This window comes from Streptomyces sp. NPDC058579, assembly GCF_042718575.1.
Lineage (GTDB): Bacteria > Actinomycetota > Actinomycetes > Streptomycetales > Streptomycetaceae > Streptomyces.
On record NZ_JBHXPI010000001.1, the window covers coordinates 1 to 54,888 of the forward strand.

At 71.5% G+C, this 54,888-nt stretch carries 57 protein-coding genes; 18 read left to right on the forward strand and 39 right to left on the reverse strand.

The features are described 5' to 3' along the window. Positions 1 to 40: 40 nt before the first annotated feature. On the reverse strand, positions 41 to 2,566 hold the full coding sequence (locus tag ACFWRO_RS00005; RefSeq protein ID WP_384502786.1) for an ATP-dependent Clp protease ATP-binding subunit: 2,526 nt from the start codon (positions 2,564 to 2,566) through the stop codon (positions 41 to 43). Between the two features lie 485 nt (positions 2,567 to 3,051). Between ACFWRO_RS00005 and ACFWRO_RS00010 the strand changes: the two genes are divergently transcribed. Beyond that, entirely contained in the window at positions 3,052 to 3,684 is a 633-nt protein-coding gene (locus ACFWRO_RS00010; RefSeq protein WP_384502787.1) for an SCO3374 family protein, read from the forward strand. Here the strand turns inward: ACFWRO_RS00010 and ACFWRO_RS00015 are convergent. From ACFWRO_RS00015 to ACFWRO_RS00060, 10 genes are all read right to left on the reverse strand, one after another. Further along, on the reverse strand, positions 3,663 to 3,998 hold the full coding sequence (locus ACFWRO_RS00015; RefSeq protein WP_384502789.1) for an Lsr2 family protein: 336 nt from the start codon (positions 3,996 to 3,998) through the stop codon (positions 3,663 to 3,665). The two genes, ACFWRO_RS00010 and ACFWRO_RS00015, sit on opposite strands and share 22 nt — an antisense overlap. Before the next feature lie 168 nt (positions 3,999 to 4,166). Further along, positions 4,167 to 4,694 (reverse strand): amino-acid N-acetyltransferase, encoded by a 528-nt coding sequence (locus ACFWRO_RS00020; RefSeq protein ID WP_384502791.1) that lies wholly within the window; start codon positions 4,692 to 4,694, stop codon positions 4,167 to 4,169. A 9-nt stretch (positions 4,695 to 4,703) separates the two neighbouring features. Continuing rightward, positions 4,704 to 5,210: a BlaI/MecI/CopY family transcriptional regulator gene (locus ACFWRO_RS00025; protein WP_384502792.1), complete on the reverse strand. Its 507-nt coding sequence runs from the start codon at positions 5,208 to 5,210 to the stop codon at positions 4,704 to 4,706. Positions 5,211 to 5,353: 143 nt separating this feature from the next. Continuing rightward, positions 5,354 to 5,530: a hypothetical protein gene (locus tag ACFWRO_RS00030; protein WP_362015701.1), complete on the reverse strand. Its 177-nt coding sequence runs from the start codon at positions 5,528 to 5,530 to the stop codon at positions 5,354 to 5,356. 14 nt (positions 5,531 to 5,544) lie between these two features. Further along, positions 5,545 to 6,189, reverse strand: a complete 645-nt coding sequence (locus tag ACFWRO_RS00035; protein ID WP_384503688.1) for a hypothetical protein — start codon at positions 6,187 to 6,189, stop codon at positions 5,545 to 5,547. A 119-nt stretch (positions 6,190 to 6,308) separates the two neighbouring features. Then, positions 6,309 to 7,115: a type III pantothenate kinase gene (locus ACFWRO_RS00040; RefSeq protein WP_384502794.1), complete on the reverse strand. Its 807-nt coding sequence runs from the start codon at positions 7,113 to 7,115 to the stop codon at positions 6,309 to 6,311. Then, on the reverse strand, positions 7,115 to 8,128 hold the full coding sequence (nadC, locus tag ACFWRO_RS00045) for a carboxylating nicotinate-nucleotide diphosphorylase (RefSeq protein ID WP_384502795.1): 1,014 nt from the start codon (positions 8,126 to 8,128) through the stop codon (positions 7,115 to 7,117). Before nadC ends, ACFWRO_RS00040 begins: the two co-directional genes overlap by 1 nt. Beyond that, on the reverse strand, positions 8,125 to 9,819 hold the full coding sequence (locus ACFWRO_RS00050; protein WP_384502797.1) for an L-aspartate oxidase: 1,695 nt from the start codon (positions 9,817 to 9,819) through the stop codon (positions 8,125 to 8,127). Before ACFWRO_RS00050 ends, nadC begins: the two co-directional genes overlap by 4 nt. Beyond that, complete coding sequence (gene panC, locus ACFWRO_RS00055) at positions 9,816 to 10,904, reverse strand: pantoate--beta-alanine ligase (RefSeq protein WP_384502798.1); 1,089 nt, start codon at positions 10,902 to 10,904, stop codon at positions 9,816 to 9,818. The genes ACFWRO_RS00050 and panC overlap by 4 nt, the downstream gene beginning before the upstream one ends. Continuing rightward, positions 10,901 to 11,827: a Rossmann-like and DUF2520 domain-containing protein gene (locus tag ACFWRO_RS00060; protein WP_384502799.1), complete on the reverse strand. Its 927-nt coding sequence runs from the start codon at positions 11,825 to 11,827 to the stop codon at positions 10,901 to 10,903. Before ACFWRO_RS00060 ends, panC begins: the two co-directional genes overlap by 4 nt. 124 nt (positions 11,828 to 11,951) lie before the next feature. Here ACFWRO_RS00060 and ACFWRO_RS00065 point away from each other — a divergent pair, with 124 nt between their 5' ends. Then, the gene (locus tag ACFWRO_RS00065; RefSeq protein ID WP_384502801.1) at positions 11,952 to 13,157 is read left to right on the forward strand and encodes a threonine aldolase family protein; all 1,206 of its coding nucleotides are present in this window, start codon (positions 11,952 to 11,954) and stop codon (positions 13,155 to 13,157) included. A gap of 30 nt (positions 13,158 to 13,187) precedes the next feature. Here the strand turns inward: ACFWRO_RS00065 and ACFWRO_RS00070 are convergent, their stop codons facing one another. Continuing rightward, a complete protein-coding gene (locus ACFWRO_RS00070; RefSeq protein ID WP_384502803.1) occupies positions 13,188 to 13,418 on the reverse strand; it encodes a hypothetical protein in 231 nt (76 codons plus the stop codon). Between the two features lie 100 nt (positions 13,419 to 13,518). Between ACFWRO_RS00070 and ACFWRO_RS00075 the strand changes: the two genes are divergently transcribed. Then, a complete protein-coding gene (locus ACFWRO_RS00075) occupies positions 13,519 to 14,607 on the forward strand; it encodes a DUF5937 family protein (protein ID WP_384502805.1) in 1,089 nt (362 codons plus the stop codon). Positions 14,608 to 14,627: 20 nt separating this feature from the next. Here the strand turns inward: ACFWRO_RS00075 and ACFWRO_RS00080 are convergent, their stop codons facing one another. Next, positions 14,628 to 15,302: a response regulator gene (locus ACFWRO_RS00080; RefSeq protein ID WP_384502807.1), complete on the reverse strand. Its 675-nt coding sequence runs from the start codon at positions 15,300 to 15,302 to the stop codon at positions 14,628 to 14,630. A gap of 53 nt (positions 15,303 to 15,355) precedes the next feature. Further along, entirely contained in the window at positions 15,356 to 16,561 is a 1,206-nt protein-coding gene (locus ACFWRO_RS00085; RefSeq protein WP_384502809.1) for a sensor histidine kinase, read from the reverse strand. Positions 16,562 to 16,658: 97 nt separating this feature from the next. Here ACFWRO_RS00085 and ACFWRO_RS00090 point away from each other — a divergent pair, with 97 nt between their 5' ends. Both ACFWRO_RS00090 and ACFWRO_RS00095 read left to right on the forward strand, forming a co-directional pair. Then, positions 16,659 to 17,636, forward strand: coding sequence for an SAM-dependent methyltransferase (locus tag ACFWRO_RS00090; protein WP_384502810.1), 978 nt, complete (start codon positions 16,659 to 16,661; stop codon positions 17,634 to 17,636). Positions 17,637 to 17,877: 241 nt separating this feature from the next. Further along, positions 17,878 to 19,020, forward strand: a complete 1,143-nt coding sequence (locus ACFWRO_RS00095; protein WP_384502811.1) for an NADH-quinone oxidoreductase subunit D — start codon at positions 17,878 to 17,880, stop codon at positions 19,018 to 19,020. A gap of 13 nt (positions 19,021 to 19,033) precedes the next feature. Here ACFWRO_RS00095 and ACFWRO_RS00100 read toward each other — a convergent pair whose 3' ends face one another. The 5 genes from ACFWRO_RS00100 to ACFWRO_RS00120 all read right to left on the reverse strand — a co-directional run bounded on the left by ACFWRO_RS00100 (position 19,034) and on the right by ACFWRO_RS00120 (position 23,090). Next, positions 19,034 to 19,528 (reverse strand): GNAT family N-acetyltransferase, encoded by a 495-nt coding sequence (locus ACFWRO_RS00100; protein WP_384502813.1) that lies wholly within the window; start codon positions 19,526 to 19,528, stop codon positions 19,034 to 19,036. Then, positions 19,525 to 20,571, reverse strand: a complete 1,047-nt coding sequence (locus ACFWRO_RS00105; RefSeq protein WP_384502814.1) for a hypothetical protein — start codon at positions 20,569 to 20,571, stop codon at positions 19,525 to 19,527. Before ACFWRO_RS00105 ends, ACFWRO_RS00100 begins: the two co-directional genes overlap by 4 nt. Before the next feature lie 120 nt (positions 20,572 to 20,691). Further along, entirely contained in the window at positions 20,692 to 21,672 is a 981-nt protein-coding gene (locus ACFWRO_RS00110; RefSeq protein WP_384502815.1) for an ABC transporter substrate-binding protein, read from the reverse strand. Between the two features lie 68 nt (positions 21,673 to 21,740). Further along, a complete protein-coding gene (locus ACFWRO_RS00115; protein WP_384502817.1) occupies positions 21,741 to 22,400 on the reverse strand; it encodes an ABC transporter permease in 660 nt (219 codons plus the stop codon). Between the two features lie 3 nt (positions 22,401 to 22,403). Next, entirely contained in the window at positions 22,404 to 23,090 is a 687-nt protein-coding gene (locus ACFWRO_RS00120) for an ABC transporter permease (RefSeq protein WP_384502819.1), read from the reverse strand. Positions 23,091 to 23,233: 143 nt separating this feature from the next. Between ACFWRO_RS00120 and ACFWRO_RS00125 the strand changes: the two genes are divergently transcribed. After that, positions 23,234 to 24,379 carry an ABC transporter ATP-binding protein gene (locus ACFWRO_RS00125; RefSeq protein WP_384502820.1) on the forward strand — a complete coding sequence of 382 codons (1,146 nt, stop codon included), beginning with the start codon at positions 23,234 to 23,236 and terminating at the stop codon, positions 24,377 to 24,379. Here ACFWRO_RS00125 and ACFWRO_RS00130 read toward each other — a convergent pair. After that, complete coding sequence (locus ACFWRO_RS00130; RefSeq protein WP_384502822.1) at positions 24,366 to 25,478, reverse strand: alpha/beta hydrolase; 1,113 nt, start codon at positions 25,476 to 25,478, stop codon at positions 24,366 to 24,368. The genes ACFWRO_RS00125 and ACFWRO_RS00130 overlap by 14 nt on opposite strands. Positions 25,479 to 25,646: 168 nt before the next feature. On the opposite strand from ACFWRO_RS00130, the gene ACFWRO_RS00135 reads away from it, so the two are divergent. The 6 genes from ACFWRO_RS00135 (at position 25,647) to ACFWRO_RS00160 (ending at position 30,582) form a co-directional block, all read left to right on the forward strand. Further along, positions 25,647 to 27,488 (forward strand): phosphatidylglycerol lysyltransferase domain-containing protein, encoded by a 1,842-nt coding sequence (locus ACFWRO_RS00135; RefSeq protein ID WP_384502824.1) that lies wholly within the window; start codon positions 25,647 to 25,649, stop codon positions 27,486 to 27,488. A 76-nt stretch (positions 27,489 to 27,564) separates the two neighbouring features. After that, positions 27,565 to 28,428, forward strand: a complete 864-nt coding sequence (folP, locus tag ACFWRO_RS00140) for a dihydropteroate synthase (RefSeq protein ID WP_384502826.1) — start codon at positions 27,565 to 27,567, stop codon at positions 28,426 to 28,428. After that, a complete protein-coding gene (locus ACFWRO_RS00145; protein WP_384502828.1) occupies positions 28,425 to 28,883 on the forward strand; it encodes a nuclear transport factor 2 family protein in 459 nt (152 codons plus the stop codon). The genes folP and ACFWRO_RS00145 overlap by 4 nt, the downstream gene beginning before the upstream one ends. Positions 28,884 to 29,085: 202 nt before the next feature. Next, entirely contained in the window at positions 29,086 to 29,445 is a 360-nt protein-coding gene (folB, locus tag ACFWRO_RS00150; RefSeq protein ID WP_158988273.1) for a dihydroneopterin aldolase, read from the forward strand. After that, positions 29,442 to 30,041: a 2-amino-4-hydroxy-6-hydroxymethyldihydropteridine diphosphokinase gene (gene folK / locus ACFWRO_RS00155; protein WP_384502830.1), complete on the forward strand. Its 600-nt coding sequence runs from the start codon at positions 29,442 to 29,444 to the stop codon at positions 30,039 to 30,041. The genes folB and folK overlap by 4 nt, the downstream gene beginning before the upstream one ends. A 49-nt stretch (positions 30,042 to 30,090) precedes the next feature. After that, entirely contained in the window at positions 30,091 to 30,582 is a 492-nt protein-coding gene (locus ACFWRO_RS00160) for a DUF3180 domain-containing protein (RefSeq protein WP_384502832.1), read from the forward strand. 18 nt (positions 30,583 to 30,600) lie between these two features. On the opposite strand, the gene folE is transcribed toward ACFWRO_RS00160, so the two are convergent. The 6 genes from folE to dacB all read right to left on the reverse strand — a co-directional run bounded on the left by folE (position 30,601) and on the right by dacB (position 37,909). Beyond that, on the reverse strand, positions 30,601 to 31,206 hold the full coding sequence (folE, locus tag ACFWRO_RS00165; protein ID WP_384502834.1) for a GTP cyclohydrolase I FolE: 606 nt from the start codon (positions 31,204 to 31,206) through the stop codon (positions 30,601 to 30,603). Between the two features lie 97 nt (positions 31,207 to 31,303). Further along, a complete protein-coding gene (gene ftsH, locus ACFWRO_RS00170) occupies positions 31,304 to 33,325 on the reverse strand; it encodes an ATP-dependent zinc metalloprotease FtsH (protein ID WP_384502836.1) in 2,022 nt (673 codons plus the stop codon). Between the two features lie 162 nt (positions 33,326 to 33,487). Then, complete coding sequence (gene hpt / locus ACFWRO_RS00175; RefSeq protein ID WP_384503689.1) at positions 33,488 to 34,027, reverse strand: hypoxanthine phosphoribosyltransferase; 540 nt, start codon at positions 34,025 to 34,027, stop codon at positions 33,488 to 33,490. A 41-nt stretch (positions 34,028 to 34,068) separates the two neighbouring features. After that, positions 34,069 to 35,094, reverse strand: coding sequence for a tRNA lysidine(34) synthetase TilS (gene tilS, locus ACFWRO_RS00180; RefSeq protein WP_384502838.1), 1,026 nt, complete (start codon positions 35,092 to 35,094; stop codon positions 34,069 to 34,071). 196 nt (positions 35,095 to 35,290) lie between these two features. Continuing rightward, a complete protein-coding gene (locus ACFWRO_RS00185) occupies positions 35,291 to 36,421 on the reverse strand; it encodes a zinc-dependent metalloprotease (protein ID WP_384502840.1) in 1,131 nt (376 codons plus the stop codon). Between the two features lie 81 nt (positions 36,422 to 36,502). Continuing rightward, positions 36,503 to 37,909 carry a D-alanyl-D-alanine carboxypeptidase/D-alanyl-D-alanine-endopeptidase gene (gene dacB, locus ACFWRO_RS00190; protein ID WP_384502842.1) on the reverse strand — a complete coding sequence of 469 codons (1,407 nt, stop codon included), beginning with the start codon at positions 37,907 to 37,909 and terminating at the stop codon, positions 36,503 to 36,505. A 102-nt stretch (positions 37,910 to 38,011) separates the two neighbouring features. Here dacB and ACFWRO_RS00195 point away from each other — a divergent pair, with 102 nt between their 5' ends. Together ACFWRO_RS00195 and ACFWRO_RS00200 are read left to right on the forward strand one after the other, a co-directional pair. After that, positions 38,012 to 38,506 (forward strand): inorganic diphosphatase, encoded by a 495-nt coding sequence (locus tag ACFWRO_RS00195; protein WP_003968257.1) that lies wholly within the window; start codon positions 38,012 to 38,014, stop codon positions 38,504 to 38,506. A gap of 127 nt (positions 38,507 to 38,633) precedes the next feature. Then, the gene (locus ACFWRO_RS00200; RefSeq protein WP_384502843.1) at positions 38,634 to 40,277 is read left to right on the forward strand and encodes a threonine/serine exporter ThrE family protein; all 1,644 of its coding nucleotides are present in this window, start codon (positions 38,634 to 38,636) and stop codon (positions 40,275 to 40,277) included. Between the two features lie 69 nt (positions 40,278 to 40,346). Here the strand turns inward: ACFWRO_RS00200 and ACFWRO_RS00205 are convergent, their stop codons facing one another. Beyond that, positions 40,347 to 41,063, reverse strand: coding sequence for a DedA family protein (locus tag ACFWRO_RS00205; protein ID WP_384502845.1), 717 nt, complete (start codon positions 41,061 to 41,063; stop codon positions 40,347 to 40,349). A 160-nt stretch (positions 41,064 to 41,223) separates the two neighbouring features. Here ACFWRO_RS00205 and ACFWRO_RS00210 point away from each other — a divergent pair, with 160 nt between their 5' ends. The 3 genes from ACFWRO_RS00210 (at position 41,224) to ACFWRO_RS00220 (ending at position 44,408) form a co-directional block, all read left to right on the forward strand. Continuing rightward, positions 41,224 to 41,592, forward strand: coding sequence for a YbjQ family protein (locus ACFWRO_RS00210; RefSeq protein WP_384502847.1), 369 nt, complete (start codon positions 41,224 to 41,226; stop codon positions 41,590 to 41,592). 72 nt (positions 41,593 to 41,664) lie between these two features. Continuing rightward, complete coding sequence (locus ACFWRO_RS00215) at positions 41,665 to 42,954, forward strand: ion channel protein (protein ID WP_384502849.1); 1,290 nt, start codon at positions 41,665 to 41,667, stop codon at positions 42,952 to 42,954. A 35-nt stretch (positions 42,955 to 42,989) separates the two neighbouring features. Beyond that, complete coding sequence (locus ACFWRO_RS00220) at positions 42,990 to 44,408, forward strand: glutamate decarboxylase (protein WP_384502851.1); 1,419 nt, start codon at positions 42,990 to 42,992, stop codon at positions 44,406 to 44,408. Positions 44,409 to 44,477: 69 nt separating this feature from the next. Here the strand turns inward: ACFWRO_RS00220 and ACFWRO_RS00225 are convergent, their stop codons facing one another. From ACFWRO_RS00225 to ACFWRO_RS00255, 7 genes are all read right to left on the reverse strand, one after another. Then, complete coding sequence (locus tag ACFWRO_RS00225) at positions 44,478 to 45,650, reverse strand: WD40/YVTN/BNR-like repeat-containing protein (RefSeq protein ID WP_384502852.1); 1,173 nt, start codon at positions 45,648 to 45,650, stop codon at positions 44,478 to 44,480. A gap of 166 nt (positions 45,651 to 45,816) precedes the next feature. Beyond that, the gene (locus tag ACFWRO_RS00230; protein ID WP_384502854.1) at positions 45,817 to 46,581 is read right to left on the reverse strand and encodes an ABC transporter permease; all 765 of its coding nucleotides are present in this window, start codon (positions 46,579 to 46,581) and stop codon (positions 45,817 to 45,819) included. Further along, a complete protein-coding gene (locus ACFWRO_RS00235) occupies positions 46,578 to 47,606 on the reverse strand; it encodes an ATP-binding cassette domain-containing protein (protein WP_384502856.1) in 1,029 nt (342 codons plus the stop codon). The genes ACFWRO_RS00230 and ACFWRO_RS00235 overlap by 4 nt, the downstream gene beginning before the upstream one ends. A 99-nt stretch (positions 47,607 to 47,705) precedes the next feature. After that, complete coding sequence (locus ACFWRO_RS00240) at positions 47,706 to 48,347, reverse strand: PadR family transcriptional regulator (protein ID WP_384502858.1); 642 nt, start codon at positions 48,345 to 48,347, stop codon at positions 47,706 to 47,708. A gap of 55 nt (positions 48,348 to 48,402) precedes the next feature. Continuing rightward, positions 48,403 to 48,960, reverse strand: coding sequence for a DinB family protein (locus tag ACFWRO_RS00245; RefSeq protein ID WP_384502860.1), 558 nt, complete (start codon positions 48,958 to 48,960; stop codon positions 48,403 to 48,405). Positions 48,961 to 49,061: 101 nt separating this feature from the next. Further along, positions 49,062 to 50,519 carry an aldehyde dehydrogenase family protein gene (locus ACFWRO_RS00250; protein ID WP_384502862.1) on the reverse strand — a complete coding sequence of 486 codons (1,458 nt, stop codon included), beginning with the start codon at positions 50,517 to 50,519 and terminating at the stop codon, positions 49,062 to 49,064. Between the two features lie 105 nt (positions 50,520 to 50,624). Further along, positions 50,625 to 51,497 (reverse strand): helix-turn-helix domain-containing protein, encoded by an 873-nt coding sequence (locus ACFWRO_RS00255; RefSeq protein WP_384502863.1) that lies wholly within the window; start codon positions 51,495 to 51,497, stop codon positions 50,625 to 50,627. A gap of 287 nt (positions 51,498 to 51,784) precedes the next feature. Here ACFWRO_RS00255 and ACFWRO_RS00260 point away from each other — a divergent pair, with 287 nt between their 5' ends. Then, complete coding sequence (locus ACFWRO_RS00260; protein WP_384502865.1) at positions 51,785 to 52,309, forward strand: ATP-binding protein; 525 nt, start codon at positions 51,785 to 51,787, stop codon at positions 52,307 to 52,309. Between the two features lie 99 nt (positions 52,310 to 52,408). Here ACFWRO_RS00260 and ACFWRO_RS00265 read toward each other — a convergent pair whose 3' ends face one another. The 5 genes from ACFWRO_RS00265 to rpmG all read right to left on the reverse strand — a co-directional run bounded on the left by ACFWRO_RS00265 (position 52,409) and on the right by rpmG (position 54,882). Beyond that, positions 52,409 to 52,621, reverse strand: coding sequence for a DUF397 domain-containing protein (locus tag ACFWRO_RS00265; protein WP_384503690.1), 213 nt, complete (start codon positions 52,619 to 52,621; stop codon positions 52,409 to 52,411). A gap of 197 nt (positions 52,622 to 52,818) precedes the next feature. Next, positions 52,819 to 53,103 (reverse strand): 30S ribosomal protein S18, encoded by a 285-nt coding sequence (gene rpsR, locus ACFWRO_RS00270; RefSeq protein WP_384502867.1) that lies wholly within the window; start codon positions 53,101 to 53,103, stop codon positions 52,819 to 52,821. A 2-nt stretch (positions 53,104 to 53,105) separates the two neighbouring features. Beyond that, a complete protein-coding gene (locus ACFWRO_RS00275) occupies positions 53,106 to 54,455 on the reverse strand; it encodes a GTP-binding protein (protein WP_384502869.1) in 1,350 nt (449 codons plus the stop codon). Beyond that, a complete protein-coding gene (locus tag ACFWRO_RS00280; RefSeq protein ID WP_384502871.1) occupies positions 54,455 to 54,712 on the reverse strand; it encodes a type B 50S ribosomal protein L31 in 258 nt (85 codons plus the stop codon). Before ACFWRO_RS00280 ends, ACFWRO_RS00275 begins: the two co-directional genes overlap by 1 nt. Positions 54,713 to 54,717: 5 nt before the next feature. Beyond that, positions 54,718 to 54,882: a 50S ribosomal protein L33 gene (rpmG, locus tag ACFWRO_RS00285; protein ID WP_362015811.1), complete on the reverse strand. Its 165-nt coding sequence runs from the start codon at positions 54,880 to 54,882 to the stop codon at positions 54,718 to 54,720. Between the last annotated feature and the right edge of the window lie 6 nt (positions 54,883 to 54,888).

Below are 54,888 nucleotides of genomic sequence, written 5' to 3' on the forward strand. Positions count from 1 at the left end.
CTTCCGAGTCCGGGGCCGCCCCTGTCACGCGTTCGGGCGCTTACGCGTCCTTCGAGAGGTTCGGGCCCGCTCCGCCCGTCGCCTGCTCGATCGGCGGGACGTCCGGCAGGGCCGACTTCTCCTCGCCGCGGAAGGTGAACTTCTTCTCCTCACCCTCGCCCTCGACGTCCACGACCACGATGTGACCGGGGCGCAGCTCGCCGAAGAGGATCTTCTCGGAGAGCGAGTCCTCGACCTCGCGCTGGATCGTCCGGCGCAGCGGCCGGGCGCCCATGACGGGGTCGTAACCCTTCTTGGCGAGCAGCTCCTTCGCGGCCTGGGAGAGCTCGATGCCCATGTCCCGGTCCTTGAGGCGCTCGTCCACCCGGCCGATCATCAGGTCGACGATCTGCAGGATGTCGGCCTCGGTGAGCTGCGGGAAGACGATGATGTCGTCCACACGGTTCAGGAACTCCGGGCGGAAGTGCTGCTTCAGCTCGTCGCTGACCTTCGCCTTCATCCGCTCGTAGTTGGACTTCGTGTCGCCCTGGGCGGCGAAGCCCAGGTTGAAGCCCTTCGAGATGTCCCGGGTCCCGAGGTTGGTCGTCATGATGATGACCGTGTTCTTGAAGTCCACGACCCGGCCCTGGGAGTCGGTCAGGCGACCGTCCTCCAGGATCTGGAGAAGGGAATTGAAGATATCGGGGTGGGCCTTCTCGACCTCGTCGAAGAGGACGACGGAGAACGGCTTGCGGCGCACCTTCTCGGTGAGCTGACCGCCCTCTTCGTAGCCCACGTATCCGGGCGGGGAACCGAAGAGCCGGGAAACCGTGTGCTTCTCGCTGAACTCCGACATGTCGAGGGAGATCATCGCGTCCTCGTCGCCGAAGAGGAATTCGGCGAGCGCCTTGGACAGCTCCGTCTTACCGACACCGGAGGGGCCGGCGAAGATGAACGAGCCACCGGGACGCTTCGGGTCCTTCAGACCGGCTCGCGTACGACGGATCGCCCGCGAGAGGCCGATGACGGCGTCCTTCTGGCCGATGACGCGCTTGTGGAGCTCGTCCTCCATGCGCAGCAGGCGGCTCGACTCCTCCTCGGTCAGCTTGAAGACCGGGATGCCGGTGGCCGTCGCGAGGACCTCGGCGATCAGCTCGCCGTCGACCTCGGCGACGACGTCCATGTCGCCGGCCTTCCACTCCTTCTCCCGCTTGGCCTTCGCCGCGAGCAGCTGCTTCTCCTTGTCGCGGAGAGACGCCGCCTTCTCGAAGTCCTGGGAGTCGATCGCGGACTCCTTGTCCCGGCGGACGCCGGCGATCTTCTCGTCGAACTCGCGGAGGTCCGGCGGCGCGGTCATCCGGCGGATGCGCATCCGGGAGCCGGCCTCGTCGATCAGGTCGATCGCCTTGTCCGGCAGGAAACGGTCCGAGATGTACCGGTCGGCCAGCGTCGCGGCCTGGACGAGCGCCTCGTCGGTGATGGAGACCCGGTGGTGGGCCTCGTACCGGTCACGCAGACCCTTGAGGATCTCGATCGTGTGCGGCAGCGACGGCTCCGCGACCTGGATGGGCTGGAAGCGGCGCTCGAGGGCCGCGTCCTTCTCCAGGTACTTGCGGTACTCGTCCAGCGTGGTCGCACCGATGGTCTGGAGCTCACCGCGGGCCAGCATCGGCTTGAGGATGCTGGCGGCGTCGATCGCGCCCTCGGCGGCACCCGCACCCACCAGGGTGTGGAGCTCGTCGATGAACAGGATGATGTCGCCGCGGGTGCGGATCTCCTTGAGGACCTTCTTCAGGCGCTCCTCGAAGTCACCGCGGTAGCGGGAGCCGGCGACCAGCGCGCCGAGGTCCAGGGTGTAGAGGTGCTTGTCCTTGAGGGTCTCGGGCACCTCGCCCTTGACGATGGCCTGCGCCAGGCCCTCGACGACGGCGGTCTTGCCGACGCCGGGCTCGCCGATGAGAACCGGGTTGTTCTTCGTGCGGCGGGACAGCACCTGCATGACCCGCTCGATCTCCTTCTCGCGCCCGATGACCGGGTCGAGCTTGGATTCGCGGGCCGCCTGGGTGAGGTTGCGGCCGAACTGGTCGAGGACCAGGGACGTCGAGGGGGTGCCCTCGGCAGGACCGCCGGCCGTGGCGGCTTCCTTGCCCTGGTAGCCGGAGAGCAGCTGGATGACCTGCTGCCGCACCCGGTTGAGATCGGCGCCCAGCTTCACGAGGACCTGGGCGGCGACGCCCTCGCCCTCGCGGATCAGGCCGAGCAGGATGTGCTCCGTGCCGATGTAGTTGTGGCCGAGCTGGAGGGCCTCGCGGAGCGACAGCTCCAGGACCTTCTTGGCACGCGGGGTGAAGGGGATGTGCCCGGACGGGGCCTGCTGCCCCTGCCCGATGATCTCCTCAACCTGCTGGCGGACCGCCTCGAGCGAAATCCCGAGGCTCTCCAGGGCCTTAGCGGCGACACCCTCACCCTCATGGATAAGGCCCAGGAGGATGTGCTCGGTGCCGATGTAGTTGTGGTTGAGCATCCGGGCTTCTTCCTGAGCCAGGACGACAACCCGCCGCGCGCGGTCGGTGAACCTCTCGAACATCGTTAATCGCTCCTCAGAGCGGTCAGTCAGTTAGGGGTCGATCCCCTCCCTGTCCTTCCGCAGCTTAGTCCCGCAAGCGGGGACCGCTCATTCCAACTGCCGACATCCGTCCGGATCACCCCCTTGTCCGTGGTGGGACCCGCTGCCGAACAGCCGACAAATGCTCCAACTCGATGGTGCGAGACGATGTTCCCGCAGGCCAAGCAGTTACCCGCGCTGCCAGTACGCCGATGGCGAACGTGAGACGCGAATCGCCGCGAGTCGTACCTCCTCACTAGGAATGTCTTACCCGTAGGCACTGACACTCCATGCGGCACACCCCGGTTCCCTCCGCTACGGGCGAACACCCTTGCGCCGCCGAACGCCTCCGTACGCCCCCGATCCGGACACGGAGCGCATCCGGCCGGGGACAGAGAGTCAGCGGACTGGCCGGTCCGGGTACCCCTGGGGCGTAACCAAGCAACCCTCGGGGGCGTTCCCCGGACATGTCCTTCAGCGTCCGGCGCGTGCCGCCGCCCCGCTCGCCGCTCGACGGTGTGCCGCTCGACGGTTCGCAATGCGAGAGCGATCCGGCGTACGAGGGCGATCCGGCGCGCTGGTACGAGGAGGGGCTCGGCTGGGCGACGGTGGCCGGCCCGCCGGTGGGCCTGGTGACGGGGCTGCGCTTCGACGTCCTGGAGCTGCCCGCCGAGGCCGGTCGCGCGGTGCTGCGCAGGACGGGCGCGGGCGCCACGGGGCCGGTGGCCCTGGTGGGGCGGCGGATGCGGCTGCTGGTGGCCGCGGGAAGCGCGGAGGAGCTGCCGGGGCTGCTCGACTGGCTCGAATGGGGCGGGATCTCGCTGGATCTCACCGCGATGGGCGCCGGCAGCCGGATGACCGCTCCTGTTCCCCCAGGATGGAGCGGTTCCGGCGCGCCGGGCGCCGCGGTGTGGCTGCGGGCACCCGAGCCGGGCCGCGCGGTGGAACCCTCACTGCCGGCCCTGCGACCCGCCGAGCGGGCCGATGGGGCCGTCCCCTGTCTCGTACGGCTGGTGGCCGCCGCGGCGGCGGAGTGCCACCGGGTGCGGCTGCTGGGCGCAAGCGCCCGGCCGACGGCTCAGCGGTTGGCGTTCTCGTAAGCGGTCTTGACCTCCGCCGGGACGCGGCCGCGGTCGTTCACGGGGTAGCCGTTCTCCTTGGCCCACGCGCGGATCTTCGCGGTGTCCGGACCGGCACCGGGGGCGACGCGGCCCTTGCCACGCGTACCGGCGCTGCGGCCGCCCGTGCGCCGACCGCTCTTGGTGTACGGCTCGAGCAGACCGCGGAGCTTCTCCGCGTTGGCGGTGGTGAGGTCGATCTCGTAGCTCTTGCCGTCCAGCGCGAACGTCACGGTCTCGTCCGCCTCGACGCCGTCGAGGTCGTCGACAAGAAGGACCTGAACCTTCTGTGCCACCGGATTTCCTTTCATCGAAAATGCAGTTACGCGGAAAGGAAACCGCTTTTCCCGGAAAAACACAAACCCCTGGGAGAGGTTCAGAAGGCCGGGAACGCGGGAAACGTGCGCGATTCGGACATAGAGGTTCCGAGCAGGTTCCCGTTCAGGATCAGAGCGATCGTTACGTCACAGATGCAGAAGCATCCGGCTGTTGCCCAAGGTGTTCGGCTTCACTCGTTCGAGACCCAGGAACTCGGCGACACCCTCGTCATAGGAACGCAGGAGCTCGCTGTACACATCTCCGTCGACCGGAGTCTCACCGATCTCCACGAAGCCGTGCTTCGCGAAGAAGTCGACTTCGAAGGTCAAGCAGAATACCCGGCGCACCCCGAGCCAACGCGCTGTGTGCAGCAACTTGTCGAGCACGTGATGTCCGACGCCGGCGCCCTTGAACTCGGGATCGACGGCGAGAGTACGGACTTCGGCGAGGTCTTCCCACATGACATGGAGTGCGCCGCAGCCGACCACGACGGCGTCCTCGTCGCGTTCGGCGACCCAGAACTCCTGGATGGCCTCGTAAAGCGTCACGGTCGCTTTGTCGAGCAGGATGCCCCGGTGGACGTACGGATCGACAAGGCGGCGTACGGCGGCGACATCACTGGTGCGGGCGCGACGAACGGTGACGGCTTTTGAAGCGGCGGGGGACGACGGCATGGGGGGACGTTATCGCCCGGTGTCGTCAGGGGTGTCGGCAGCCTCGCCGACGGCCTCACCCGCGGCGGCGGGAGCCTCCGCGGGCGCGGATGCGGGGGCGGGCGCGGGGCCGGGCGCTGGGGCTTCCTCCGCAGGTGGGGCGGGGGGCTCGGGGGCGTTGTACCCGACGACGCGGATCGCGTCGTTGAGGGCCTCGCGCTGCTCGCTGGACATCATGCCGAAGAACGCGACAAGGGCGGACGCGGGGTTGTCGCTCTGCGCCCAGGCTTCGTTCATCAGTGCGGCCGAGTAGGCGGCGCGGGTGGAGACCGCCGTATATCGATAGGCGCGCCCGTCGACTTCCCTGCGTACCCAGCCCTTCTGATGGAGATTGTCCATTACGGTCATGACGGTGGTGTAGGCGATGGACCGTTCCTGCTGGAGATCCTCCAGGACTTCCCGGACGGTCACCGGCCGGTTCCATTGCCAGACGCGTGTCATGACGGCGTCTTCGAGCTCTCCCAATTGGCGGGGCACACCGCCACCATAGTCCGCGAACCGGGAATGGCCGGTTATTGACGGAGGAAACGCAACAAAAAGGACGTACGACCTGAAAGCGGTCGTACGTCCTTCGGGTGTTCTTCTTCGAGCGCCCCTCGACGCGGGCGGCGCCGCGCGGGCTACGAGGCCGCGCGGTCCGACTGCCGGGTGGCCTCGGCGCGGGCGAGGGCGGCGTCCACGGCGGCGTCCTCCTTGGCCTTGTTGGGGCCGCCCTGGCTCTTCACGATCGTGACGACGAGCGCGGTGAAGAACACGGCCATCACGACGGGGGGCAGGAGCGCGGATACGTAGTCCATGGCGACCAGGGTAGCTATCCGGCGGCGCGTTCCTCGGGCGGGGGCGGGGGTACGGGGCGTCGGCGCGGCGGGAACACCTCGGAGGGCTTGGGCGCCGGGCGCTTGGCCGGGTCGGGCGCGGCGGGCGGCTTCGGGGTGGCGGGCCGCTTGGGCTCGTCGGCGGCGCGGCCGCCGGGCAGGGCGAGCAGCCGGGCGCGGGGCGCCGGGTGCGCGGACACCGCCTGGGCGGGCAGGACGGATGCGGGCAGGACGGACACCGGCGACACCGGCGCGGGCGCCGCCTGGATGAGGCGGGCGAGGCGGGCGCGCACGGAAGCCTCGGCGAGGACCTGGCAGCGTTCCAGGAGCGCGGCGGCCCGGGGGTTGTCCCGCAGGGCGCGCAGGGCCGCGAGGTCGTCGGCGGCGGGGTCGTACCCCGCGCCGAGGGCGTCCTGGAGGAGCTCCAGATAGCCGGTGAGCGAGCCGGGCAGGGCCTCGCGGTACCGGGTCAGGTCGGCGAGGAGGAACGCCCGGAGCCGGCCTGCCTCGCGGACGGCGTCGTCCACGGATTCGGCGAGGCGCAGACAGTCCTGGACGTCCTCGTCCTGAAGGGGGACGGGGTTGAGGGCGGTGGCAAGGGCGCGGCGGACCACACGTAGCTCGTCCGCGCTGAACGCCATGCCGCCCCGGGATCCGTATGGCGTGGGCATGGGGTGACGATACGCGCTAATCGGACAAATTTCGTCTTACCGATCATCCCCGGGCGCGGCGCGGGGCCCCCGGCGCGGGGCCGCCGGGGCTACAACCGCGAGACGTTCCGCTCGTACACCAGGCGCAGGCCCACCAGCGTCAGCCAGGGCTCGTGCTCGTCGATCTGGGAGGACTCGCCGAGGACCATCGGCGCCAGGCCGCCCGTCGCGATCACGGTCACCGCCGACGGGTCGCCGTCGCGGCCCACCAGCTCGCGCTTCATCCGCTCCACCACGCCGTCGACCTGGCCCGCGAAGCCGAAGACGATGCCGGACTGCATCGCCTCGACCGTGTTCTTGCCGATCACACTGCGCGGCCGGGCCAGCTCGATCTTGCGGAGCTGGGCGCCCCGGACGCCCAGCGCCTCGACCGAGATCTCGATACCGGGCGCGATCGCACCGCCCGCGTACTCACCGCGCGCGGTGATCGCGTCGTACGTCGTCGCCGTGCCGAAGTCGACCACGATCGCCGGGCCGCCGTAGAGCTCGACCGCCGCGACCGCGTTGATGATGCGGTCCGCGCCGACCTCCTTCGGGTTGTCCGTGAGGATCGGTACGCCCGTCTTGACGCCGGGCTCGACGAGGACGGCCGGGACGTCGCCGTAGTACCGCCGCGTCACCTCGCGCAGCTCGTGCAGGACCGAGGGGACCGTCGCGCAGATCGAGATCCCCTCGATGCCGTCGCTCAGCTCGACGCCGAGCAGCGGGTGCATGCCCATCAGGCCCTGGAGCAGGACCGCCATCTCGTCGGCCGTGCGGCGCGGGTCGGTCGAGATGCGCCAGTGCTCGACGATCTCCTCGCCGTCGAAGAGTCCGAGGACCGTGTGCGTGTTGCCGACGTCGATGGTGAGCAGCATCAGGCCCGCACCTCGCGCAGGTCGAGGCCGATGTCGAGGATCGGGGAGGAGTGCGTGAGCCCGCCGACCGCGAGGTAGTCCACGCCCGTCGCCGCGTACGCCGCCGCGTTCTCAAGGGTGAGCCGGCCGGAGGACTCCAGGACCGCGCGGCCGGCGACCAGGGCGACGGCCTCCTCGGTCTCCAGGGGGGTGAAGTTGTCGAGCAGGATCAGGTCGGCCCCCGCGTCCAGGACCTCGCGGACCTGGTGCAGCGTGTCGACCTCGACCTCGATCGGCACGTCCGGGAACTGCTCCCGTACGGCCTTGAAGGCCTGCGCGACGCCGCCGGCGGCCACCACGTGGTTGTCCTTGACCAGCGCGGCGTCCGACAGGGACATGCGGTGGTTGACGCCGCCGCCGCAGCGCACCGCGTACTTCTCCAGGGCGCGCAGGCCCGGCGTGGTCTTGCGGGTGTCGCGGACACGGGCCCCGGTGCCCTCCAGGACGTCCGCCCACGCGCGCGTGGCGGTCGCGATGCCGGAGAGGCGGCACATGATGTTCAGCGCGCTGCGCTCGCCGGTGAGCAGGTCGCGGGTGCGGGTGGTGACGCTCAGGAGCTTCTGTCCTGCCTCGACGCGGTCGCCGTCCTCGACGTGCCGCTCGACCTCGAAGGTGTCGGTGCAGACGATGGACAGCACGGCCTCGGCGATCCGCAGGCCGGCGACCACGCCCGCCTCGCGGGCGGTGAAGTCGGCGGTGGCGATCGCGTCCTCGGGGACGGTCGCGACGGTCGTCACGTCCACGCCGCCGTCGAGGTCCTCCTCGATGGCCAGGTGGGCGATGTCCTCGACCTGCACCGGGTCGAGGCCGGCGTCGGCGAGGAGCTGGGCGAGCGCCGGGTCGAGGCCGCTCTCGTAGATCTCGTCGGCGCAGCCGCAGCCTTCACCGCAGCCGCCGGAGTCCTCGGCGGGCGCGCTGATCTGGATGAGGGGGACGTCCACGGGCTGCGGACGTGCTTCTTCGGGCGTGCTCACGACTGCGGCTCCTCTGGGGCTACGGGTGTGACGGGGGGAAAGTCTGCGGTGGCGGTACGGCTGACCACGAGCCGCCGGTCCGAGGTGAGGCGCACGACCAGATGGCGCTGCCAGTCCTCGACGCGCTCGGGGTGGTCCTCGCGCCAGTGGCAGCCGCGGGTCTCCTCGCGCTCCAGGGCGGCGGCGACCAGGACCCGGGCGACGCACAGGAGGTTGGTCGTCTCCCAGGACTCGACGCCCGGCTCGGCCGTCTTGCCGAAGTGGTCCTCCGCCGCGGAGAGGCTCAGCGCCTCCAGGGCGTCGGCGGCGGTCCCGAGGCTCTCGGCGGACCGCAGCACTCCGGCGTCGGCGCTCATGATCCGCTGGACGCGGGCCCGGGTCTCGGGCGCGAGCAGCGGCAGCACCATCGGTCCGGCGGGCACCACCGGCAGGCCCTCGCGGTGCGGGCCGCGCGTGGCGATGTCCTCGGCGATCCGCTCGGCGAAGACCAGGCCCTCAAGGAGCGAGTTCGAGGCGAGCCGGTTGGCGCCGTGGACGCCCGTGCAGGCCACCTCACCGCACGCGTAGAGGCCCGGGACCGTGGTCCGGCCCGTCAGGTCGGTGCGGACGCCGCCGGAGGCGTAGTGGGCCGCAGGGGCGACCGGGATGGGTTCGGTGACCGGGTCGATGCCGTGGGACCGGCAGGCGGCCAGGATCGTGGGGAAGCGGTGCTCCCACATCTCGGCGCCGAAGTGCCGGGCGTCCAGGTACATGTGCTCCGCGCCCTGCTCCTGCATCCGGCGCATGATCGCCTTGGCGACGATGTCGCGGGGAGCGAGCTCGGCCAGCTCGTGCTGCCCGAGCACGAAGCGGACCCCGTCCGCGTCCACGAGGTGGGCGCCCTCGCCCCGTACCGCCTCGGAGACCAGCGGCTGCTGCCCCTCGGAGTCGGCGCCGAGGAAGAGCACCGTCGGGTGGAACTGGACGAACTCGAGGTCGGAGACCTCCGCCCCGGCGCGCAGCGCGAGCGCCACGCCGTCGCCGGTGGAGACGGCCGGGTTGGTGGTGGCCGAGAAGACCTGGCCCATGCCGCCGGTGGCGAGGACCACGGCGGGGGCGCGGACGGCGCCGACGCCGTCGTGCTGGCCCTCCCCCATGACGTGCAGGGTCACGCCCGCCGTACGGCCGTCCTCGTCCTTGAGGAGGTCCAGGACGAGGGCGTGCTCGATGGTGCGCAGCCCCCCGTCCCGTATCGCCTCCACGAGGGCGCGGGAGATCTCCGCTCCTGTGGCGTCGCCGCCGGCGTGGGCGATCCGGCGGCGGTGGTGGCCGCCCTCGCGGGTCAGGGCGATCTCGCCGTCGTCGGTCTTGTCGAAGTCGGCGCCGGTGGCGATCAGCCGGCGGACCGCGTCGGGGCCCTCGGTGACCAGGAGCCGGACGGCCTCGGTGTCGCAGAGCCCGGCGCCCGCGACGAGGGTGTCGTCCAGGTGCTGTTCGGGGGTGTCGCCGTCGCCGAGCGCGGCGGCGATCCCGCCCTGCGCCCAGCGGGTGGAGCCGTCGTCGAGGCGGGCCTTGGTGACGACGACCGCGCGCAGTCCGGCGGCGGTGCAGCGCAGGGCCGCGGTCAGCCCGGCGACGCCTGAGCCGACCACGACGACGTCGGCGTCGATGGACCAGCCGGGCGCGGGCGCGTGCAGCCGTATTCCAGTCACTTGGTGGCTCCGAACATCAGCGGGATGTTGTCGATCAGCCGGGTGCTGCCCACGCGCGCGGCGACGGCGAGGAGCGCCTCGCCGCGGTGGTCGTCGGCGACCTCGGTGAAGTCGGCCGGGTCGACCAGGGCGAGGTAGTCGAGGGCGAGCGGGGGCTCGGCCTTCGCCGCCTCGTCGACGACGGCGCGGGCCGCGGCCCGTACGGCTTCGGCGCCGCCGCCCTCGGACGCCTGGGCGACGGCGTGGGCGTCGGCCGCCGCGCGGGCCTCGCCAAGCCGGGAGAGCCCCTCCGCGCGTGTCTCGGCCCGGTTCTGGGAGCCGGGCAGCGAGTCGGCACGCGCGCGCAGGGCGTGCTGGGCGGCGAGCCGGTCGCTCGCGGCGAACAGGGCGCGGGAGAGGGCGAGGGCGGTGCGGCGCTCGCCGGCGGAGAGGTAGCGGTTGCGGCTGGAGAGGGCCAGGCCGTCGGCCTCGCGGACGGTCGGCACGCCGACGATCTCCGCGGGGAAGTTCAGATCGCGGACCATCCGGCGGATCAGCGCCAGCTGCTGGGCGTCCTTCTGGCCGAAGAAGGCCAGGTCGGGGCGGGTGAGGTGGAGCAGCTTGGCGACGACGGTGAGCATGCCGTCGAAGTGGCCGGGCCGGGAGGCGCCTTCGAGGCGCTCGCCCATGGGGCCCGCGCTGATCCGGACCTGGGGCTCCCCGCCGGGGTACACCTCGTCGACGGAGGGCGCGAAGACGGCGTCCGCGCCGGCCGCCTCGGCCGTCCTGAGGTCGGCGTCCAGGGTGCGGGGGTAGCGGTCGAGGTCCTCGCCGGCGCCGAACTGCAGGGGGTTGACGAAGACGGTGACGACGACGAACCCGTCGGGTCCGACGCACTCACGGGCCGTACGGACGAGGGTGGCGTGGCCGTCGTGGAGCGCGCCCATGGTCATGACGACGGCGGTACGGCGGCCGGTGGGGCTGTCGCTCCGGCTGTTTTCGGCCAGGGCGGGTGCGGCGGCCACGGCGAGCGCGGGTGCGCTGCGGGCCGCGAGGGCCTGGAGTTCGTCCGCCGTACGGATCAGGGCGGAGGTCGTCGATGTCATCGGTCGGTCTCCCCGTCGGCGAGCACGCCCAGCAGGTCCTCGGCCAGCTCGGGCTTGAGCAGGCCGTGCGCGAGCGCCCGGTCGGCGGTCGTGCGGGCCATCGCCAGATAGCCGGCGACGGTGCCGGGCGCGTGCTTGCGCAGCTCGGCGACGTGGGCGGCGACCGTGCCCGCGTCACCGCGCGCGACGGGGCCGGTGAGCGCGCCGTCGCCGGAACGCAGCGCGTTGTCCAGGGCGGCGCCCAGGAGCGGGCCGAGCATCCGGTCGGGGGCGGCGACGCCGGCCTTGCGGAGCAGGTCCATGGACTGGGCGACCAGGGTGACCAGGTGGTTCGCGCCGAGGGCGAGGGCTGCGTGGTAGAGCGGGCGGGCCTCCTCGGCGATCCACTCGGGCTCGCCGCCCATCTCGATGACCAGGGCCTCGGCGGCAAGCCGCAGCTCCACGGGCGCGGTCACCCCGAAGGAGCAGCCGGCAAGGCGTTGGACGTCCACGGAGGTGCCGGTGAAGGTCATGGCGGGGTGCAGGGCGAGCGGCAGGGCGCCGGCCCGGCGGGCGGGGTCCAGGACCTGCACGCCGTACCGCCCGGAGGTGTGCACGAGCAGCTGACCCGGCCGTACGGCTCCGGTCTCGGCGAGGCCCTCGACCAGGCCCGGCAGGGCGTCGTCGGGCACGGTGAGCAGCACCAGCTCGGCCCGGGCGAGGACCTCGGCGGGCGGCACGACCGGCACGTCCGGGAGCAGGTCGGCGGCGCGCCGGACGGACGCGTCGGAGACCGCGGAGACGGCGACGGGGCGGTGGCCCGCGAGCTGGAGGGCCGCAGCGAGGGCGGGTCCCACCCGGCCGGCTCCGACGACTCCGACGGTGAGTCGCGCGGGTCGGTCTTCCGCTCGGGGTTCTGCTCGGGACTCAGCTGGATGGTTCACGCGGCAACGGCCTTCCGTTCCAGTCCGCGGGGGGTACCGGACGATTTCTGGTCATGCTACGCCAGCGTTTCGCCCTCCTCCGTGACTGTCCACAGGGTGTGGGTGGTGGTGTGATGATCGGCCCATGGACGAAGGCGTGGACCAGAACGTGGACGAAGACAAGAGCGGCCGGTCGGACCAGCCGATGGACAGTGCCGAAGCCCGGCGGTACCAGGCCGAGGTGTGGGGCGGAGCCGCGCGGAAGCTGGCGCACTCGCCGGTCGAGGGCACGGTCGGGGACCGGCTGCGGGCGCTCGCCGACTGGGCCGCGGACACCGAGGACGACGGCGGCCTCCTCGACTCGTACGGCGACGGCCTCGTCGAGGAACTGGAGCGGCGGGTCGCCGCGGAACTCGGGCTTCCGGCGGCCGTCTTCTTCCCGACCGGGACGATGGCGCAGCAGGTCGCGCTGCGCTGCTGGGCCGGGCGGACCGGAAGCCCGGTCGTCGCCCTGCACCCGCTCGCCCACCCGGAGGTCCACGAGGGCGGCGCGCTCGGGTCGGTGAGCGGGCTGCGGACGGTCCACCTCACGGACGACCCGAGGCCGCCGACGGCCGCTGAGGTGCGGGGCCACACGGAGCCGTTCGGGACCCTGATGCTGGAGCTGCCGCTGCGGGACGCGGGGTTCGTGCTGCCGACCTGGGACGAGCTCGTGGAGGCCGTGGAGGCCGCCCGCGAACGTGATGCGGTGGTGCACATGGACGGCGCGCGACTGTGGGAGTGCGCCCCGCACTTCGGGCGCGACCTGCGGGAGATCGCGGCGCTCGCGGACAGCGTGTACGTGTCCTTCTACAAGTCCCTCGGCGGCCTCTCGGGGGCGGCCCTCGCCGGCCCCGAGGACGTGATGGAAGAGGCCCGGGTCTGGCGGCACCGGTACGGCGGCCAGGTCTTCCAGCAGTACCCGGCGGCGGTCTCCGCGCTGCGGGGCCTGGAGCGGGAGCTGCCCCGGCTGCCCTCGTACGTGGCGCACGCGCGCGTGGTGGCGGCGTCGCTGCGGGCTGCCTTCGAGGAGACGGGCACGCCGTGGTTCCGGGTGCACCCCGAGCCGCCGCACACCCACCAGTTCCAGGTCTGGCTGCCGTACGACCCGGACGTCCTGACGGCGGCCTCCCTGGCGCTGACGGAGACGGCCGGCACGGTCCTCTTCCGCCGCTGGCACAGCCCCGGCGCGGGCGGTCCGCCGGGCGTGGCGGTGACGGAGGTGACGGTGGGCGAGCCGGGCCTCGCGTGGACGGCGACGGACGTGCGGGACGCGGTACGGGCGTTCCTGGCGCTGCTGCCCCGGCCGTAGGGGGCCCGGGCCTGCTGATATCCCCGGCCCTCAGCAGGCCTTCGGGTGGACCCAGCGACTGAGGGCCGTGCGCAGGGCCGTACGCAGAGCCGTACGCAGCCGGCCCCGGGCCGGCCGCCCTGCGAGGACCGCGCGGAAGCGGCGGTGGTCGCGGAGGGCGCGGACGGTCGCGACGTCGTGGGTGCCGGGCAGCGGCGGCATCCGCTCACCGTGCTGCGCGGCGCGATAGGTGTCGAAGAGGTACTGGTGCATCGCGTTCATGACCTCACGATGGCTCCGCCGTCCGGCCCCGGTCGCGCCGATTGACGGGCGGCGTCAAACGACGCGACAGCACCCACGGCGCGTCCCGCACCATGGGGGCGTGAGCGTGACCATAGACATCACCGGGCTTCCGCACGAGCGGATCGTCTTCTGCCCCTCCCCGCTGGCCGAACTGGGCGCCGCGCTGCACGCGCTGTCCGAGCCCGGCCACCACGCGGGCCTGCACGGCTGGGCCACCACCACCTGCGCCGGCCTCAAGCCGGAGCTCGCCGACCGGCTCCACGAAGCCGACTTCATGTGGCGCTCCACCCGCTCCGACTTCCTGCTGACCGCCCAGCCGCGCGCGACGCTCGCCGAGGAACTCGACGACCTCGACCGGATGGACGACGAGAAGTTCGTGGGCGCGGCGCTGGAGATCTCCTGCAACAGCCAGTACGGCGAGGGCGTGCCCTCCCCGCTCGTCGACCCCCAGGCCCGCTGCCGCGTCCTCGACCTGGCCGCGGCGCGCGGCCCGCGCCAGGCCGCGTTCGTGGAACGGATGCTGGCCGACCCGCCCGGCACGCGCGCGTGGATCCGCAGGCTCCTGGAGGACTGCGACGAGGCGTTCTTCGCCGACACGTGGAACCGGGTCCGGGTCCAGCTCGCGGCCGACGCCCGGCACAAGACCGAGCTGCTGCGCCGCAAGGGCCTCACCGAGGCGCTCGCCGCCGTCTCCCCCGCGATGAGCCTGGAGGAGGACGCCCGCGGCACCCGGATCGTCGTCGACAAGCTCGTCCACGGCCGTACGACCGCCCAGGGCTCGGCGCTCACGTTCCTGCCGACCGCCTTCGGCCGGCCGCACCTCTTCGCCCTGCACGCGGCGGGCTGGCAGCCGGTGGTGCAGTACCCCGTCTCCACCCGCGAACTCGCCGGCACCGCGCCCGTGGAGACCGTCAAGCTCCGTCTGGAGGCCGTCGCGCACCCGATGCGGATGCGGATGTGCCGCAACCTCGCCCGCGCCTCGTACACGACGAGCGAGCTGGCCGACGCGTACGGCATCTCCGCGCCGGAGGTCTCCCGGCACCTCGCCGTCCTCAAGAAGGCCGGGCTGCTCACCACCCAGCGCCGCGGCCGCTACGTCCTGCACCAGCTGGACGTGACCGTCGTCGCCCGCCTGGGCAGCGACTTCCTGGAAGCGGTGCTGCGCTAGTCAGCCGGATGCGGGCGTCCTCAGCCCGCGCCGCCGCCCGCGCGGACCAGGCCGGTCTCGTACGCGAGCACGACCACCTGCACGCGGTCGCGCAGTTCCAGCTTGGTGAGGATCCGGCCGACGTGCGTCTTCACCGTGGCCTCCGAGAGCACGAGACGGGCGGCGATCTCGCCGTTCGACAGGCCCTGGGCGACCAGGAGCATGACCTCGCGCTCGCGGTCGGTGAGCCGCGCGATCTCCTTGTGCTGCGGCTCCTTCCCCGAGGACGGCAGCATCGGCGAGAAGCGGTCGAGGAGGCGGCGGGTCGTGGACGGGGCCACCACCGCGTCGCCGCTGTGCACGGAGCGGATCGCGCCGAGCAGCTCGGCCGGTGGTACGTCCTTCAGCATGAAGCCGCTCGCGCCCGCCTTCAGGCCGGAGAAGGCGTACTCGTCCAGGTCGAAGGTGGTCAGGATCAGGACGCGCGGCGCACCGGGCTCCGCGCAGATCCGCCGGGTCGTCTCGACGCCGTCCAGCTTGGGCATGCGGACGTCCATGAGGACCACGTCCACGGCCGTCGAGCGCAGCACCTCCAGCGCCTCCACGCCGTCGCCCGCCTCGGCCACGACCTCCATGTCCGGCTGAGCGGCGAGCACCATGCGGAAGCCGGTGCGCAGCAGCACCTGGTCGTCGACGAGCATCACGCGGATGGACATGAAGATCCTTAAGTCGTCAGTGGGCGTCAGGGGCCAGTGGGCGTCAGCGGGCGTCAGTGGGCGGGCTTGAGCGGGAGGAGGGCGCTGATGCGGAAGCCGCCCCCGGGGCGCGGGCCCGCGTCCAGGGTGCCGCCGACCATGCCGACCCGCTCCCGCATGCCGATCAGGCCGTGGCCCCGGCCGTCGGCGCCCCCGTCCTCGTACATCTCGTGGGTCGCGCCCCGCCCGTCGTCCTCCACGAGCAGCCCGAGACCGTCGTCGAAGTAGACCAGACGGACGCTCGCGCCGACGTCAGGACCACCGTGCTTGCGGGTGTTGGTGAGGGCTTCCTGAACGATCCGGTACGCGGTGAGCTCGACGCCGCTCGGCAGCGGGCGCGGGGTGCCCTCGATCCGGAAGTCCACGGTCAGACCGGCGCTCCTGACCTGCTCGACCAGGTCCTCGATCTGCTCGACGTCCGGCTGGGGCACGTACTCCCCGGCCTCCTTGTGCTCGCCGGTGCGCAGGATGCCGAGCAGCCGGCGCATCTCGGCCAGCGCCTGCCGGCCGGTCGAGGAGATCGTCTCCAGGGCCTGCTTGGCCTGGTCCGGGGAGGAGTCCAGGACGTACGCGGCGCCGTCGGCCTGGACGACCATCACCGACACGTTGTGCGCGACGACGTCGTGCAGCTCGCGGGCGATCCGGGCGCGCTCGGCGGCGACGGCGACCTTGGCCTGCGCCTCGCGCTCCCGCTCCAGGCGGGAGGCGCGCTCCTCCAGCTGCGCGAAGTAGGCGCGGCGGGTGCGCAGGGAGTCGCCGAGCACCCAGGCGAGGGCGAACGGCACGGTCATGATGACCGTGAAGAAGACGTGCGCCGCCGTGGAGTTGATCTCCTCCTGGTCCGGCCAGCGCAGCTGGGAGAGCGTCGCGGCGCTCAGTCCTGCGGCCAGGGCGAGCCGGGAGGCCCAGCGCGGGCCGTCGTGCGCGGCGACCGTGTAGATGATCACGAGCATCGCGAAGTCGGCGAAGAACGGCATGATCCCGAAGGCGAGCTGGGCGACGCCGATGACGATCGTGAGCACGAGCATCTTCTCGGGCGCCCGCCGGCGCAGGGCCACCACCAGGCACAACAGCGCGGCGACCACGCCGTACGCGGCAGGGTTGTGGACCGCCGGGTAGGTCGAGCCCACCCACAGCACGGAAAGCCCGAAGAGGACGACGGCCCAGAAGCTGTCGACGCCTGTCGGGTGTCTGCGGATGAAGTCGTAGAGGCGCTGCACGTAACCCAGCGTAGGGAAAGCGAATAGGTGCAGGGGTCAACCGTGGGGTCGATCCTTGACGCGAGGACCGTACTCCCCAAGGTGGAGACTGGGGCCCGTGACGGATGAGACGTGTCAGTGGCAGGGGTGGCGCGAGGCCACGGAGCGGGCGCTGTACGGCCCGGGAGGCTTCTTTCTGCGCCCCGAGGGCCCCGCGGGGCACTTCCGTACCTCGGTGCACGCCTCCCCGCTCTTCGCGGGGGCGGTCGCCCGGCTCCTCGCCGAGGTGGCGGAGGAGCTGGACACGGACGAGGTCGCGTTCGTGGACATGGGCGCGGGGCGCGGGGAGCTGGTGACGGGGGTGCTCGCCGCGCTCGGGTCCCTCGCGGAGGGGCTGTCGGTACGGGCCTACAGCGTCGAGCGCGCGGAGCGGCCGGCGGGGCTCGACCCCCGGGTGGAGTGGACGGACCGGGTGCCGGAGGGGGTCCGGGGGCTGCTCTTCGCGAACGAGTGGCTCGACAACGTGCCGGTGGACGTGGCGAGCGTGGACGAGTCGGGGACCGTGCGGTACGTCGAGGTGCGGGCGGCGGACGGGGCGGAGCGGCTCGGGCGGGCCGTCGAGGGGGAGGACGCGGAGTGGCTGGAGCGGTGGTGGCCGCTGACGGAGCCCGGCACGCGCGCGGAGATCGGTCGCGCGCGGGACGAGGCGTGGGCGGCGGCGGCCGGCTGCCTGGCGGCGGGGCGGGCGGTGGCGGTGGACTACGGGCACGTACGGGAGTCCAGGCCGCCGTTCGGGACGCTGACGGGGTTCCGGGGCGGGCGGGAGGTCGCGCCGGTGCCGGACGGGTCGTGCGACGTGACGGCGCACGTGGCGATGGACGCGTGCGCTTCGGGGGGCGGGGAGCTGGTTCTTCAGAGGGAGGCGTTGAAGGGGCTCGGCGTGAGCGGAGCGCGCCCACCGCTGGCCCTCGCGTCGACCGACCCGGCCGCCTATGTGCGGGCGCTCGCGGGCGCGGGTGAGGCGGCCGAGCTGACCGCGCGCGGCGGGCTGGGGGACTTCCTGTGGCTCACGCGACGGGTACGGGCGGGAGCCTGACCGGTTGCCGCCCCCGGGCGAGGGGCCTGACGAGGCGCCGCCCCCGTGGGTTGTGCCCACCCTCCCCCTAGGACTTCGTCCAGGGGGGACCCCCAGCCCTGCGGAACGATTGCCCACAACGGCGGGGAGGGGGTGGGGGACCGTACTGCGGGACGGCTGCCCACAACGCGTGGGGGCGGGTGGGGACCGTACTGCGGGACGGCTGGCCGCAACTCGGGGGCCGCGGGAGATACTGGCTCCCATGACGGAGACGACGGTCGGAATCGGCGGGGCGGCGGAGAGCACCGACATGGTGCTGAACATCGGGCCGCAGCATCCCTCGACCCATGGCGTGCTCCGGCTGCGGCTGGTTCTCGACGGTGAGGTGATCCGGCAGGCCGAGCCGGTCATCGGCTACATGCACCGGGGCGCCGAGAAGCTCTTCGAGGCGCGGGACTACCGGCAGATCGTCATGCTCGCCAACCGCCACGACTGGCTCTCCGCCTTCTCCAACGAGCTCGGTGTCGTCATGGCCGTCGAGCGCATGCTCGGCATGGAGGTCCCCGAACGGGCCGTCTGGACGCGGACGCTGCTCGCCGAGCTGAACCGGGTGCTCAACCACCTCATGTTCCTCGGGTCCTACCCCCTCGAACTGGGCGGTATCACCCCGGTCTTCTACGCGTTCCGGGAGCGCGAGGAGCTCCAGGCCGTGATGGAGGAGGTCTCCGGCGGCCGGATGCACTACATGTTCAACCGGGTCGGCGGGCTCAAGGAGGACCTGCCCGCCGGGTGGCTCGACCGGGCGCGCGCCGCCGTGGCCGACGTACGGTCCCGGATGGACGTCTACGACAAGCTCGTCCTCGGCAACGAGATCTTTCGTGGCCGCACCCGCGGCGTCGGCGTGCTGACCCCGGAGGCAGTGCACGCCTACGGCGTCTCCGGGCCCATCGCCCGTGCCTCCGGCGTCGACTTCGACCTGCGGCGCGACGAGCCGTACCTGGCCTACGGGGAGCTTCAGGACACCCTGAAGGTCGTCACCCGCGCGGAGGGCGACTGCCTCGCCCGCTTCGAGTGCCTCCTGGAGCAGACCCACAACTCCCTGGACCTCGCGGACGCCTGCCTCGACCGGATCGCGGAGCTGCCGCAGGGGCCGATCAACCAGCGGCTGCCGAAGGTGCTCAAGGCCCCGGAGGGGCACACGTACGCCTGGACCGAGAACCCGCTCGGCATCAACGGCTACTACCTGGTCTCCAAGGGCGAGAAGACGCCGTACCGGCTGAAGTTGCGCTCGGCGTCCTTCAACAACATCCAGGCGCTGACCGAGTTGCTGCCGGGCACGCTCGTCGCCGACATGGTGGCGATCCTGGGCTCGCTCTTCTTCGTCGTCGGCGACATCGACAAGTAGAACGTGTACGAGGTCAGGCGGCCTCGGCCCGCATGAGCACGAAGTCCCTGCCGTCGTTCTCCGGGCGCACGCGCTCCACCACGGTCCAGCCCCAGCGTTCGTAGCGTTCGCGCAGTTCGGGCACGTCGAGCGTCATCAGCAGGCGGGGGCGGGGCGCGGGGGCCTCCGCTAGGAGGGCGTCGTGCAGCGCGCGGCCGAGGCCGCGGCCCTGATGGGCGGGGGCGACGACGAGTTCGGCGAGTTCGAAGGCCTCCTCCGCGCCGCCCGAGAGCGCGGTGTCGAGCCAGCCGGCGGCGAAGCCGGTCACGGCGCCCTCGGCGTCGTACGAGGCGACGCAGCGGAAGCCGGGCTGCCGCGCCTCCGCCTTGCCGAGCAGCCGCTCGACCGTACGCAGCGCCCCGCGCGGCGGCTCGTGCCAGGGCGGGCCGCAGAAGGCCTGCGCGCACAGGGCGATCCACTCGTCCCGGCGCGCGGCCAGGTCCTCGGCGGCGAGCGCCCCGACCGTCAAGAGCCGACCACTCCGCGCAGCTCCGTCACGTCGAGCTGCTCGGTCTCGTCGTGCGCGGTCAGGTCGATGACCTTGCCGATCGCCCGCTGCTCGGGGGTGCGGCGCACGACGGTCGCGAGGACCTCCTCGCCCACCACGTCGGCCAGGTCGGCGTCCTGCACGGCCTCGATGGCCGCCGCCACCTTCTGCACGCCCTGCGTGCCGAAGAAGTCGAAGCCGCCCTCGGGGCGAGCCACGCGGCGCGTGGCGTACGGGACGATCGCGGAGGCGGCCGGGACGGCTCGTACCGCGGGAACGGCGTGGGAAGCGGCGGAAGGCACGGACGCGAGGGCCGTCGAGGGGGCGGGTACGACGGCGGACGACGGTCGAGCGTGCTGCTCGCTCCCGGCGGCCGCCGCGTGCTTCCCCTGCGGCTCCTCCGTCTCACGGGCGCGCTCGGCGAGATCGCGGCTGCGGGCGGCCTCGGCCGTACGGCGGGCCTCCTGGGCAGCGGCGTTGCGCGCGAGGTTACGCAGGGCGTCGGCGGCCTGGCGGTAGGCGGCCGGGGTGGGCGTGGAGCCGGCGGCCGGCAGCTCCTTGGCCGGGCCGGACGACTCCAGGGCGAGCTGCCTGCGGCCTTCGAGGGCGCTGGCCCGCTCGGTCTCGGCGGTGGCGTACCGGCGCAGCAGCGCCGCGTGCTCGCCGCGCAGCCCGGCGAGTTCGACCCGCTTGGCGCGCAGCTTGGCGTCGAGCTTGGCCCGCAGCTCGCGCGACTCCTCCAGGTCGGCCTCGAGCTCGGCTATCCGCTCCTCGGTCTTCCACTGGTCCGCCGTACGGGCCCGGGTGAGTTCCGCGACCTGCCGGCCGGCGCTCCGGTCCCAACTGCGCATGATGACGCCACCGGTGATCGCCGCGGCGGCAGCGGCGGCCACGAGCAGCCGCAGCACCACGGGATCGGCGAGCAGCCAGGCGCCCGCGGCACAGACGACCGACGCTCCGGCGACCGCGGAGGGCGGCAGAAGCTTGTGGAGGGGAGGTGAATGGCGGTGGCGTCCACGTGGCATGGCCTGAAATTTACCGTGCGTAGGCGCTGTATGGGGTGTCGGCCCGGCAATCTCTTGGCCACTTCTCGCCGTCGTGACCGAGTCCCGGTCGGGACCGGGCCGACTCCCCTCACCCGGGCCTTACTTCTTGACCAGGCCCTTCGACTCCAGATAGGTCTTCGCCACGTCCTCGGGCTTCGCGCGCTCGGCGTCGACCTTGCGGTTCAGTTCGGCGAGATCGGCGGTGGTGAGGACCTTTGTGATCTTGTCGAGAGCGGCCGCGATCTCGGGCGATCCGGCGTCCTTCGCATTGACCACCGGCAGCACATTGTCGGCGTTCTGGAGCTTCTTGTCGTCGTCGAGGAAGACCAGTCCGAAGGACTCGATCGTGGCGTCCGTCGTGGTGGTCAGCACCAGCTGGTCCACGCCGTCCTTGACCGCCTGCTTGGCCTGCGGGGTGCCGACTCCCTTGGGGTCGATCCCGGCCACGTCGATGCCGTAGGTCTTCTTCAGGCCGGGCGCGCAGAACGGCCGTATCTCGCATTCGTCGCCGGCCGCGATCTTCACCTTCAGCTTGGCCGCGCCGAGGTCGGAAAGCGTCTCCAGCTTGTTCTTCTCGGCGAATTCCTTCGAGACCGCGAAGGCGTTCTGGTCGACGGCCTCGCCGACCGCGAGGACCTTCAGGCCGCGCGGCTCCGCGAGCTTCTTCAGCGCCTCCACCGTGGCGGCCGCGTCGCCGGACGCGACCGGCTTCTCCTCGGGCGCCTTCGGGCCGTTCACCTTCGCATTGAGGAATTCCGCGATCGTCGCCGCGTATTCCGGTACGACGTCGATCTCGCCCTTCTCCAGGGACGGTTCGTACAGCTCGCGGTTCTTGACCGTGGTGATGGTCGCGTCGTATCCGGCGTCCTTCAGCACCTGCGCGTAGAGCTCCGCGAGCACCTTGGACTCGGTGAACGCGGCGGCGCCCACGACGAGGGAGCCCTTCTTGCCGGCGCCGGACGTGCCGCCGCTGCCGCCGGCCTTCCCCTGCTCCAGGCTGTCGCCGCCGCACGCGACGAGCGAGACGGTCAGCGCCGCCGTACCCAGTACCGCACCCGCGATGCGCGAGGTCCTGCTCACGAGATCACTCCTAGTCGTCGTTCGTTCCGTGTCACAAGCGGTTCGTTCCAAGCCAGGCAATACGGCGTTCAGGCGCGTCGGGCAAGGAGGCGGTCCGCGCCCACCAGGGCGGCCTCCACGACGAGGGCGAGCAGCGCCACGAGCAGGGCGCCGGCGACCACCTGCGGGGTGTTGTAGGTGTTGAAACCGGCGGTGATGATCCGGCCCAGGCCCCCCTGGCCGACCATCGCCGCGATCGTCGCGGTGGCGACGACCTGCACGGCGGCCGACCGCAGCCCTGTCATGACCAGCGGCCGGGCGAGCGGCAGTTCGACCTTCCGGAAGACCTGTCCGCCCGACATCCCCATCCCCCGCGCGGCCTCCACCACCGCCCGGTCCACCTCCCGCATCCCGACGTACGCGTTGGTGAGCAGCGGCGGCACCGCGAAGAGCACCAGGGCGATCACCGTGGGCACGTACCCGGCGTTGCGCAGCGGCGACACCATGAAGAGGGCCAGGACCGCGAAGACGGGGATCGCCCGCCCGACGTTGGAGATGTTCACGGCGAGCGCGCCGCCCCTGCCGATGTGGCCGAGCCAGAGCCCGAGAGGCAGCGCGATCGCGCAGGCGAGCAGCAGCGCGACCCCGCTGACGTACGCGTGCTCACCGAGGCGGTGCCACACCCCGCCGTCGCCCGCCCAGTTGGCGCCGGTCGTCAGCCAGCTCCAGGCGTCCGCCACGATCCCCACCGCTCACTCGCCCCCCGGCGCCGTGCGTATTCGGGTCCACGGGGTCAGCAGCCGCTGCACGCCGAGGAGCAGCAGGTCCGCTACCACCGCGAGCAGGACGCACAGCACCGAGGCCGCGAGCACCTGCGCCTTGAAGAACGTCGGCAGCGCGTCCTCGATGAGGTTGCCGAGACCACCCCGCCCGACGATCGAGCCGACCGTCGTGAGCGCGATCGTGGAGACCGTCGCCATGCGTATACCGGCCATCAACGCGGGGAGCGCGAGCGGCAGTTCGACCTCCCAGAGCAGCCGCCCCGAGCCGTACCCCATGCCGCGCGCGGCCTCCCGCGCCTCGGCCGGCACCGCGTCCAGGCCCGCCACCATGTTCCGTACGAGAATCGTCAGGGAGTACAGCACGAGGCCCGTCACCACCAGCGCGGCGGAGAGCCCGAAGAACGGCAGCAGCAGCGAGAACATCGCCAGCGACGGAACCGTGTACAGCAGCGTCGTCAGACCGAGGACCGGTCCGGCGAACCGCGGCCGGGCCCGGACGAGCAGCGCCAGCGGAAAGGCGACGGCGATGCCGATGAGGACGGACACGGCCGTGATGCCCACGTGCTGGAGCAGCGCGTCGGTCAATTCCTGGCTGCGCGTCCGCAGATACTCCGCGCAGATCCAGTCGTTCGCCACCAGACAATTCGCCGCGCTCATGTACCCTCCCCCCGGTCGCTCGCCGTTGCCGAACGTATGTCTGACCGACCCTATCCCCCGGCACCGACAATCGCCGAGGACCGCCACATTCCGGCAACACGCCCTTCACACGCACCCGTCACTCAGGCGTCAGAATGGGGAACATGATCCGGTTCGAGCATGTGACCAAGCGGTACGCGGACGGCACGACCGCCGTCGACGACCTCTCCTTCGAGGTCGCCGAAGGTGAACTGGTGACGCTCGTCGGCCCGTCCGGATGCGGCAAGACCACCACGATGAAGATGGTGAACCGGCTCATCGAGCCGACCGAGGGCCGCGTCCTCCTCGCCGGCGAGGACATAGCCGCGATCGACCCCGTCCAACTGCGCCGCCGCATCGGATACGTCATCCAGCAGGTCGGCCTCTTCCCGCACCGCACGGTCCTCGACAACACCGCGACCGTCCCGCACCTGCTCGGCGCCCCACGCGCGCGTGCCCGCGCCCGCGCCGCCGAACTCCTCGACCTGGTCGGCCTCGACCCGAAGACGTACGGCAACCGCTACCCCGAGCAGCTCTCCGGCGGACAGCGCCAGCGCGTCGGCGTGGCCCGCGCGCTCGCCGCCGACCCGCCCGTGCTCCTGATGGACGAGCCCTTCGGCGCGGTCGACCCGGTGGTCCGCGAGCGCCTCCAGAACGAGTTCCTCCGCCTGCAGTCGCAGGTCCGCAAGACCGTCCTGCTGGTCACCCACGACCTGGAGGAGGCCGTCCGCCTCGGCGACCGCATCGCCGTATACGGCCAGGGCACCATCGAGCAGTTCGACACCCCGGCCCGGGTCCTCGGCGCCCCCGCCACCCCGTACGTCGCCGACTTCGTCGGCGCGGACCGCGGCCTCAAGCGGCTCTCGGTCACCGCCGTGGACGCCGCCGCCCTGGAGGACGTACCCGTACTGCGCGCGGGCGAGGCCGCCCCGACCTCCGCCACACCGACCCCCGGCGCCCCGGCCTCCGGCGCCCCCTGGTCCGTCGTCCTCGACGCGGACGGCCGCGTCGAGGGCTGGGTCGCCGCCGACGAGCCCGGCCGCACCCGCCCCGCCCCGGAGCCGGTGCCGCTCGGCGCCTCCCTCCGGGAGGCACTGGCCGCGCTGCTGCAGAACGACACCGGCTGGCTGCCCGTCACCGACCCCGCCGAAGGCGGCCGGTACGCGGGCGTGCTCACCCCGGCCACCGTCCACCGCGCCCTGCGCGCGGCATCCCCGGAACCGGAGACCTCCGAGTCCGCCGCGCCGGCCAAGAAGCTCAGTTCGCGCTGAGGCGCCCGCTCATCCACACCAGGCCCGGCGGGATCTCCCGGTTCCAGGTGTTGAAGTTGTGGCCGCCGCTGTCCAGCGTGATCGAGGAGACCCGCGCCGGGGCCTTGACCTTCTTGATGAAGTCCAGGGTCCCGCGCAGGTTCCCCTCGCCCTGCTTCGACGTCGTCACCAGGAACGACGTATTGCCCTGCGGCACGTGGTCCAGGCTCCACAGCAGGTTCGCCCGCTTGCGCGCCTTGTCGTCACCGCGGAAGAGGTCGCCGGTCGTCACGTCCTCGGCCGCCTTGTAGTACGCCGAGAACCCGGCGCCCGCCGAGAACCTGTCCGGGTGGTGCAGCGCGATCTTCAGCGCGCAGTAGCCGCCCGTCGAGTTCCCCATGAACCCCCAGTTCCGCGCCTTCGTGCCCACCCGGTACGTCTCCGAGACGGCCTTCGGCAGGTCCTGCGCGAAGAAGGTCTCGGTCTGCGGACCGCCCGGGACGTCCACGCACTCGGTGTCCCTCGGCGGCGCCACCGTCGGCCGCAGCATCACCAGGATCATCGGCCGCATCCTCTTCTCCTTGACCTGGAGGAAGGCGGTCTTCGGGTACTTCAGCCCCTTGAGCAGGTTCTCCGCCGTGCCCGGGTAGCCCGTGAGCACCACGGAGGCCGGGAACGTGGCCTTCTCGTACCCCTTCTGGAAGTACTCCGGCGGCAGGTACACGTACGCCGGCGAGCTGATGCCCGACTTCTCGCCCGCGACGACGACCTTCTGTATCTGCCCGCCGACCGAGGGCTTGGAGCCGCCCGGCACGTCCAGCGCCTGCTTGCCGACGACCTTGAGGTCCTTGGAGCCGGCCGAGTGGTCGACGACCACCCCCATGTCCTGCTCCTGGCCGAGGAGATCGGCCCAGGACCCGTAGAAGAGGAACGAGTTGTTCGCCGCGAGGCCCACCGAGGCGAACAGCGCGAGCTGGGTCGCGAGCAGCAGCCCGATCCTGCCGAGGACGGCCCGGACGCCGCCCCGGGCAAGGCGCGGCCACAGCCAGACCGTGGCCACGAAGAGCACCACCGCCAGCGCGACCGCCAGCGCCAGGACCTTGTTGCTGGTGAGACCCATGAGTCGCCCGAGCCTTCTTCCTGAGAAATTCCTGTGGGTGTGAATGAACCCGCTCCGCCGCGAAGCCGTCCTAGAAGGCGCTGAACCTCCGGACCCGGCCCGCCCCTGACCACCGCGCGGCCACCGGAGAACGAATCTTTCGCGGAGCCACGGGAAGCACGGGAAGCGATGTCTGTCACGGTAGATGGGGACAAGTCACGATTGGTTCCGGTTCGGGTGCGCCGGATTCTGCGCGGACCACGCCCCGAGAAGGTGCCCTCTCTCGTCGGAACGGCCTGCACCCTCATCGGCCTGATCGACATCGCGGCGGGCGTCTTCCCCCGCTTCCGGGCCAGCCGGATGCACGCCCTCGCCGAGGTCCTGCCCGGCACGCTCGGACCGCTCTCCGCGGCCCTCTCGCTCAGCGTCGGCGTCCTCCTCCTGCTCCTCGCCCACGGCCTCAAGCGCCACAAGCGCCGCGCCTGGCGGGCCGCCGTCGTCCTGCTGCCGCTCGGCGCCGTCGCCCAGTTCGTGTGGCGCCACTCCGTCCTCGGCGCCCTGCTCTCCCTCGCGCTGCTGGCCCTGCTCGTACGCCACCGGGATCAGTTCGCCGCCCTGCCCGACCCCCGCAGCCGCTGGAAGGCGCTGGCCAACTTCGTCCTCATGGGCGCCGGCTCGATCCTCCTCGGCCTGGTCATCGTCAGCGCCCACCCGCGCGTCGTCGTCGGCAACCCCAGCCTCACCGACCGCCTCGAACACGTCCTCTACGGACTCTTCGGCTTCGAAGGCCCCGTCGGCTACGGCCGCGGCGTCGACTGGACCGTCGGCTACTCGCTGGGCGCCCTCGGCATGCTCACCGCCCTCACCACCATCTACCTCGCCTTCCGCCCCGAGCACCCCGCCGCCCGGCTCACCGAGGACGACGAGACCCGGCTGCGCGCCCTGCTCGCCAAGCACGGCAGCCGCGACTCCCTCGGCCACTTCGCGCTCCGCCGCGACAAGGGCGTCGTCTTCTCCCCCAGCGGCAAGGCCGCCGTCTGCTACCGCGTCGTCTCCGGCGTCATGCTCGCCAGCGGCGACCCCATCGGCGACGTCGAGGCCTGGCCCGGCGCCATCGAACGCTTCATGGACGAGGCCAAGGCCCACTCCTGGACCCCCGCCGTCATGGGCTGCTCCGAGACCGGCGGTGAGGTGTGGACCCGCGAGACCGGCCTCGACGCCCTCGAACTCGGCGACGAGGCGGTGGTGGACGTCGCGGATTTCTCCCTCTCCGGGCGCGCCATGCGTAACGTGCGCCAAATGGTCAAGCGGATCGAGCGCAACGGCTACACCACCAAGGTGCGGCGCGTCCGCGACCTCAGCGACGGCGAACTCGCCCGCGTCCGCCGCGCCGCCGCCGACTGGCGCGGCACCGACACCGAGCGCGGCTTCTCCATGGCCCTCGGCCGCATCGGCGACCCCGGCGACGGCGACGCCGTCATAGCCACCGCCCACAAGACCGACGAGGACGGCACCACCACCCCCTACGGCGACCTGAAGGCGATCATCCACTTCGTCCCGTGGGGCCCCGACGGCATGTCCCTGGAACTCATGCGCCGCGATCGCTCCGCCGACCCCGGCATGAACGAGCTGCTCATCGTCGCCGCCCTCCAGGAATCCCCCCGCCTCGGCATCGAACGCGTCTCCCTCAACTTCGCCATGTTCCGCGCCGCCCTCGCCCGCGGCGAGAAGATCGGCGCGGGACCGGTCCTCCGGCTCTGGCGCGGACTGCTCGTCTTCCTCTCCCGCTGGTTCCAGATCGAGTCCCTGTACAAGTTCAACGCCAAGTTCCGGCCCCGCTGGGAACCCCGCTTCGTCGTCTACCGCAAGAGCCGCGACCTGCCCCGCATCGGCTTCGCCGCCATGCAGGCCGAAGGCTTCGTCAACCTCCAGCTGCCCCGCCCCTTCGCCCGCCGCAGGGCCGCCGCCGAACCCCGCCCCTGCGCCCACATCGTCGCCCCGCAGGCCGACCGCGAGGTCCGCGCGGCATGACGACGGCATGAGCCGCCGGGCCCGCGCGCACGGGCCCGTAGGGTCCGCACGGCCGAGCGGGCCCTACGCTGGGCATATGAGTACGTCGATCGGCCGGGGCACGGCCTTGGGCCTGCCGGAGTGGGACCGCTGCGCGGTCATGGGCGTCGTCAACGTCACCCCCGACTCCTTCTCCGACGGCGGCCGCTGGTTCGATACCACCGCCGCCGTCAAACACGGACTCCACCTGGCCGCCGAGGGCGCCGACCTCGTCGACGTCGGCGGCGAGTCCACCCGCCCGGGCGCCAGCCGCGTCGACGAGGACGAGGAACTCCGCCGCGTCGTCCCCGTCGTCCGCGGCCTCGCCGCCGAAGGCGTCACCGTCTCCGTCGACACCATGCGCGCCTCCGTCGCCCACGCCGCCGTCCAGGCGGGCGCCGCACTTGTCAACGACGTCAGCGGCGGCCTCGCCGACCCCGCGATGGTCCCCGCCGTCGCCGCCGCCGAAGTCCCCTTCGTCGTCATGCACTGGCGCGGCTTCAGCCAGGACATGAACAGCCTCGCCGTCTACGAGGACGTCGTCACCGACGTTGTCACCGAACTGCGCCGGCGCATGGACGCCGTCGTCGAAGGCGGCATCGCCCCCGAACGGATCGTCATCGACCCCGGCCTCGGCTTCGCCAAGCTCGCCCCCCACGACCTCGCACTCGTCGCCCACCTCCCCGAACTGCGCGCCCTCGGCAGGCCCCTGCTCGTCGCCGCCTCCCGCAAACGGTTCCTCGGCCACGTCCTCACCGCCCACAAGGGCGCCAGCCCGCCGCCCGCCCGCGAACGCGACGCCGCCACCGCCGCCGTCTCCGCCATCGCCGCCCACGAGGGCGCCTGGGCCGTCCGCGTCCACGAAGTCAGGGCCACCGCCGACGCCGTACGCGTCGCCAGGGCCGTCGAAGGAGCCCGGTGACCCACCAGACCGACACCACGGCGGTCGAAGCCGCGAACACCGCCTTCTACGAGGCGATGGAACTCGGCGACTTCGAAGCGGTCTCCGCCCTCTGGCTCGACGACGGCGCCACCCCCATCAGCTGCGTCCACCCCGGCTGGCCCGTGCTCTCCGGACGCGGCGAAGTCCTCCGCTCGTACGCGCTGATCATGGCGAACACCGAGTACATCCAGTTCTTCCTCACCGACGTCAAGATCTCCCTCGGCGGCGACGTCGCCGTCGTCACCTGCACCGAGAACATCCTCAGCGGCGGACCCGCCGAGGACGGCGCCGAGCTCGGCCCCCTCGTCGGGCAGCTCGTGGTCGCCACCAATGTGTTCCGGCACACATTCGACGGCTGGAAGATCTGGTCCCACCACGGCTCCCCCGTCCTCACCGAATCGGACGACGAAGAGGACGACGAGCCGGGCGCCTGACGGGATCCGGGGGCCGATCGGGTGAGCCCGGGGGTTGGAATCCGGCCCCCTGGGTAGGGGCCGCACCCAGTCCCCTGTGGCCACCGCCCGAACCCCCATGGGCAAGCGCTGTCGGTGCCCGCAGGTAGATTCGATGCTGGACACCCGGCCGTCCGCACCCGGCTGCGTGGCCTCAAGAACTACGACAGCAGGAGTGATTCGCGTGGATCGTGTCGCGCTGCGCGGCCTCAAGGCCCGAGGACACCACGGCGTCTTCCCCAAGGAACGCGAGGAAGGCCAGACCTTCATCGTCGACCTCGTCCTCGGCCTGGACACCCGCCCCGCGGCCGCCGACGACGACCTGACGAAGACCGTCCACTACGGCGTCGTCGCCGAGGAAGTCGTCGACGTCGTCCAGGGCGAGCCCGTGGACCTCATCGAGACCCTCGCCGAACGGATCGCCCAGCAGTGCCTCAAGCACGCCGGCGTCCAGGAGGTCGAGGTCGTCGTCCACAAGCCGGACGCGCCCATCACGGTCCCCTTCGACGACGTGACCATCACCATCACCCGGAGCCGAGTATGAAAGCCACGCACAGCGACCCGACCGTGCAGCCCGTACCGGCCTCCGTCGTCGAGGCCGTCGACGCCGCCGACGTGACCCTGTCCAACCCCAAGTGGGCCGTCATCGCCCTCGGCGCCAACCTCGGCAACCGCCTGGAGACCCTCCAGGGCGCCGTCGACGCCCTGGAAGACACCCCGGGCCTCCGGGTCAAGGCCGTCTCCCCCGTGTACGAGACGGAGCCCTGGGGCGTCGAGCCCGGCTCCCAGCCCTCGTACCTCAACGCCGTCGCCCTCGTGAAGACGACCCTGCCGCCCAGCTCCCTCCTGGAGCGCGCGCACGCCGTCGAGGAGGCCTTCCACCGGGTCCGCGAGGAGCGCTGGGGCGCCCGCACCATCGACGTCGACATCGTGGCCTACGCCGACGTGGTCTCCGACGACCCCGTCCTCACCCTGCCCCACCCCCGCGCCCACCAACGCGCCTTCGTCCTCGCCCCCTGGCACGACGTCGACCCCGAAGCCCAGCTCCCGGGACACGGCACCGTCGCCCACCTCCTCACCACCGTCGAGCACGACGGAATCGTGCCGCGCACCGACCTGGAACTCCGTCTGCCCGAGTAGTCGTTAGGCTCGTGGAAGACCCCCCGCGAGACGACACGAAGGACACCCGGTGAAACAACTGCGGCTCAAGGTTCTGGCCGGACTGTTCATCGCGGCCGGAATCCTGTCCTGGGGCGCCGCGCGCCTCTGGGACGCGGTCGGCACCCTGCCGAGCGTGCCGCTCGCGGCGCCGATCGTCCTCGCGTCGATCGCGGCCGTCCTGACCGCCACGGCCCTCTCCATCCGCGCCCGCCTGAAGGCCCAGCGCGAGCGCCGCCCCGGCGCGAAGGGCGTCGAGCCGCTGATGGCGGCCCGCGCCGTGGTCTTCGGCCAGGCGAGCGCGCTCGTCGCCGCCCTGGTCGCCGGTATGTACGGCGGCACGGGCGTCTTCCTCCTGGGCTCCCTGGACATCCCGTCCCGCCGCGACCAGGCGATCTACGCCGGCTTCTCGGTCCTGGCCGGCTTCGCCGTCATCGCCGCCGCCCTCTTCCTGGAACGCGTCTGCAAGCTCCCGGAAGACGACAACGACTCGAACGGCAAGGGCGCGGCGCCGGTCTCCTGACGCCGTCGACGGACGGCGCTATCGCGCCATGATCAGGCTCATGGCCTCATTGCGGGTCGCGGGGTCGCGGAGCTGGCCGCGCACAGCCGAGGTGATGGTCTTCGCGCCCGGCTTGCGGATGCCGCGCATCGACATGCACATGTGCTCGCACTCGAAGACGACGATGACGCCGCGCGGCTCCAGGATCTCCATGAGCGAGTCGGCGACCTGCGTGGTCAGCCGCTCCTGCACCTGCGGGCGGCGGGCGTAGACGTCGACCAGCCGGGCCAGCTTGGACAGACCGGTGATCTTGCCGGACGTCGAGGGGATGTAGCCGACGTGCGCCACGCCCCTGAACGGGACGAGGTGGTGCTCACATGTCGAGTACACCTCGATGTCCTTCACGAGCACCATCTCGTCGTGCCCGAGGTCGAACGTGGTGGTCAGCACGTCCTCCGGCTGCTGCCGCAGGCCCGCGAATATCTCCTGGTACGCCCGCGCCACCCGCGCCGGCGTCTCCCTCAGGCCCTCGCGGTCCGGGTCCTCGCCGACCGCGATGAGGAGCTCTCGTACGGCGTTCTCGGCGCGCTTCTCGTCGAAGTCGCCGATCGTGCCCTCGCCGTCCAGTGTCACCGGGTCGGTCATGTGTGCCTCGTTCCGTCTGCCTCATGGCGCGAAATGTGCCGCGCCCCCACAGGCTAAAACCTGTGGGGGCGCGGCTTCCATTCCGGGTGGGCGGAGGTCAGGCCTCCGGGGCCTCCTCGGGGGCGACCTCGATCGCCTTGGTGGTGTCCACCGGTGCGCTGCCGTTTGCGCCGTTCGTCAGGGCCAGCTCCTTGGGGGAGAGGACCGGCGGACGGGTGGACGGCGTGCGGCGGGACGAGCCCGTCCAGGCCGGGCGGGCCGGGCGCTTGACGATCGGGGTGAAGATCTCGGCGATCTCCTCCTTGCCCAGCGTCTCCCTCTCCAGGAGCTGCAGGACCAGGTTGTCGAGGACGTCACGGTTCTCGACGAGGATCTCCCACGCCTCGTTGTGCGCGGTCTCGATGAGCTTCTTGACCTCTTCGTCGACCAGCGCGGCGACCTCTTCCGAGTAATCGCGCTGGTGCCCCATCTCACGGCCCAGGAACGGCTCGGTGTTGTCGCCACCGAACTTGATCGCGCCGAGCCGCTCGGTCATGCCGTACTGCGTGACCATCGCGCGAGCGGTGGTCGTGGCCTTCTCGATGTCGTTCGCCGCGCCCGTGGTCGGGTCGTGGAAGACGAGCTCCTCCGCCGCACGCCCGCCCAGCATGTACGCCAGCTGGTCGAGCATCTCGTTGCGGGTGGTGGAGTACTTGTCCTCTTCCGGGAGCACCATCGTGTAGCCCAGGGCACGGCCGCGGGACAGGATCGTGATCTTGTGGACCGGGTCGGAGTTCGGCGAGGCCGCCGCGACCAGGGCGTGGCCGCCCTCGTGGTACGCGGTGATCTTCTTCTCCTTGTCCGACATGATCCGGGTCCGCTTCTGCGGGCCCGCGACCACGCGGTCGATCGCCTCGTCCAGCGCGTGGTTGTCGATCAGCTTCTTGTCCGAGCGGGCGGTGAGGAGCGCCGCTTCGTTCAGGACGTTGGAGAGATCGGCACCCGTGAAGCCGGGCGTGCGGCGGGCGACTGCGCCCAGGTCGACGTCCGGGGCGACCGGCTTGCCCTTCTGGTGGACCTTGAGGATCTCCAGACGGCCCTGCATGTCCGGGCGGTCGACCGCGATCTGGCGGTCGAAGCGGCCGGGGCGCAGGAGGGCCGGGTCGAGGATGTCGGGGCGGTTCGTGGCGGCGATCAGGATGACGCCGCCCTTCACGTCGAAGCCGTCCATCTCGACGAGCAGCTGGTTGAGGGTCTGCTCGCGCTCGTCGTGTCCGCCGCCGAGGCCGGCACCGCGGTGTCGGCCGACGGCGTCGATCTCGTCGACGAAGACGATCGCCGGGGCGTTCGCCTTGGCCTGCTCGAAGAGGTCGCGGACTCGGGAGGCACCGACACCGACGAACATCTCGACGAAGTCGGAACCGGAGATCGAGTAGAACGGCACGCCGGCTTCGCCCGCGACGGCGCGGGCGAGGAGGGTCTTGCCGGTTCCGGGCGGGCCGTAGAGCAGCACACCCTTGGGGATCTTGGCGCCGACGGCCTGGAACTTCGCCGGCTCCTGGAGGAACTCCTTGATCTCGTGGAGCTCCTCGACGGCCTCGTCGGAGCCTGCCACGTCGGCGAAGGTGGTCTTCGGGGTGTCCTTGGTGATGAGCTTGGCCTTGGACTTCCCGAAGTTCATGACTCGGGAGCCGCCGCCCTGCATCTGGTTCATCAGGAACAGGAAGACGACCACGATGAGTACGAAGGGCAGCAGCGAGAGCAGCACCGACAGGAAGGGGCTCTGCCGCTCCGGGGAGACGGTGTAGCCCTTGTCGAGGTCGCCGGCGGCGGACTGCTCCTGGAGCGTGGTGGTCAGGTTGGCGCCCTGGTCACCGATGTAGCTGGCCTGGATCTTGGTGCTGCCGCCGTACTTGTTCTTGTCGGCGTCCTTCTTGAGTTCGACCTTGATGACCTGTTCGTCACCGGTCGTCAGCTTGACCTGATCGGCCTGCTTGTCATTGATCGCCTGGACGACCTTGCTGGTGTCCACCGTCTTGTAGCCCTCGGACGAGCCGACGACCTGCATCAGCACGACCACGGCGAGGACGGCCAGCACGATCCACATGACCGGCCCACGGAAGTATCGCTTCACGTCCATCCATACGGAGCGAGAACGCCCCGTCCCTCCTGCCCGTAGGTAAATGCTGCTGTGAGAGCTGCTATGAGAAAAAGCTGTTCTTCGGACGGTACCTCAGCCAGGTGACCCGTGACCGCCTTCCCTTGCTCCAACGGCGGGAGGGCGGTACGGGTTCCCCGTACGTCAGCCCCCGTAGACGTGGGGCGCGAGCGTGCCGACAAAGGGGAGGTTGCGGTACTTCTCGGCGTAGTCGAGGCCGTATCCGACGACGAACTCGTTGGGGATGTCGAAGCCGATCCACTTCACGTCGATCGCGACCTTCGCGGCGTCGGGCTTGCGCAGCAGGGTGCAGACCTCCAGGGTGGCCGGCTCGCGCGAGCCGAGGTTCGACAGCAGCCAGGACAGCGTCAGGCCGGAGTCGATGATGTCCTCGACGATCAGGACGTGCTTGCCCTTGATGTCGGTGTCGAGGTCCTTGAGGATGCGGACGACGCCGGAGGACTGGGTGCCGGCGCCGTAGGAGGAGACGGCCATCCAGTCCATGGTGACGGGGGTGGACAGCGCGCGCGCCAGGTCCGCCATCACCATCACGGCGCCCTTGAGGACGCCGACGAGGAGCAGGTCCTTGCCCGCGTACTCCGCGTCGATCTTCGCGGCCAGCTCGGCCAGCTTCGCGTCGATCTCTTCCTTGGTGATGAGCACCGACTGGAGGTCGGTGCCCATGTCCTTCTCGTTCACCCGGGTCACTTTCGTTGCAGCTTGCGTCAGCCTTGCCGAATGACCAGTCTGCCACCCTGCCGCCGTGCCTCGACGCGGCCGGGCAGATTGATGGCGCCTTGTCCGCGCCATCCGGTGATCAGCCGGTCGACCTCCTCGATGTGGCGGGCGAAGAGGGAACCGGCGGGCGCGCCTTCGGCGATCATGGCGCGGCGCAGGATGCGGCGGCGGACGGCGGGCGGGAGTCCGAAGAGTTTGGCGCATTCGAGTCGGCCGGACTCGTCTCGTACGGCGTTTTCGGCGTCGGCGGCCCAGGAGTCCAGGGCGTCGGCGTCGTCGCGGGAGAGCTGGGCCGTACGGGCGAGGGCTTCGACCACGCCTTTGCCGAGGGCCTTCTCGAGGGCGGGGAGGCCTTCGTGGCGGAGGCGTGAGCGGGTGTAGGCCGGGTCCGCGTTGTGGGGGTCGTCCCAGACGGCGAGTTCTTGGGCGACGCAGGCCTTGCGGACGGTCTGCCGGTCGAGCTCCAGGAAGGGGCGGCGGTAGCGGCCGGCGGCGCCGGAGACGGCGGCCATGCCGGACAGGGAGCGGATGCCGGAGCCGCGGGCGAGACCGAGGAGGACGGTTTCGGCCTGGTCGTCGCGGGTGTGGCCGAGCAGGACGGCGGTGGCGCCGTGCCGTTCGGCGGCCTGGTCGAGGGCGGCGTAGCGCGCGTCGCGGGCGGCGGCTTCGGGGCCGCCTTCTCTGCCGACGGTGACGGCGACGGTTTCGACGGGGTCGAGTCCGAGCGCGGCCATGCGTGCGGCGACCTCGGCGGCGCGCTGGGCGGAGCCGTCCTGGAGGCCGTGGTCGACGGTGATGCCGCCGGCGCGGACCGCGAGCTTGCGGGCTTCGAAGGCGAGTGCGGAGGCGAGTGCCATGGAATCGGCGCCTCCGGAGCAGGCTACGAGCACAAGGGGGCGCGTGTCGGCTGCTGCGGGTGTCGCGGCGGGGTCGGTGTGGTGCTCGGTGAGGACGTCGTGGAGTACGCGGCGGACCGCCAGGCGTATCGCCGCGACCGCAGGATGGGGACCCATGTCCGGTGCCCTTCGTGAAGGAGTGGGGTGCCTCGGTCGGAGTCTTAACGGTCGGAAGAGGGGGTTCGGTCACTCAGAGTGCGTCGATGGTGACAGAACATGGCCGTTACCCGAGCATTGCACGCCTCACCCTCCGTCTACGGTCCCTCGGATGGGTGATTGGGAGTGTGTTCTTCCGTCGTACGTCGCACCCGTCTCAGGAGTCTGTCTTACGGTGCACCCTCGCCACCCAGTCGGCGGGTTTGGCGATCTCCGCCTTGGTGGGGAGCGTGTTGGGGGAGGTCCAGACGCGGTTGAAGCCGTCCATGCCGACCTCGTCGACGACGGCACGGACGAAGCGTTCGCCGTCGCGGTACTGGCGCAGTTTGGCGTCGAGGCCGAGGAGCTTGCGCAGGGCGAGGTCGAGGCGGGAGGCGCCGCGGGCGCGGCGCTGCTGGAACTTCTCGCGGATCTCGGCGACGGAGGGGACGACCTGGGGGCCGACGCCGTCCATGACGTAGTCGGCGTGGCCTTCGAGGAGGGACATGACGGCGGTCAGGCGGCCGAGGATCTCGCGCTGTTCGGGGGTCTGGACGATCTCGACGAGGGAGGGTGAGGGTTCGCCCTCCTCGCCTTCGGGGCGGCCGCCGGCCAGGGCCTGGGCGGCTTCGCGGAGGCGTTCGACGACGGTGGAGGGGTCGACTTCGGTGGCGCCGAGGAAGGACTGGATCTCGCCCTGGAGGTGGTCGCGGAGCCAGGGCACGGCGGTGAACTGGGTGCGGTGGGTCTCTTCGTGGAGGCAGACCCAGAGCCGGAAGTCGTGCGGGTCGACGGCGAGTTCACGTTCGACGTGGACGATGTTGGGGGCGACGAGCAGGAGGCGGCCGCCGCCGTTCTCACCGGTCGGGAGTGAGCGGGTGGCGGGGGCGAAGGTCTCGTACTGGCCGAGGATGCGGGAGGCGAGGAACGACAGGAGCATGCCGAGTTCGACGCCGGTGACCTTGCCGCCGACCGCGCCGAGCATGGTTCCGCCGGGGGTGTTCGAGCGGCGTTCCTGCATCTTGTCGAGGAGGGGGGAGAGCAGTTCGCGGAAGCCTGCGACGTTGGCCTTGATCCAGCCGGCGCGGTCCACGACGAGGACGGGGGTGTCCTGTGGTTCGTGGCCCTCGGGGATCATCCGGGTGAAGGCCCGTACGTGTTCCTCGGACGCCTTGGCGTGCCTGCGGAGTTCCGCGACGACCTCGCGGGCCTCTTCGCGGCTCACCTCGGGGCCCGGCTTCACCAGTCGGGTCGCGGTCGCGACCGCGAGATTCCAGTCGACCATCTCGGCTCCACCGATGCTCGTCATGCGTCAACCGTACGTTCTCGGGGCCCGATCAGGGCAGGTTCGGTGCGGGTCCGGCTCGGGGGGCGGGCCCTGATCCGCCGGTCAGCCCCCTAGAGCGGCCGAGAGCCGGTCCAGGGCGGGTTGTGCCAGGTACGGGGAGGGGGTCCGGCCGGCGAGGAAGGCGAAGGCGAGGAGGCGGCCGTCGGCGGTGACGACGGTTCCGGCGAGCGTGTTGACGCCCGTCAGGGTGCCGGTCTTGGCGCGGACGAGGCCGGCACCGCCGAGGGCGGGGCCGGTGTCGAAGCGGCCTTTGAGGGTGCCGCTGAAGCCGCCGACGGGCAGGCCGGTGAGGACGGGGCGCAGGGCGGGGCGGGCGGGGTCGGCCGCGCGGGTGAGCAGGCCGGTGAGGAGTGCCGCGGAGAGCCGGTCGTCGCGGGAGAGGCCGCTGCCGTCGGCGAAGCGGGCGCCGGCGGTGGGCAGGCCGAGGGCGGCGAGTTCGGCCCGGACGGCCTTGCCGGCGCCGGTGAAGCTCGCGGGCTGCTTGCGGGCGAGGGCGGTCTGGCGGGCGAGGGCCTCGGCGAGGTCGTTGTCGCTGTTGGTGAGGGTGCGCTCGACGAGGGCGGAGAGCGGGGCGGATTCGGTACGGGCCAGGGGGCCGCTCGCGGCGCCTTCGGCGGGCTTGGGGGCGCGGCCGGGGGCCGGGGCGCCCTGGACCTTCGTACCGGCCTCGGTGAGGAGGTCGGCGAAGGCGGTGGCCGTGTCTCCGGCGGGGTCGGCGGTGCGGGGGGCGGGGCCGCTGTCGGAGCCGTCCAGGCGGCCTTCGTCGAGCATGAGGGCGCTGACGGGGGCGATGTTCTCGTTGGGGCCGATGGGGTGCCGGGCGGGGCCCTGGTAGCGGCTCGTGTCGTAGGTGAGGCGTACGGCGGTGACGCCGCGGGCCTTCAGGGCGCGGGCGGTGTCGCCGGCGAGCGCCTTCAGGCGGGCGCGGTCGAGGGTGGGGTCGCCGCCGCCGACGAGGGTGAGCGTGCGGCCGTCCTGGGCGGCGACGACGGTCGTCGGGATGCGGTGGTCGGGCCCGAGGGCGGAGAGGGCGGCGACCGAGGTGGCGATCTTGATGGTGGAGGCCGGCGTCATGGCGGTGGTGGCGCCCTCGCCGTACAGCTGCTTGCCGGTGGTGGCGTCGACGACCGAGGCGGTGCGCAGTGGCCCGAGGCCGGGGTCGGCGAGGAGCGGGACGAGGACGGCGGCGAGGTCACCCGGGTGGGCGGTCCCGGCAGCGCCGAGCGCGCGCAGCACTCCGGGGGCGCTCGGGGCGGGGGCGGGGCGGCGCGGGGCGGCGGGGGGCGCGTGATGTGCGCCACCTGTCGGGGTCGCGGCGGCCGCCCGGGCGCGCTCGGCCTTACGCTGACCGTTGTCCCACGGTCCGGCGGCGGTCACCGCTCCGGCGGCCAGGGCCAGACCGAGTACGGCAGAGCACGCCGTGAGCTGCCAGGTCCTCGGCTCCGGCATTGCTGACCAGCCCCTTTCGCGATCACACACAGGCGTGAGGGACACTTAATCACTGCGCGTTGCCGCAGGCATTCACATGTGTTGATTCAGGAGGAGCCACCCGTGGAGTTCGACGTCACCATCGAGATCCCGAAGGGGTCGCGGAACAAGTACGAGGTCGACCACGAGACGGGTCGCATCCGCCTGGACCGTCGCCTCTTCACCTCGACCAGCTACCCGGCCGACTACGGCTTCGTCGAGAACACCCTCGGCGAGGACGGCGACCCGCTGGACGCGCTCGTCATCCTGGACGAGCCGACGTTCCCCGGCTGCCTGATCAAGTGCCGCGCCATCGGCATGTTCCGCATGACGGACGAGGCCGGCGGCGACGACAAGCTGCTGTGCGTCCCCGCCTCGGACCCGCGCGTCGAGCACCTGCGCGACATCCACCACGTGTCGGAGTTCGACCGCCTGGAGATCCAGCACTTCTTCGAGGTCTACAAGGACCTGGAGCCGGGCAAGTCGGTCGAGGGTGCCGACTGGGTCGGCCGCGCCGAGGCCGAGGCCGAGATCGAGGCCTCCTACAAGCGCCTCGAGGCGCAGGGCGGCGCCCACTGAGTGGGTTCCTGATTCATCCGTGACGGGCGGTGCACCTGCTGGTGCACCGCCCGTCGCACATCTGTCCCGTGACACACCCATACTGGGCGGGAAACCGACCGTGCGTCGCGGAGTGAGGGCGATAACAGTGGCGGAGCCGGACGGCCCGGAGGACCGGAAACCGCAGTCGGACGAGGCGCACAGCGCCTTCACCCCGCCCGCCGGGGTGGAACAGCTGGTGGTGGCGGAGGAGGAGCATCCGACCTCCGAGTTCGCCGTTCCCAAGGGGCTGGCTCCGGAGCCGCCGGCCGAGCGGGAGGGCTCGGCGTTCGCGCTGCCCTCGACGTACTCGGCGAAGCAGGCGCCGCAGGCCTTCACACCCGCCCATGGGATGCCGCTCGTGCGGCTGCCGGCGGACGCGCCGTGGCAGGACCGGATGCGGACGATGCTGCGGCTGCCGGTGGGTGACCGGCCGGTGCCGGAGACCGCGCCCAAGGACGACGAGCCGGGGCCCGCGGTGGGCCGTGTGCTCGACCTGACCCTGCGTATCGGCGAGCTGCTGCTCGCGGGCGGCGAGGGCGCGGAGGACGTCGAGGCGGCGATGTTCGCGATCTGCCGCAGCTACGGCCTGGACCGGTGCGAGCCGACGGTGACGTTCACCCTGCTTTCGATCACGTACCAGCCGTCGCTCGTGGACGACCCGATCACGGCGAACCGGACGGTCCGGCGGCGCGGCACGGACTACACCCGCCTTGCGGCCGTCTACCAGTTGCTCGCCGACATCAACGCGGAGGAGCACGACGTCACGCCGGAGGAGGCGTACCGGCGGCTCGCGGAGATCCGCCGCAACCGGCACCCGTACCCCGGCTGGGTGCTGACGACGGCGGCGGGTGTCCTGGCGGGGGCGGCCTCGGTGCTGCTCGGCGGTGACTTCACGGTCTTCTGCGTGGCGGCGCTCGGCGCGGTGCTCGGCGACCGGCTGGCGTGGCTGTGCGCGGGGCGCGGGCTGCCGGAGTTCTACCAGTTCCTGGTGGCGGCGATGCCGCCGGCCGCGATGGGCGTGCTGCTGACGATGCTGCACGCGGATCTGAGGCCCTCGGCTGTCATCACGGGTGGCCTGTTCGCCCTGATCCCGGGGCGGGCGCTCGTGGCGGCCGTGCAGGACGGTCTGACCGGCTTCTACATCACGGCCTCGGCCCGGATCCTGGAGGTCGGGTACTTCTTCGTGGCGATCGTGGTGGGTGTGCTGTCGGTGCTGTACGTGGCCGTGCAGTTCGACGCGCAGCTGAATCCGGAGGGGGCGCTCAGTCCGGTCGAGCGTCCGGTGGTGCAGATCCTGGCGTCGATGGTGCTGTGCGCGACGTTCGCCATCCTGTTGCAGCAGTCGCGGGCGACGGTGCTGTTCGCGACGTTGAACGGCGGGGTGGCGTGGGTGGTCTACGCGTCGATCGCGGTGACGGCGGACGGCTCGGCGGTCATGGCGACGGCGGTGGCGGCGGGCCTGGTGGGTCTCTTCGGCCAGCTGACCGCCCGGTACCACCACACGTCCTCGCTGCCGTACGTGACGGCGGCGATCGGGCCGCTGCTGCCGGGTTCGGCGACGTACTTCGGTGTGCTGTCGATCGCCCAGAACAACCTGGACCAGGGCTTCGCCAACCTGGCGAAGGCGGCGGCCCTGGCCCTGGCGATCGCGATCGGCGTGAACCTGGGAAGCGAACTGGCCCGCCTCTTCATGCAGGCCCCGCGCGCGGCGGCGGCACGGCGTGCGGCGAAGCGGACCAGGGGCTTCTAGCGGGTTCTGCGGGTCTTCGGGTTCTGCGGGTCTTACGGGAGCCCGGGGCTCGGGGCCCTTCGGGTTGCGTCAGCGCTTGGCGTGGCGGCCGCGGCCCGGGTTCGGGGTGCCGGGGGCGTCGTGGCCGTTCTCGTCGTCCTCGGACTGGGCCTTGGCCTTGGCCTTCTTCGACTGCGAGCGGGCGCGGAGGTACTCGATCACGATCGGGACCACGGAGATCAGCACGATCAGGATGAGGATCGCCTCGATGTGCTCGTGCACGAAGTCGATCTTGCCGAGGGAGGCGCCGAGGATGGTCACACCCGCGCCCCAGAGCACACCGCCGATGATGTTGAACGTGATGAACGAGCGGTAGTTCATCCGGCTGACACCGGCGATGATCGGCGTGAACGTCCGCACGATCGGCACGAAGCGGGCCAGGATCAGCGACTTCGGGCCGTGCTTCTCGAAGAACTCGTGCGCCTTCTCCACGTTCTCCTGCTTGAAGAGCTTGGAGTCGGGGCGCTTGAAGAGGGCGGGGCCGACCTTGCGGCCGAAGAGATAGCCGACCTGGTCGCCGATGATCGCGGCGGCCACGATGAGCGTGCAGACGAGCCAGAGCGGCGTGTCCAGCTTGCCGGTGGTGACCAGCAGGCCGGTGGTGAAGAGCAGCGAGTCGCCGGGCAGGAAGAACCCGATGAGCAGGCCGGACTCGGCGAAGACGATGACGAGGACACCGATCAGACCGAAGGTCTGAATCAGATAGTCCGGGTCCAGCCAGCTCGGTCCGAGGGCAAGCGTATTCACGGGGTTCCGGGCTCCTGCGGTCGGTGAGAGAGAGGGGGACGGCTGCCCCAAAGTATCAACGCATTCTTACCGACCCGGGTTCCACGGGCCCCCGGTGGGCGTTCCCGGGATGCGACGGCGGGCGGCGGGTCCGAGGCTGGTGGCCAGGAGGTGGATGCGGATGGGCATCGAGGATTACGGCGGCGGCCAGGGGCCGCACCCGGACGTGCTGGTCGTCACCACGAACGACGTACCCGGCTACGAGGTCCGGCAGATCATCGGCGAGGTCTTCGGACTGACCGTGCGCTCGCGGCATCTGGGCAGCCAGATCGGCGCGGGGCTGAAGTCGATGATCGGCGGGGAGCTGAAGGGTCTGACGAAGACCCTGGTGGAGACCCGCAACCAGGCGATGGAGCGGCTGGTGGAGCAGGCGAAGGCGCGCGGCGCCAACGCCGTGCTGATGTTCCGCTTCGACGTGACGGAGGCGGCCGACGTGGGGACGGAGGTCTGCGCCTACGGGACGGCGGCGGTGATCGCCCCGCGCGCGTGAGGGCTGATCCTGGGGCGCGACACCCTCAACTCTCGGGGTGTTGTGCGGCATTTGTGCCCCTATGGTGGGGCGGTGGCCATCGATACCCCGTCGTCCGGGCCCCCGCCCCACGTCCCCGAGACGCCTCTGCGCATCCTGCTGCCGCAGGTGCTGCCCGCCCTCGTCGTGGGCGTGCTGTCGAGCCTGCTCTTCCTGGGGATCGAATGGATCTCCGAGGAGTTCGAGCACGTTCTGTGGAACACCCTTCCGGACGCACTCGGGATCGGCGGCTACTCGTCCCTCTGGGTGATCGTCATGCTCACCGCGACCGGCATCGCGGTGGGCCTGGTCATCTGGAAGGTCCCCGGGCACGCGGGCCCCGATCCTTCCGAGACCGGTCTCGGCGGCGCCCCGCTGGCGCCCTCGGTCGTCCCGAGCCTGCTGCTGGCGGGCACGCTCACGCTGGCGGGCGGGGTGAGCCTCGGCCCGGAGAACCCGATCATCGCGGCGAACATCGCCCTCGCCTACTGGCTCGGGCGCAAGGCGGCGCCGTCCTCGCCGGCCGCCTTCTGGGTCTCGCTGGCCGCCGCCGCCACCATCGGCGCCCTCTTCGGCACCCCGGTGGCCGCCGCCCTGATCATCTCCGAGGCCCTTGCCAACCAGCCGGGCCCCGGATCGCTGTGGGACCGGCTCTTCGCGCCACTCGTCGCCGGCGGGACGGGGGCCATGACCACGTCCTTGCTCGCGCATCCCAGCTTCGACCTGTCGCTGCCGCCGCTGACCGACCCGGGCTGGGCCGATCTGCTCGCCTCGCTGGTCGTCGCCACCGTGGCCGCCCTCTTCGGCCTCCTCTGCTGCTACGGCCTCCCCCACGTCCACCGGGCCTTCCGGCGGCTGAAGCACCCGATGCTGATGCTGCCGGCCGGCGGTCTCGTCCTCGGCCTGCTGGGCGCGCTCGGCGGACCTCTGACGCTCTTCAAGGGCCTGGATCAGATGAAGGAGCTCGTCGCGAACCTCGGCGGCTGGTCCTCCGGCGAGCTGGCCAAGATGGCGGTGGTCAAGCTCGTCGCCCTGCTGGTCGCCGCCTCCTGCGGCTTCGTCGGCGGCCGGATCTTCCCCGCCGTCTTCATCGGCGTCGCCTTCGGCATGCTGGCCCAGGCCCTGGTCCCGGAGATCCACCCCGCGGTCGCCATCTCCTCCTCCGTGCTCGGCGTGCTGCTCGCGACCACCCGGCAGGGCTGGATCAGCCTCTTCGTCGCCGCCGTCCTCGCCTCCTCCCCGGCCATGCTCTCGCTGCTCTGCCTGGCCTCCCTGCCCGCCTGGCTGGTCGTCACCGGCCGCCCCCAGCTCGAACTCGACAAGACCGGCGCCTCGCTGCGCTGACCATCCCCTGCCGGATATCCCCCTAAGGAGTCCCCATGCCGCTGCACAAGGGCCCCGGCGAGCCCGAGTCCGAGTCGGACCGGCACCTCGCCCTCAACCCCTTCTACGGTCTCGCCAACCCGGTCGGCGGCATGACCGAGGCGCCGCCACGCCACCGGCTCCCCGACGGGCCGCTGCCGCCCATGAGCGCCTATCAGCTCGTCCACGACGAGCTGATGCTCGACGGGAACTCGCGGCTGAACCTCGCCACCTTCGTGACCACCTGGATGGAGCCCCAGGCCGGTGTGCTGATGGCCGAGTGCCGCGACAAGAACATGATCGACAAGGACGAGTACCCGCGCACCGCCGAACTGGAGCGGCGCTGCGTCGCCATGCTCGCGCAGCTGTGGAACGCGCCGGACCCCACGGCCACCGTCGGCTGCTCCACGACCGGCTCCAGCGAGGCGTGCATGCTCGCCGGCATGGCCCTCAAGCGCCGCTGGTCCAAGCGGAACGCCGACCGCTACCCGGGCAGCGCCCGGCCCAACCTGATCATGGGCGTCAACGTCCAGGTCTGCTGGGAGAAGTTCTGCAACTTCTGGGAGGTCGAGGCCCGGCTCGTCCCCATGGAGGGCGACCGCTTCCACATGGACGCGGAGTCGGCCGCCGCGCTCTGCGACGAGAACACCATCGGTGTCGTCGCCGTGCTCGGTTCGACCTTCGACGGCTCCTACGAACCGGTCGGGGAGATCTGCGCCGCGCTCGACGCCCTCCAGGAACGGACCGGCCTCGACATCCCCGTCCACGTCGACGGCGCGTCCGGCGCGATGATCGCCCCCTTCGTGGACGAGGAGCTGGTCTGGGACTTCCGGCTGCCGCGGGTCTCCTCGATCAACACCTCCGGTCACAAGTACGGCCTGGTCTATCCGGGCGTCGGCTGGGCGCTGTGGCGCTCGCCCGCCGAACTCCCCGAGGACCTCGTCTTCCGGGTCAACTACCTGGGCGGCGACATGCCGACCTTCGCCCTGAACTTCTCCCGGCCGGGCGCCCAGGTCGTCGCGCAGTACTACACGTTCCTGCGGCTCGGCCGGGACGGCTACCGGGCGGTCCAGCAGACCACCCGTGACGTCGCCCGGGGGCTCGCCGAACGGATCGAGGCCATGGGCGACTTCCACCTCCTCACCCAGGGCGACCAGCTGCCCGTCTTCGCGTTCACCACGGCCCCGGACACCACGCGCTTCGACGTCTTCGACGTCTCGCGCCGGCTGCGGGAGAGCGGCTGGCTCGTCCCCGCGTACACCTTCCCCGCCAACCGGGAGGACCTGTCCGTGCTGCGCGTGGTGTGCCGCAACGGCTTCTCCGCCGACCTCGCCGACCTCTTCATCGAGGACCTGCGGCGTCTCCTGCCCGAACTCCGCAGCCAGACAGGCCCAGCGCCGAAGGACCCGGGGGCCGCCACCTCCTTCCACCACTGAGTCGGCCGCTGGTTCGCCCCTGAGTACGCCCTTGAGTCCGCCCCTGAACGCGGTGCCCGGCGGGGGCTGTCAGAGGCGCTCGCCCTCGCAGGCCAGGGCGAACTTCTGCCAGTGCTCGCCGTCGGCGGATATCGCGTACGAGCACGCGGACCCGGAGCGGAGCATCCCGATCGGCGTACGGCGGGTGAAGCTCGTGCCCTCGCCCGAGGGGCGGAAGCTTCGGCCGCCGTCGACGCTCACGAACTCCTGACCCTCGGCGGTGATCAGGACCCGGCCCGCCGGGCCCGGCACCGGCAGGCCCTGGAGCGTGCGCGGCTCGTCGACCGGCCCCGTCGTCCACATCCGCTCCCAGGTGCGGCCGCCGTCCAGGGAGCGGTGCAGGGCGCGCATGGGGTTCTTCACCGGGTTCCCGCCCTTCAACTCGCCCTTCTCCGCCGCGTAGACGGCGTCCTGGCCGACCGCGACCGAGGTGTACCAGCCCGGTTCGCTGGTCGGGCTCGGCAGGCGGCTGAGCGACCAGCTGCGGCCCTGGTCCCGCGAGACGGCGACGGCCGCCCGGCCGGAGAGCGGGTCGGTGCCGGAGGCCCACCAGGAGCCGTCCGGCTCCGCCACCTCGGCCGGCCTCGGACGGGCCCCGAGCGGCGGCCCCTGCGCGAGCGCCCGCCGCCGCCCGTCACCCGGGTCGATCACGACCAGCCGCTCCCGCGCGCACTCGCCGTCGGTCGGCGGTCCGGCGGGCTCGGCGCAGTCGGTGGTGAGAACGGCCCCGGCCGGGATCACCGGAGCCGTACCGCTCGTGCGCGCGTCGCCCTGACGCCAGGTCCGCCCGCCGTCCCGGGTGAACCAGGTCCGCCGGGTCTCCGCTGTCGCCCCGCCCTCCTCGATCAGGGCGCGGCCGGGACCGAGGACCTTCAGGTCCGCCGAGATGCCGTCCGTCGGCCGGACCTCGGGCAGCGGGGACCGGCGCAGCACCCAGCTCTTCGCTCCCCGGTCGAGCACGGCCACGGGCTGGCGGCAGAAGCCGCTCTCCGGCGCCCGCGCGTCCCGCACGCAGTCGGCGAGCAGCGCGAACCCGCTCCCGTCCGCCGCGAACCCCGGGCTGTGCGACCACCCGGGCAACCCCTCGGCGGACGGTATGCGCGGCGGAGCGCCGACCCCGCCACCCGAACCGCCCTTGCCGGGCGGACTCGTCCCCTCCCCCGTGCACGCCGCCACCATCAGCAGCGTCACGACGGCGCCCACCACTCCATGAAGCCGATGAACCCTGCGCATCCCCCGTCCCCCTGTCCCTCAGGCAGACGGCCCCCGGTGAACCGTCTGCCTTAGGTACACCGCTCGACCGCTTCGGGTTCCCACTCCCCCACGACGGGTTCCGGAAGCGCCGCAACCGCAACCGCAACCGCCGGCGCTACGCGCTCAGGCGCTTGAACCTCCGTACCGCCAGCGGGAAGAAGACCGCGAGGAGCACCAGCGGCCACACCACCGCCGCCAGCACGTGCCCCGGCTCGCCGCCCGGGTTGCCGAACAGGTCACGTACCGCCGTCGCCGTCGCCGACATCGGGTTCCACTCCACGACCGTGCCCAGCCAGCCCGGCATGGACTCGGGCGAGGCGAAGGCGTTGGAGAGGAAGCCGACCGGCCAGACCAGGATCTGTACGGCCATCACCAGCTCCGGCTTGCCCGCGACCATCGCCAGGTGGATGCCGATCCAGAGCATCGCGAAGCGCAGCAGGAGCAGCAGCCCCATCGCCCCCAGGAACGCCCCGAAGCCGCCGTGCGCGCGCCAGCCGATCGCGTACCCGACACCGACCATCAGCAGCAGCCCGGCCGCGGACTGGAGCATGTCGGCGACCGAACGCCCCACCAGGACCGCCCCGTCGACCATCGGCATCGAGCGGAACCGGTCGATCACGCCCTTGTTGAGGTCCTGCGTGACGGCCGTCATCGTGCCTTCGAGGCCGAAGACCATCGTCAGCGTCAGCATGCCGGGCACGAGGAAGTCGACGTAGTCGCCCTCGATCCCCCGCCCTCCGCCGACGAGATAGCCGAACATCAGCAGCATCATGATCGGGAAGGCGAGCCCGACCACCATCACGATCGGCTGCCGCGCCCAGTGGGCCAGCTCCCGCCGGGTCATGGTCCAGCAGTCGCTCATCACGTACGCCACGCTCATGCCGCCACGCCCTTCGCCCGCTTCGCGCCCACGTTCGCCGTCTCGCCCGCGTTCTCGTTCCCGCCCGCGTCGGCCTTCCCGCCCGCGTTCTCGTTCTCGTCGCCCGTCAGGTGGAGGAAGACCTCGTCGAGGGTCGGCCGCCGCAGGGCGATGTCCTCCGCCTCGATCCCGGCCGCCTCCAGCGCCCGTACGGTCTCGGCGAGCGCCGCCATCCGGTCGGTCACCGGCGCGCTGATCCGCCGCCGGTCCGCGTCGACGCTCACCTCGGCGGCGGGTACGGGCAGCATGCGCGCCGCCTCGTCGAGTCGCCGGGCGTCGCGCAGGACGACGTCGATGCGGTCGCCGCCCACCTTCGTCTTCAGCTCGTCGGCCGTTCCGTCGGCGACGACCCGGCCCCGGTCGACGACCGAGATCCGGTCGGCGAGCTGGTCCGCCTCCTCCAGGTACTGCGTGGTGAGCAGGACCGTCGTACCGCCGCCCACCAGCGAACGCACCGACTCCCACACCTCGCCCCGGCCCCGGGGGTCGAGTCCGGTCGTGGGCTCGTCCAGGAAGAGCACCTCCGGCTCGGTGATCAGCGAGGCGGCGAGGTCGAGGCGCCGCCGCATGCCGCCGCTGTACTGCTTGACCGGCTTGCGCCCGGTGTCGGTGAGCCCGAACCGCTCCAGGAGCTCGTCGGCCCGCGCGCCCGCCCGGCGGGCGCCCAGGTGGTACAGCCGCCCGAACATCTCCAGGTTCTGCCGGCCGCTCAGCTCCTCGTCGACGGCCGCGTGCTGCCCGAGGAGCCCCATCCGGCGCCGCACCTCGGCCGCCTGGCTCCGGACGTCGAAGCCCGCCACCCGCACCACGCCCTCGTCGGCCCGCAGCAGGGTGGCCAGGATCCGTACCGCCGTGGTCTTGCCGGCACCGTTGGGGCCCAGCAGGCCGTGCACCGTGCCGCGCCCCACGCGCAGATCGAGGCCGTCGAGCGCCTGCTTGTCGCCGTACCGTTTCCGCGCGCCCTCGACGACGATCGCGTCAGTCATTCCAGCCTCCCAGCCCAGCCGAACCCGAACCCAGCCCAGTAGTCAAACTTGACCACTTGATCGAAGGTACGCCTCGACGGTTCGATTAGTCAAACTTGATTAGAGGGAATCCCCCGGATCGGGCTCGCCCGTCGCGAACGGGTTCTCCTCACCCTCGGCAAGCACCCCCACGAAGGGGTCACCCTCGCCCGCGAAGGTGTACGCGCCCGCCTCGATCCGCTCGATCAGACCGAGCGTCCACTCCTTGCCCGCATCGGCCGAGTGGATCCAGAGGTGCATGATCTCGCCGATGTGCCCGAGCTGCTGCGGGCCGCTCTCCGGGGTGTAGTACTCCGTGACGCCCTCGCGCCACTCGTCGAGCACCCGCACCCGCTGCCGCAGCAGCTCCACCGCCTCCGCCCTGGGGAGGTCGACGATGAAGCCGATCCCCGCGGACAGGACGTCCATCTTCTGGTCGTACGTGGTCAGCGCCTCGCGCAGCAGCGTGAAGTACTCCGCCATGCCCTCGTCCGTCACCTCGTACTCGGTGCGCGGCGGGCCGCCGGCCGTGCTCGGCGCGATCTCGTACGCGCGCAGCAGGCCCTGCTTGGCCATCTGCTTCAGCGCGTGGTAGATCGAGCCGGGCTTGGCGTTGGACCACTCGTGCGCGCCCCAGAACTCCAGGTCGTTGCGGACCTGGTAGCCGTGGGCCCGCCCGTGCTGGCGCACCGCGCCGAGGACAAGTAGCCGGATCGCTGACACCTTCGCACCTCCTAGTCAATTTTGACTAGGGTACGGGTCGCTGCCCTTGCGCGCCTTACGCGCCCGTGCCCTGCTCCTCGCCCTGCTCCTCCGCGATCAGCGTGAAGGAGTCCTTGCCGTCCAGGGACTCCCGGACGATGTCCGCGTGCCCGGCGTGCCGCCCCATCTCCTGGACCAGGTGGAGCAGCATCCAGCGGATCGAGACCCGGCCGTCCTTCGGGAACCAGGGCGCCGGCGGCAGCGGGAAGGTGTCGTCCAGGCTCGGGACGGAGCGTACGAACTCCTCGGTCTCCTTCGTCACGCCCGCCCAGAAGGCCAGTACCTCGGGGATGCTCTCGCCCTCCATGAGCCGGAAGGCGTCGCCCCAGGTCTCCTGGGAGCGCTCCTTCTCGTTCGGGCGCTGCTGGGCGAGCCGCAGCCAGACCAGCTCCACCTCGGCGACGTGCTTGATCAGCCCGGAGAGGCTGAGCGCGCTCGCGCTGGGGCGGCTCGCCGCCTGCTCCTCGGTGAGGCCGAGGGCGGCGCGGCGGATTGCGGCCCGCTGGGCCTCGACGAAGTTGAGGAACGCTCCGCGCTCGTCGCCGTGGGCCTCCGCGGGAACAAGAGCAACCATGGTTCAGTCCGCCTTCCTGACACGAAAGTGAGAGTGGGTGCCGGGGAGTTCTCCTCTCCCGACACCCACCACGTTATGAAGCCTTGCGGACAGCTACGGTCCTAGAACGGGAACCGGCTCCGGCCGTGCTGGATCGAGATCCACTTCTGCGTCGTGAACGCCTCGATCATCGCGTCGCCGTTCAGCCGGCCGACGCCCGAGTGCTTCTCGCCGCCGAACGGCACGATCGGCTCGTCGTGCACGGTGCCGTCGTTGATGTGGATCATGCCGGTGTGGATGCGCTTGGCGACCCGTACGCCCCGCTCGGTGTCACCGGTGTGGACGGCGCCGCTCAGGCCGTACGGGGTGTCGTTGGCGATCCGTACCGCCTCCTCCTCGCCGTCGAAGGGGATCACGAGGGCGACCGGGCCGAAGATCTCCTGACTCAGGACGGGCGCGTCGGCCGGGAGGCCGCCGAGGACCGACGGGGAGACGACGTTGCCGTCCGCCGAGCCGTGCAGCAGGGCCGTCGCGCCGGCCGCCACGGCCTGCTCGACGACGGCCGAGACGGACTCGGCCTGCTGGGAGTTGATGAGCGGGCCGATGTGGGTGGCGGGGTCGGCCGGGTCGCCGACGCGCAGGGTCTTCACCTTGGCGACGAACTTCTCGGTGAACTCGGCTTCCACCGTGCGGTCCACCAGGATCCGGTTGGCGGCCATGCAGACCTGCCCCTGGTGCACGAAGCGGCTGAAGACGGCCGCGTCCACGGCGTAGTCGACGTCGGCGTCGTCGAGGACGATGAGCGCGCTGTTGCCGCCGAGTTCGAGGACGGCGTGCTTGAAGTTCTGCGCGCAGACGGTGGCGACGTGGCGGCCGACCTTGTCGGAGCCGGTGAAGGAGATGACCTTCGGGACCGGGTGGGTCAGCAGCGCGTCGCCGATCTCGGCGATGTCGGTGACGACGACGTTCAGCAGACCGGCCGGCAGACCGGCGTCCTCCAGGACCTTCGCGACGAGCGTGCCACCGCAGATCGGCGTGTTCTGGTGCGGCTTGAGGACGACCGCGTTGCCGAGCGCGAGCGCGGGCGCGACGGACTTGAGGGAGAGCAGGAAGGGGAAGTTGAAGGGCGAGATGACACCGACGACGCCGACCGGGAGGCGGTAGACGCGGTTCTCCTTGCCGTCGACCGGCGAGGGCAGGATGCTGCCCTCGGGGCGCAGGGCCAGGTGGATCGCCTCGCGCAGGAACTCCTTGGCGAGGTGCAGCTCGAAGGCCGCCTTCAGGCGCGTACCGCCGAGCTCGGCGACGATCGTGTCGCCGATCTCCTGCTCGCGCTCCTCGACGATCCGCAGTGCGCGCTCGAAGACGAGCCGGCGGGTGTACGGGTTGGTCTCGGCCCACTCGCGCTGGGCGCGCTCGGCGGCCCGGTAGGCGCGGTCGACCTCGTCGGCGGTGGCGACGGTGATCGAGGCGAGCTTCTCCCCGGTGTACGGGTTGAAGTCGATGATGTCCCACGAGCCGCTGCCCGGCTTCCACTCGCCGTCTATGTACTGGTGAGCCAGGTCGGTGAAGTAGGACATGAGGCGAGACCCCTTAACCCGCGGTGGCGGACGCTGTGGCGACCGTGACGGCCGGGACGGCCGTGATGGCTGCGTTTACTGATGTCACGTCATCGTACTTACGTCCTACGTGAGTTGAAGGAGTCCCCGAAGAAGATCACGGCTTTCGGCCGGATCGGGACTCTCCTGGGCCAGCCGCTCCATCACGCGCGCGTACTGGGCGACCTCCTCGCGCTTGTCGAGGTACAGCGCGCTGGTCAGCTGCTCCAGGTAGACGACGTCGGAGAGGTCGGACTCCGGGAAGCTCAGCATCGTGAAGGCGCCGCTCTCGCCCGCGTGTCCGCCGTAGCTGAAGGGCATCACCTGGAGCGTGATGTGCGGATGCTCGGAGATCTCGATCAGGTGCCTCAACTGGCCCTGCATCACGGCCCGGTCGCCGTAAGGGCGGCGCAGGGCCGCCTCGTCGAGGACGGCGTGGAAGTGCGGGGCGCGCTCGGAGACGAGGACCTTCTGGCGCTCCAGGCGGAGCGCGACGCGGCGGTCGATCTCGGCGCGCGGAGCGTCGGGCATGCCGCGGGTGACGACGGCGTGCGCGTACGCCTCGGTCTGCAACAGGCCGTGCACGAACTGGACTTCGTAGATCCGGATGAGCGAGGCGGCGCCCTCCAGGCCGATGTACGTCTGGAACCAGCCGGGCAGCACGTCGCCGAAGCTGTGCCACCAGCCCGCCACGTTGGCCTCGCGGGCGAGCCCGAGCAGCGAACCGCGCTCGGAGTCGTCGCTGACCCCGTAGAGCGTGAGCAGGTCCTCGACATCCCTTGCCTTGAAGCTCACCCTGCCCAACTCCATACGGCTGATCTTGGATTCCGACGCACGGATCGAGTAGCCGGCCGCCTCGCGGGTGATGCCGCGCGATTCGCGCAACCGCCTCAGCTGCGAACCCAGCAGGATGCGTCGCACGACGCTTCCGCTCGCTCCGCTCGATTCGACTGCGGTCACGGCTCCAGCCTCTCCTTCGCGGTCTCGGGCCCCCGGAGCCCCGGATTCTGCCACTAAACGCTTCAGCGCGTACACATTCGATTACGGAAAGACGGCGACTTCAGGGCGACTTCCCGATCAAGACGAAATCGATGCGCAGAAGATATGCATAAAATCGGCACGGGGCCGGACAGGTCCGGCGCGTGCACGTGCATCTGCCCTTGCATCCAGTGGTCGCATTCGGAACGATGGACCCCGCGCAACCGCACCACATCCGCGATTCGCCGCGATTCCCGGGAGTGCCTCGCATGGGGACGAATGGATCGACCATGCTCGAGCCGTTACGGCAGGGGCTTCCGCCGATCGATCCCGCCACGGTCTCCAACTCGGCCTCCTGCGCCCTGCCGCCCGCGTACGAAGCGGTGCGCGGCGCACGGAAGTTCACCCGGGCCACGCTCGCGCAGTGGGATCTCACCGAACGCTTCGACGACGTCGCCCTGGTCGTCTCCGAACTCGTCACCAACGCGCTGCGCCACGCGCTCCCGTCGGAGTCGACGCCGGACTACGCGCCGGAGTACGGCTCGGACGAAGGCCGGAACACTCCCCCGGTCCGCCTGCATCTGATGCGCTGGACCAGCCGCCTGGTCTGCGCGGTGCGCGACCCCAGCCACAAGAGCCCGGAGACGCGCTCGCGGGACGAGGACTTCGCGGCGGAGTCGGGACGCGGGCTCTTCCTGGTCGACTCCTTCAGCGACAGCTGGGGCTGGCACCCGCTGGCCGGGACGCTGCAGGGCAAGGTGGTCTGGGCGCTGTTCCGGCTCGGACAGGAGTGACGGGACGCTCCTTCTGGCTGCACGCGTTCTACGCGTGTATCCGCCCGGTACACATATAGAGGAAGGGCCCCGGCGGGGACGCCGGGGCCCTTCCTCGTGTCACACCAAGTGGTCGAACTCCCCGTCCTTGATGCCCAGGAGCATCGCCTCTATCTCGGCGGGCGTGTAGACCAGCGCGGGTCCGTCCGGGTGGCGCGAGTTGCGCACGGCGACGTTCCCGCCCGGCAGCTTGGCGAACTCCACGCAGGAACCCTGGGAGTTGCTGTGCCGGCTCTTCTGCCACACGACATCCTGGAGCTCCGTGGCCGCCATGCCGTTGTACGCGTGATGCGCATGCGCATGATGCACTGGTAGCTCCCCGAGATGATTGATGCAGGTGTCAACTTCCTCGGATCATAGCTGTGTTCATATGCCAATGCATGAGCAGATGCACGTGCACGGGGGGTGGCGTAGCGACTACGCGACTCCGTGCGACCTCGTCCACGTGACCCCGCACGCGAGGCCTGGCGTCAGCGAGCTACCGACGAGTAGGGCAAGAGTGCCATCTCGCGGGCGTTCTTGACGGCCCGGGCGATCTGGCGCTGCTGCTGCGCGCTCACGCGCGTCACCCTACGGCTTCGGATCTTCCCCCGGTCGGAGATGAACTTCCGCAGGAGGTCGGTGTCCTTGTAGTCGACGTATGAGACGCCGTCGCGGTCCAAAGGGTTCGGTCGGGGCTTGGACGAGTTGGCGGACCTGGCGGACTTGGAGGACTTGGAGGTCTTGGCAGGGGTTCGGGGGGACTTGGGGGGCACGGTCAGACCTCCAGGAGGGAGTCGAAGGCGGGCGGGAGCTGCTTCCAGGCCTCGCGCCCGGCGGCGTACTCGGCATCGGTGAGCAGGCAGGAGTCGAGGACCTCGGCGAGGCCCTCGCGGTCCAGGCCGGGCGAGGTGAAGACCAGGTGCTGGCAGCGGTCGCCGTGTTCGGGGTGCCAGTCCATGGCGGCGGCGGCCCGGCGGACGGGCGGGATCATCTCCCAGGCCGCGTCGGGCAGGGAGACCAGCCAGGGGCCGACGCTCTCGACGCAGAGCGCGCCACCGGCGGCGTCCCAGTGGAGCAGGACGTCGGGCTTGTCGGCGAGCCAGAAACGGCCACGGCTGCGGGCGGCGGCGCAGGTCAGCTCCTCCAGGGCCGCGTACAGCCGCGCGGGGTGGAAGGGCCTGGTGTGGTGCCAGACGAAGGTGGTCACCCCGCTGTCGTCCGCCTCCTGGGGCAGCAGCGCGCAGGCCGGGTGCTGGGCCGCCGCGGCGGCCTCGACGTCGAAGCCCGCGAGGGCGGCTGCGGCGAGCTCCGTACCGTCGGCGCCGGGGGCGGGGGCTGAGGCGGGAATGGGGGCGGAGGCTGAGGTGGGGGTGGGGGCGGAGGCTGAGGTGGGGGTGGGGGCGGGGGCTGAGGTGGGAATGGGGGCGGAGGCTGAGGTGGGGGTGGGGGCGGGGGCTGAGGTGGGGGTGGGGGCGGGGGCGCGGTTGGGCTCTGAGGCGACGGGGATCTGGCGGGCGGTGGGGTGGAGTTGCGTGAGGAGCGCGCGGTCCGTGTCGTCCGCGGCCGGGCCGCCCTCCGGGTCTTCGACGACGGCCAGGACGGACGCGTACTCCAGTTGGCGCGCCCAGGTGTCGGCCACGGTGCGCTGATCGGTGGCGGCGGCCGCGAGCCCGACGTCGGCGAGGTCGTCGCCGTTGCCGAGGCAGGGCAGGACCAGGGCCGGGTCGACGGCGGTGATCACGGACGTCAGCCGGAGCCCGGCCGCGACCACGACCTCGGCCATCGCCTTGGGTTCGACGGAGTCCCAGAGTTCGACGACCGCGAGCCGGGTGAGCCCGGAGTCGGCGAGTCGCCGCAGCTCGGGGACGAGGTCCTCGCGCAGGGCGCAGCAGGCGCAGTCGTTGACGAGCGGGGTCTCGCCGGTGGACAGGACGCCGGTGGCGTCGCGGACCGTACGGGCGACCGTCCCGGTCTCCGAGGCGGTCGCCAGGTCGTGGTGGAGCGCGACGCTACCGGGGACGGCGGAGAGGAGCCGGTCCACGGTGGTGCGGCGGGCTTCGGAGTGGAGGCCGCCGACCAGGGCGACGGAGAGGGGGCCGGGGCCCCCTTGGGAAGGCGTGGACATCAACGCGCCGCCTCGCGCCGTCCGTACCGCTGCTCGAAACGTTCGACGCGGCCGGCGGTGTCGAGTACGCGCGCGGTGCCGGTGTAGAAGGGGTGGCTCGCCGAGGAGATCTCGACGTCGACGACGGGGTAGGTGTTGCCGTCCTCCCACACGACGGTCTTCTCGCTCGTGAGCGTGGACCTGGTCAAGAAGGCGAAGTCACCGGCCTTGTCACGGAAGACGACCGGGCCGTACGGGGGATGGATGTCGTGGCGCATGGTGCTCAGCGCTCCTCTCGGAAGTCGACGTGCCGGCCCGCGACGGGGTCGTACTTGCGCAGGGTGAGGCGGTCGGGGTCGTTGCGGCGGTTCTTGCGGGTGACGTAGGTGAAGCCGGTGCCGGCGGTGGACCGGAGCTTGATGATCGGGCGGAGTTCGTTGCGGGCCATGGTGTG

Coding starts and splice junctions, on each gene's coding strand:
- ACFWRO_RS00005 (WP_384502786.1), bottom strand. CDS start 2,566: ATGTTCGAGAGGTTCACCGACCGCGCGCGGCGGGTTGTCGTCCTGGCT.
- ACFWRO_RS00010 (WP_384502787.1), top strand. CDS start 3,052: ATGTCCTTCAGCGTCCGGCGCGTGCCGCCGCCCCGCTCGCCGCTCGAC.
- ACFWRO_RS00020 (WP_384502791.1), bottom strand. CDS start 4,694: ATGCCGTCGTCCCCCGCCGCTTCAAAAGCCGTCACCGTTCGTCGCGCC.
- ACFWRO_RS00030 (WP_362015701.1), bottom strand. CDS start 5,530: ATGGACTACGTATCCGCGCTCCTGCCCCCCGTCGTGATGGCCGTGTTC.
- ACFWRO_RS00035 (WP_384503688.1), bottom strand. CDS start 6,189: ATGGCGTTCAGCGCGGACGAGCTACGTGTGGTCCGCCGCGCCCTTGCC.
- ACFWRO_RS00040 (WP_384502794.1), bottom strand. CDS start 7,115: ATGCTGCTCACCATCGACGTCGGCAACACGCACACGGTCCTCGGACTC.
- panC (WP_384502798.1), bottom strand. CDS start 10,904: ATGACATCGACGACCTCCGCCCTGATCCGTACGGCGGACGAACTCCAG.
- ACFWRO_RS00065 (WP_384502801.1), top strand. CDS start 11,952: ATGGACGAAGGCGTGGACCAGAACGTGGACGAAGACAAGAGCGGCCGG.
- ACFWRO_RS00070 (WP_384502803.1), bottom strand. CDS start 13,418: ATGAACGCGATGCACCAGTACCTCTTCGACACCTATCGCGCCGCGCAG.
- ACFWRO_RS00080 (WP_384502807.1), bottom strand. CDS start 15,302: ATGTCCATCCGCGTGATGCTCGTCGACGACCAGGTGCTGCTGCGCACC.
- ACFWRO_RS00095 (WP_384502811.1), top strand. CDS start 17,878: ATGACGGAGACGACGGTCGGAATCGGCGGGGCGGCGGAGAGCACCGAC.
- ACFWRO_RS00105 (WP_384502814.1), bottom strand. CDS start 20,571: ATGCCACGTGGACGCCACCGCCATTCACCTCCCCTCCACAAGCTTCTG.
- ACFWRO_RS00120 (WP_384502819.1), bottom strand. CDS start 23,090: ATGAGCGCGGCGAATTGTCTGGTGGCGAACGACTGGATCTGCGCGGAG.
- ACFWRO_RS00125 (WP_384502820.1), top strand. CDS start 23,234: ATGATCCGGTTCGAGCATGTGACCAAGCGGTACGCGGACGGCACGACC.
- ACFWRO_RS00130 (WP_384502822.1), bottom strand. CDS start 25,478: ATGGGTCTCACCAGCAACAAGGTCCTGGCGCTGGCGGTCGCGCTGGCG.
- ACFWRO_RS00135 (WP_384502824.1), top strand. CDS start 25,647: ATGTCTGTCACGGTAGATGGGGACAAGTCACGATTGGTTCCGGTTCGG.
- folP (WP_384502826.1), top strand. CDS start 27,565: ATGAGTACGTCGATCGGCCGGGGCACGGCCTTGGGCCTGCCGGAGTGG.
- folK (WP_384502830.1), top strand. CDS start 29,442: ATGAAAGCCACGCACAGCGACCCGACCGTGCAGCCCGTACCGGCCTCC.
- folE (WP_384502834.1), bottom strand. CDS start 31,206: ATGACCGACCCGGTGACACTGGACGGCGAGGGCACGATCGGCGACTTC.
- ftsH (WP_384502836.1), bottom strand. CDS start 33,325: ATGGACGTGAAGCGATACTTCCGTGGGCCGGTCATGTGGATCGTGCTG.
- hpt (WP_384503689.1), bottom strand. CDS start 34,027: ATGGGCACCGACCTCCAGTCGGTGCTCATCACCAAGGAAGAGATCGAC.
- tilS (WP_384502838.1), bottom strand. CDS start 35,094: ATGGGTCCCCATCCTGCGGTCGCGGCGATACGCCTGGCGGTCCGCCGC.
- ACFWRO_RS00185 (WP_384502840.1), bottom strand. CDS start 36,421: ATGACGAGCATCGGTGGAGCCGAGATGGTCGACTGGAATCTCGCGGTC.
- dacB (WP_384502842.1), bottom strand. CDS start 37,909: ATGCCGGAGCCGAGGACCTGGCAGCTCACGGCGTGCTCTGCCGTACTC.
- ACFWRO_RS00210 (WP_384502847.1), top strand. CDS start 41,224: ATGGGCATCGAGGATTACGGCGGCGGCCAGGGGCCGCACCCGGACGTG.
- ACFWRO_RS00220 (WP_384502851.1), top strand. CDS start 42,990: ATGCCGCTGCACAAGGGCCCCGGCGAGCCCGAGTCCGAGTCGGACCGG.
- ACFWRO_RS00230 (WP_384502854.1), bottom strand. CDS start 46,581: ATGAGCGTGGCGTACGTGATGAGCGACTGCTGGACCATGACCCGGCGG.
- ACFWRO_RS00235 (WP_384502856.1), bottom strand. CDS start 47,606: ATGACTGACGCGATCGTCGTCGAGGGCGCGCGGAAACGGTACGGCGAC.
- ACFWRO_RS00245 (WP_384502860.1), bottom strand. CDS start 48,960: ATGGTTGCTCTTGTTCCCGCGGAGGCCCACGGCGACGAGCGCGGAGCG.
- ACFWRO_RS00250 (WP_384502862.1), bottom strand. CDS start 50,519: ATGTCCTACTTCACCGACCTGGCTCACCAGTACATAGACGGCGAGTGG.
- ACFWRO_RS00260 (WP_384502865.1), top strand. CDS start 51,785: ATGGGGACGAATGGATCGACCATGCTCGAGCCGTTACGGCAGGGGCTT.
- ACFWRO_RS00265 (WP_384503690.1), bottom strand. CDS start 52,621: ATGGCGGCCACGGAGCTCCAGGATGTCGTGTGGCAGAAGAGCCGGCAC.
- ACFWRO_RS00275 (WP_384502869.1), bottom strand. CDS start 54,455: ATGTCCACGCCTTCCCAAGGGGGCCCCGGCCCCCTCTCCGTCGCCCTG.
- ACFWRO_RS00280 (WP_384502871.1), bottom strand. CDS start 54,712: ATGCGCCACGACATCCATCCCCCGTACGGCCCGGTCGTCTTCCGTGAC.
- rpmG (WP_362015811.1), bottom strand. CDS start 54,882: ATGGCCCGCAACGAACTCCGCCCGATCATCAAGCTCCGGTCCACCGCC.